The organism is Centipeda sp. (in: firmicutes), from assembly GCF_057271695.1.
The window spans coordinates 1-57,671 of record NZ_DBHIVL010000003.1; the positions used below are offsets into that span (position 1 = coordinate 1).

A 57,671-nucleotide genomic window follows, 5' to 3' on the forward strand; every position below is an offset into this window, starting at 1 on the left:
ACTCCTTATGAAGTCTTTTTCAATAAGGTGTTGCACTTGACTTGACAATTCGCCGGAAAATTTTTTCGCAAATTATAAGGGACGGTATGAGGTATGTGGTGGGGCTTTATCCCCTGCTCCCCAATCGCATGAGCGTTGACCGGGACGAGCATGGAGAACTTGTTTATACCTACACGCCCATGAGCAATCAATGCCAATCCGAAACTCAAAAGTGACCAGTCAATCAAGCTGCGGCGGGAGGATGTCCTGCACATTCCGGGCTTGGGCTTTGACGGCTTGGTGGGCTACTCCCCCATTGCGATGGCGCGGAACGCCGTAGGCATGACCTTTGCTTGCGAGGAGTATGGCTCTGCTTTCTTTGCCAACGGTGCACGTCCCGGTGGTGTCCTCAAGCATCCGGGCGTATTGAAAGCCCCGTCGAAGCTCCGTGAAAGCTGGCACGCCGTCTACGGCGGTACGATGAACACGGGCAGGATTGCCGTCCTCCAGGAGGGCGTCAAGTATCAGCAGATTGCCATCCCGCCGGAGGAAGCTCAGTTCCTTGAGATGAGGAAGTTCCAGATCGACGAGATTGTGCGGCTCTATCGTGTGCCGCCGCACATGATTGGCGACTTGGAAAAATCCAGCTTCAACAACATCGAGCAGCAGTCGTTGGAGTTCGTGAAGTACACGCTGAATCCGTGGGTGGTGCGCTGGGAGCAGTCGCTGCAGAAAGCCCTGCTTACGGATAAGGAGCAGAAGGAGTATTTCATTCGCTTCAAAGTCGATGGGCTTTTGCGCGGAGACTACAAGAGCCGCATGGAGGGATATGCCATCGGCAGACAGAACGGTTGGCTTTCCGCCAACGACATCCGAATGTGGACAAGGATCGCGCGTTGGAGGACTATTCCGAAGTCACCGCCATCGGCATGGATGAAACCGGCAAGAAGGGGCATACCTACATCACGGTCGTCGCCGACCTGTCCCGGCGCAAAGTCATCTTCGTGACTGATGGCAAGGATTCTACAACTGTCCAGCGGTTCGCTGCCGACTTTGAAGCCCACCGAGGCAATACGGAAAGCGTCGGTCTCATCACCTGCGACATGTCGCTCGGTTTCCGCAAGGGGATTCAGGAATCCTTCGAGAACAGTCAGACTATCATCGACAAGTTCCATGTAATCAAACATGCCAACGAAGCCGTGGACAAGGTTCGCAAAATGGAAGCCAAGGAGAACGTCTTATTGAAGAACTCCAAGTATCTGTGGTTGAAGAATGATGCCAATCTGACGGAAAAACAGCGAGAGAAAAAGGAAACGCTCCAAAAGAAGCATTTAAAGACAGCGCGTGCCTGTGCTATGCGCATCGAATTGCAGGAAATCTACGAGCAGTCCGTCCATCGAGACGAGGCGGAACAGCGTTTGAAAAAGCTCTGCAGCTGGATGATGCACGCAAGGCTGGAACCCATGAAGAAGTTTTGCGGCACGATCCGCAATCATTGGGACGAGATCCTGCACTACTTCGAGCACCCCTATACGAACGCCATTCCAGAAGGGATGAACAGCATCACACAAAACATCAAGCGTCGCGCCCGAGGGTTCAGGAATGATGAATATTTCAAGACCATGATCTATCTAGGATGCGGCAAGCTGAACCTCAACATCCAAACCCTACAATTTGTCCATTAGTAGAAGACTGCATGAATATAGGGAACGTTCGTTCCTTTTCGTCTGCCCATACCAAACAGCGAGGAGCTACAAAAAGAGCCTCTGCCCTAGTAAAAGGGCAGAGGCAGGTGTAAAATAGAATCGTGCGACAATAGTACCGGTCTGCCTCTTCGGCTACGGCAGTGAACGCCGCTCCTGCGGGGCAATCAGCTACAGTGTGCGAGAGCATCGCCATAACAGAGCAGCCAGTACAGTGCGTTTGAAGCGCAAATAGAAGAAATTACAGCGCATCGCGTTCATGCAGCAATTTCACGATAGCGGCATAGTTAAAGTACAGCTTGTCGGCCTGGACGCCAAAAGGAATATCAACCTTGACCGCATGTTCCGTGCTGCAAAAGCTTCCGCCCTTCATGCGCCCCAGTTTCAGATTCGAGGACATGTTTGCGACATGTCCATAAGTATCTTGAAAGGGGAGGAGCAGACAATCACCGCCGCCCGGCTGCTCGCCGATGACCTTGGCCAAGCCGCCCTGCTGCGCGAAGAACGGCAGCGCGTTGGCGCAGGAATACGAGTAGCCGCTGGTCAGGATATAAAACGCATATTGCCCGCCGAAGCCATCTCTGCCATCGAAATGTCCGTCTAAGTTCGTATCCACATGGTACCATTCCGAGCAGTAGTTTTGGTTGAGCGTATTATAATAGGTGATATTCGCCTCACCGTCAGGCGCGAGAAACCCCAGAACGGCGGTCAAGGCGCCCACCGAGCCGCCGCCATTCGCCGAGAGGTCAATGACTACCCGTTTGACCTGCGGCATCTGCTGGATTTGTGCAAACGCATCATAGAAAAGACCAAAGGTGCTGCTGTCATAAACCTCTTCGGAGGGGGGGGCGAAATAGAAGCTCGCTTCATTTCCTGACTCGTTGAAATTCTCAAAGTAGATGAACGCGGTATCGTCAATGATATCTACCCGAGCCGCACTGAAATCCTCCGGCTTGAGTGTTTCGATGTGTTTGACGGTCTGAATGAAAGAACTGAGCTCCCTACTCTGGCTCACCCCCGTGACCGGCTCTACTTCAATCTGTTCATCCGCAGTGCCTCTGACTTTCAGAAGTTCCTGCGCATCCGCCAGCCAGGAAGCCTCCGGTTCTTTGCTGCCGCCACGGAAAATATAGCGCAGCAGGATGGGATCGAGTTGCAGATCCTCGCAGGCTGCTGCATACTGTGCATAGGTACCGACCTCCCCTGAAAGGAAATCGACTCCCTTGTCATCCAGCCGATAGACGAGACGCTGCAACGCATCGAGCGTGCCCTTCGGCCCGTACATCTGGAATACTTCCTGCAGCTCTGCGATCGATCCTGTATGGAATACCCCCGTTCGCAGCAAGATATCGTCATGTCCGCTGTCAAAGAGCTTGTAGATGAGGCTCAGGAACGCCTCATCGCTTTTTTTCCTGTCGGTAGACAGCAAGTCTTCCTTCAAGCCGTTCTCCGCCAAGTAGCTATCGAAATCCTTAATGCCCTTTTCTTCTTTATGCCCATAGTACATATCAAACAGCAGGCAATTCGTGCCATAGGCATAGCGTGCATAATCTGCCGGAATGTCCTTCCGCTTGGAAAAGCTGCCCGCGTAATAGGCATCGGCATAGGCATTTTTCCGAAGCAGGGGATTACGCTCAAAGCCGTAGATGTGTTTTGTCATTGGTTCGCTGATATCGTAGAAGCTGTCGCCGTTAAAGGACAGCCTGTTTGCCCGCATCGGTGTAGCGAAGACATTCTGCAGAACGGCAAAGGGCAGGAGTACATCGTCCTCATGCCAGACAATATCCTGCTCGTAGCGTTTTAGGTCAATCGCAAAGCCGCGGGCTGCCGTTTCCGTGGAGGGGTGCTTCCTCGATACGGCCTGTGCATTGAACTCGTGCGGCCCTAAAATGCCGTTTGGCAGCGCCCTCGCCCCGTAGGAGCCGAAAAACGCATCCCAATCCGCGCAGACCAACGTATCCTCACGGCTGTCGAACGTCACCTCAATGCCATTACGGACTGCTGTCAAAACGCTGTTCGCCTCGTCCGCATGGAACGCGATCTCGCCCGCATCATAGAGATTCCCCAGATACTCCACCGCAGAAACGTACGGCACCGTGGGCTGTCGATCCGTATGGTATACCTTGAGCGTTTCATATTTGTCCAGTCGCCCGTCATAGACACGGACATCCGCAGATCCTGTCACAGCAGCAAAAGTGGCCGCCGGCACCGAAAAGCACAGACAGAGCGCGGACAAGCCAAGAAATCTCTTGGCTAACGATTTACCTTTCATCATCTCAAACTTCCCCCTTGTATCATATGTTTTGTAAGCCTTGCCTACGAAAAAATCTTCTAAAACAGAGTTTACAAAAACGTTTGACCACAACATTCTTCGTAATGATCGCATGAATCTCCTACCATGCGCGGTTCAAATTGATCATGGCAGATGTGATATGGTCATGGACGCCTTTTTCCAATCCGGCTTCGCCGCTGACGCGCCAGCCGCCACCGATGTCTTTGCTGCCGCAAAGATTCATGGTGAAGCGGGCACGGTCGACGGCACGCTGCTGATGGAAGGAATATTCAGGAGCCGCGGACAGATGAGCGGCAACGCCAGGCGCATGACCGGAGAGGATTCCCTTCCAACCGAGATCGAAGGTTACAAAGCCGTCGCCGGAAAAATCCCGTTCCCACGACCAGCCGAGGTGCAAGTCGCTATACGTCGCTTGCGCACTGTCAAGCGATTGGTTCCAAACGCCGGCGCCAGTTTCGCGAAAGCCGCTCTGGCGGTAATGAATGAGATCCGCCGCAACAAAGGGCTTGTTGTGCCAAACGCCCTCTCGTCCATCGTCGAGATCATAGCTGTAGCGTCCCGCCAGCTCGATGGTGGTGCTGTGATACCTGCTGTTGGCGGCGGTAAAAAGAGGGGCAAAGAAAACGCGCTGACCGTCATTTTCCTGCCGCCCGACGGATATTGTCAGCCAGCCGTCATGAGGGCCGCTTCGGTAGATGCCATAGAGCGCGAGGCGATGATCCCGTACGGTGAATTTATCGGCCTCGCGAGAGAGGCGTTCCCTGCCATAGCTAAAGAGGCCGCCCAGCATCCAGCGTGGGGAGATGGGACGATCATAGCCGAGGGACAGGGTGTAGCCCTGCCCCGATGTGCCGCCGATTTCGCTCCACGTGCGCCCGGTGCGAAGCCAAAGTCCCGACGAGGCTGCCATCTCGACGGGGAGGACAAGTCCCGGTGAGCCAAAGCCGCCTTGATCGCGAAGGGGACGCAAAGAAATGGGAATCCTCGTCCCATGGGAAAGGTACGATTGCCGCGCCGTCAAAGCACCGCGCACCAGGGGGCGGGCGAAGGCGGCTGCGGCCACATCGGAACTGCTGCCATCCGCAAGAGCGGTGAGAGCTTGCCGCCCGGCATCCCCCGATAGGGAATAAAGACGGCCGATCTGCTCTTGCCCTTCGGCATCGGTGTGCTGCCAAAGGGCAGCGAGGCTATGGAAGACCATCTGCTGACGGCTGTCAAGAGTGCCCAAATAATTGCCCGGCGTGAAGGTGGCACGGTAGGCATCAGTGCTGCGCCGGTAGGAGGAAATGCCGAGAAAGCCGGAGAACGGCGCACCCTCACCGATCATCGCACCCGTCACGCCCCCAGTGGCGGTCAGGAACGTATAGGATGTATCGGGGCGATAGACCTGTCCGGGCAGGGCAGTCAAGGCGGAGCCGTCAACATTTGCCGTGCCGCGCACAGCAATCGGATGCGCCGCGCTGCCGTCCGCGCCGGTAGCAAGACCGAACGTGCCGCTGCTGACGAGATCGCCCTCGATGGTCAGCGACTCTCCGACGGGCGCAAGAAGCCCCCGATTGGTGAATACGCCCACATCCGACAGCGTGTGTGGATCGCCTGCAAGCGAAACGGAAAGGGTATGATCCGGTGCCGGATACAACCGGTAATGACCGCCAAAGAGCGCACCTCCCGGCGCAACGGCGGCAGAAAGGACATTGGCTTCGCCGCCATAGGAAAGGTCGCCGGAGATGACGAGGCGCGTATTTTTGCTGCCGTCAATATTGCCGCTGTAACGTAAATTCTGCCCGGCGAAGGTCAAGGTGGTGATGGGGAGCGGAGCGCCCTCCAGACGGCGCCGCATACGCGTATCGCTGATGTCGGAATCGTCATATTGCCATTTGTTGATGATGTCGCCCTCGATGTGCGCCCCCGTGTCGACGGTGATGTTCTTTACATAAGCGTTGTCGCTCATGTAGATGGCTGCCCGCCGTCCGACGATGGTGCCCTGCACCGTAAAATCCGACACCAGGGGACCGTTCATAGCGACAGCAGCAGGTATTAACTCTGTATTTTTGGAAAATACAGCGTAGGATGCACGCGCACCTCCATTCTTTCCCATGAGATTCGTACCGAAATCGAAGGCTGCACCGATGCCGCCGTGCCCGAGTGCCGTCACCCGGCTGTCGGGGCGCAGCGTCAGGCGGTGATCGCGCCCGTAAGCGACGAGCAGTCCGTTGCCGTTCTTTCCATCGGCGCGTATCGTCGTGCCGCCCGCAACATCGACATCGTTTTTCACTCCGTCCACCCGTATGCCGACGGCTGCCGCTCCTTCGGTCAGCAGATCCGCCGCCTGGGTCACGCGGTTGCGGCTGCCGTAAATGTGCAGCCCCATCCCCCAGGGGGTGCGGCTATATGCGCCACGGATATAGTCGGTATGGTCGGCAGTCCGCGCCGCGTAGGGCGCGGTGTTGTAAACCTCCTGATCATCGCCGTAGATGGAGCGTCCGAAGAAATCCCGCCGGTCGATGGAGTAGCCGAGATCTTGGAAGATGGCCAGCTCAAGCTCCATGAACGTATTGTAATTACGCCACCGCTGATGGCTCATCAAGGAATTTCGCAGTTCGCTGTGCGGTATCTGACTTAAGTCGTCCTGGTCACCCGGCTCTCCCTCGTTGCCATTGAGCGGAACCCCCCGGAACCCTTTGCCCGATGGGGTATCCGTGAGCATCGTATGCTTCCAGCTGCTGCCCCGCCAATACCCGGGCGACTTCAGGCCCATAGAAATACGGCAGACGCTGACGTCCGTCGAGATTGCCGAAAAAGCCCGGAAGGTCGAAATATTCATCGCTGTCCGGCTGGTAATTGTCTGTTTTTATGGCAAGATTCGGCTTGGCGCGAACGCCTCGGTGATCGTAGAGAAATCTCTGGAAGGTGAAAAGGTCGGAGGGAAAGTGAGGAGGCGTCGTCTCAAAAAAACCTACCATTCCCATCACATGTCCAAATTCATGGAACGTGGCAGGATGAAAGGCGGCATCGTCTTCCTGTGGCAGCGGCGTCCAAGGATCCGTCTCTGGGGCTGTCGGGGGGAACATCCCCTTGCCGATGACCATAAATCCCCCATACTTTTGGGAAGAAGGGGTTTCCGTCATCAGCATGGTGTACGAGCGTGTAGGATATATCCCGTCCTCGCGGGGCAGATCGTTGGAAATAAACGTGCCGCCGAAAGCGTTGCGAGCATCCTCGGTGCCGACAAGGATGTGCAGCGGCAGCCTTTTCCCGTCGCGCAGGATATAGCTCCATCGCTCTGCGGCCAAGGCGATGATCTGCTTTTGAAACGCGGACAACGTATAGGTGGAGGTTTCACCTTCGCCGGTGGGATCCGGCTCACCTTCATCCAAAAAATGAAGATGAAAGACGTTGTTTGCCGTCGTGTAGTCGCTGGAAGCGGCGGCTGTGCCTGAATGGCCTGCGAAGACGCAGAGGCAAAAGAGAGCCAGCGCCTGTTTTTTACGGATATGTCGCTTCATGATAAGTCGTACCTCCAATGCATCAGTGTTTCCCTAAAGGTTTTCTCCTTCCGATCTATGGGATCGGAACGTCCGCTTTTGATCGGCGAATCTTTCTGCTCCAGCCAACCACCATCATTCAGCCGCCTATCTTCACACATCTACACTGTCCTCTCGTCGTCGACAAATCCTAGATCGGCACAGCGCATCTGGGGAAATCCGGGCAACTTCATTTTATCAGTGTTTCCTTAGAACGCCCATGTCACTTGCGCACCGCCGGAGAAGCCGCGGCGAATGCCCTGCCAGCCGGTGAGGTGGATGTCATAGGTGAGGCGTTCTCCCTTGGGCGTGAAACGATGGCCAAGATCCAACATACCGCTCGCGCCTTTGAGGCTCGGGCTGGGCGTGCTGTTCCCTTGGTAGGAGGCGGATGCTTCTCCGCCAAATTCGTATTCGTAGGCAATCCCCGCATAGAATTCATTGGCGTCGCTCACCGTATGGGTGTACCGGAAGCCCACGCGAACGCGATGGGAGTCCACGCTGCCGAAGTCGTAGACTTCGCCGCTCGTAAGCGTCGAGGTCAGGCTGTTTTGGTGAGAGTAGAAGTAGCGAAGATACGGCGAGAAAGCGGCGTGTTCCTTGCGTTTTATCTCTTTGCCTATGCCAAGGTGCGCTGCGTAGTAGAGGTTCGATCCGTCATAGGATGCCGTGTTGCCGTTGTAGTCGCTGGTGGAGCGCCCGCCCCGAATCGAGCCTTCGTACCACAGACCGGTCTTCGTTTCCGTCCGCACCAAAAGCCCCAGACCCAAGTAGATCATGGCACCGCTGCCGTGGGTGCCGTCGTCTAAGTAGGAATCGTAGGTGCCACGCCCGTATTCGACGAAGGGGCTAAAGAGGACGTCATCGGCTTTTCCGGCATCTCGGCGCGCCCAGCCAAGTCCGATGCTCCAGCCTTTCGTGTCAACGTGGGAGCCGGATTCCACTCGCATGGTGCTACCGCCCATGCCCGCCCAGACTTGATAGCGATCCATTTCCGCTCCGCCTTGGCCGCTGGACGCAGCCTTCTTCGCGGCGGCAAGGTGTTCGCCCGCCATGGCGTCGCCAGCGCGGTTCACCAGATCTGTCAGCGCGGCGCGGGTTTCGACGTAGGATTTCGTGGTGGAAGGATCCATTTCAGCGTTAGTGACGGTGGCGATGAGCGCTTTGCTGTCATCGGCGGCCTTGGTGATTTTAAATTCGTACTTGAAGGAGCTGCCGTGTTGACCTTTGCGTTGGTTGTCGATGACGGCGTCGGTAGTGAGGTCGCCCGTCGTTTGGAGGAGGCGGACGGTGTCGCCGACGTGTAGGAGTTTCGCGCCGCCGTCCAGTTTGACACCGATGCCTTTGCCGATGAGATCAGCACTGCTTTGGATCGTCAACATGGGCGAGGACGCGCTCACGGCATCATTTTCGATGTAGAAGTGGACGTTTTGGAAGCCTTGGAGGGAGCCGATGGAAGCGCCTTTGGCGTGAGAGTGGACGATGAGGGTATTGTCGGTACCGTTTTTCGCACTGCCGCCGATGACGGCTCCCTTCACAGCGGTACCTCTCAGATGGATGATGTTTTTGTTGGTGTTGCCCGTTTCGTTTTTCACGCTGCCGCCGATGACATCGCCGATGACGGTCACCGCGCCCAAATCCACGGTGTTCTCCGAGGCACTGCCGCTCTTTGATAGACCTCCGTAGACATCCTTCACCGTGCCGCCTGTCACGGTCACCGTATTCTTATCGGCATTGCCGCTCCCATGCGCGTAGCCACCATAGACAGCGTCGCCTACGCTTCCCCCCGCCACGGTCACTGTGTTTTTATTGGCGTTTCCATCAAACACAAATCCCCCGAAGAGTTGTTCCTTGACCGTGCCGTTGTTAAGGTTGACGATATTGCCGTCGGCGTTGCCGAACTCTACATGGCCGCCGAAGAGATTGCATGTGCTGCCGCCTGTCACGCTCACCTGGTTGTTTTGAGCCTCTCCGATTTTATCCACATAGCCGCCAAAGACGGTCCAGCCCACTTCACCGCCCGTCATGGTAACGATATTTTGTTTGGCTTTGCCCTTATCCGTGTAGCCGCCGAATACGTTTCTTTTCATCTTACCGCCGTTCAAGGTGACATGGTTCTCCCGGCTCTCGTTCTTGTCAGTCGCTTCCGTGCCGCTTCCTTCCGTCTTGCCGCCGAATACATCCCGGAAGGAGCCGCTATTGACAGTGAGGCTGTTGTGGACGGTGGAGTTGCCAACCGTTGACCGACCGGCATAGAGATTATTATCGCTGTCTTTTACTCCCGTCGCTTCATCGAAGGCGGCGTTCTTGTATTGGGAGCTTTCCTCCGCATGAACCACGCCGCCCAAAGAAGGAAAAATCGTCCCCAAGGCCAACGCCACCGAGATCATCAGCCGCTGCTTCTTGCTCATGTTCTTCAACCTCGTGGTCGCCTCCTATCATTGTAGACAGGGTTCTTGTTACTATAGGAAACGCTGATAAAATGAAGTTGCCCAGATTTGCACAGATGCGCTGTTCCTGCAGCGCTCAACGTCAGCCAATCATGCGGTGCGCTTTGCACTTCGATTCTTGGGACGTTTTCGCATACGTGCCGTTGCCCAATCGCCTGCGTCCTTCGGACTTGGCTCTTGGACGGCTCAGCAAGGAGAAAACCTGCAGGCGTAGCAGTGCTACGTCGAGGATTTGTCGACGACGAGAGGACAGTGTAGATGTGTGAAGATGGGGAGATGAATTTATCGGTGATTCCTATACTTTGATTATAATTTATCTAATTTTCCCGCCGTTGTCAACCGAAACGGCGAAACGAATTTGATGCGCTTGTCAAGAACCGTTGACCATATCACATCGTGGATTTCTGGTGGACGGTCGGCATATCCGTAAACACGGTGAAGTCCTTTTGCCGCAACAACGAATTGACGGGCAATTCCTCATCTGGCGTGTGCCTTGCTTGCGGCAAGCCGCTGATGCAGATGCCGAAGAGAAAACAGCGGAAGTTCTGCTCGTCAGAATGTCGGGAGAAGTGGTGGAACAAGAATCGTGACAAAGGCAATAAACCATGCGGGAGCAAGGCCTCATCACGGCGGATGAGTACGCTGAAATCGACACCATGCTCCTTGCAAAATATCAGCCGTATCTTGGCCGTCTTTTATCGGAAAATGCTTGATAAATCCGCCTCACAGAGCAATATATAGGATGGGAAGGAGGTGGATAGAGTGGCTAAGGTAAGAAAAATAGAACCTGTCGTCGCTTTGAAGCCGAGGAAACGCGTGGCGGCGTATGCCCGCATCTCGATGGAATCGGACAGACTGAACCATTCGCTTTCGGCGCAGGTTAGCTACTTCAGTGAACGTATCCAAAGCAATCCCGAATGGATCTATGCCGGCGTTTATGCCGACAGCGGCATCTCCGGCGGCGACATCCGACGCAGAGCAGAATTTCAGCGCCTCATCGACGACTGCAATGCCGGGAAAATAGACATTGTTCTCTGCAAGAGCATTTCGCGGTTTGCCCGCAGCACGGTTGATCTATTGGAAACCGTGCGCCATCTAAAATCCATCGGCGTAGAAGTGCGGTTCGAGAAAGAGAATATACATACCCTCTCGTCTGACGGTGAACTTTTACTCAGCATTTTGGCAGGCTTTGCAGAAGAGGAAAGCCGCAGTCAGTCCGAGAATGCCAAATGGGCGATTCGGAAGAAATTCGAGCGAGGGAAGCAATGGCACACGGCAGCTTATGGCTACCGATGGGACGGAAAATCCTTCGTTATCTGCGAGGAAGAGGCAAATGCCATACGGGTGATCTATGATAATTTCCTGAGGGACGTACCCCTTCGGCAGACTTCCCGCTGGCTAGAGAGCCACGGGTACGCCTGCTCCATGTTCTTTATCCGCTATGTTTTGCAGAACATGGTCTATGTCGGGGACGTTCTCCTGCAACGCTATATTACGGAAAATCCTCGGACGCACAGAATCATCGAGAACAAGGGTCAGCTGCCGCGCTATTACATCAAGGACAATCATCCTGCCATCATTGACCGTGCTACGTTTGAGAAGGTGCAGGAGAAAATCAGGGCGAGCTACGAGTTCAATCCGGCGGCACATCGCATTGTAAAGCCGAGCTGTTTCTCGGCAAAAATCATCTGCAGCAAATGTGGCGCACATTTCGTCAAGGGCGTGACCAAAACCAACAGGCATGACGGCTTGCAGGAGCATTGGTTTTGCTACGGCAAAATTCACAAGCGAATGTGCGATGCAAGGAACATCCGTGGGTATCGGCTGTGGGAGGCGTGTCGTGAGGTTCTGGGGTTATCCGAATTTGATGAGGATGTGTTTGCCAAGACCGTGGAGAAGATTCTCACCACCGATACGGACAGTCTCGTCTTCCATTTTTATGATGGCACGGTGAAAACCGCCCGCATCCATTATTTCAGTCAGGACGAGAAGAAATACACCGACCCGCACAGAAAGCCCTTCGGCTACACATGGAGCCAAAACGGTTATGTGATTGTTCCAAAAGAGGCAGAAGCCGTGCAGTTGGTGTATCAATACTATGCCGAGGGATGGAACATCTCCGACATTTCGCGTGAACTCGAATCCAAGGGCTATCAGAGCATTCGGGGCAGATTTTCCCGCCGTGTGGTAACAACCGTTCTCGACAGCGATTTCTACATCGGCAATCGAACCATCAAGGGACAGTTTACGGAAAGCGGTGTGGATGAGGTTATCGAGAATGACCACGCACCGATTGTCAGCAAAGAACTGTTCGATACCGTCCAAAAGCGGCGGACGGTTGAACTGAAAAAGCAGGAACAGCGCATTGCCACAAGGAGGCGAATAGACAATGAGAAGCGTAACGGTCATCCCCGCCAGCGTCAATAAATTCTCGGCGCAGCCCTTATCTGCCACAGAAAAGCGTAAAGTTGCGGCGTATGCGCGGGTTTCTACGGATGAGGAGGAGCAGCAGAGCAGCTATGCCGCCCAATGCGATTATTACGAGCGGTACATCAAGAGCCGTGCAGATTGGGCGTTCGTCAAGGTATACGCCGATGAAGGAATCAGCGGCTGCAATACCCGGAAGCGCGAGGCGTTCAAGGCGATGGTGCAGGATGCCCTGGACGGCAAAATCCAACTGATTCTCACGAAATCTGTGTCGCGCTTTGCGAGAAACACCGTGGACAGCCTCACAACCATACGAAAACTGAAAGAGCATGGTGTGGAGGTCTGGTTCGAGAAAGAGAACCTTAAAACATTTGATCCCAAAGTGGAAATGCTCTTGACCATTTTGGCGAGCCTCAGTCAGGAGGAATCCCGCTCCATCTCAGAGAATGTGAATTGGGGCATTCGCAAGAAAATGACGGACGGGAAATTCAGCCTCGGCTATAGCCATTTTCTCGGTTATGACAAGGGTGAGGATGGAACGCTTGTCATCAACGAGGAAGAGGCAAAGGTGATCCGCAGGATTTATGCGCTCTACATCAAGGGTATGTCTCCTTACGGCATAGCGAAAGTGCTGACCGAGGAAGGCATCAAAACGCCCAGTGGAAAAACCCGGTGGAGTGACAGTACCGTGAGCAGCATCCTTCGTAACGAGAAATACTGTGGGCGGGCACTTCTCCAAAAGACATTTACCCCAGATTTTCTGACCAAGAAAACCGTCAAGAACACCGGGCAAGTCCCGAGTTACTATGTGGAGCACAGTCACGCGCCAATCATCGACCCGGATGTTTACGACATGGTGCAGCGGATGATGGAGGGGCGCAAGCGGGGGAGGGACAGAATCAGCTCTGTCAGCATTTTCTCAAGTAAACTTAGATGCGGCGACTGTGGTTCTTGGTACGGCTCGAAAACGTGGCACTCCACGGATAAGTACAAACGGGTTATTTGGCAATGCAATCACAAGTTTCGCGGCACGAAATGCAGCACGCCGCATTTTACAGAGGACGAAATCAAGGAACTGTTCGTTCGTGCCGTCAATCTGCTGCTTGCCGAAAAAGAGGAGATTATCTCTACCTACGAAATGATGCGGGAAAAGCTGTTCTCCACCACGGCACTTGTCGAGGAGCGCAGGGCACTGGAAAATGAACTGAATGTCACGGCAAGACTGGTGGAGGACTGCATTAAGGAAAACGCCCGCATCGCTCAAGACCAGACGGAGTACGAAGAACGATATCAGAACCTCGTAGCGAGGTACGAAAAAGCAAAGAAGCGGCATGATGCAACCATCGAGCAAATCAACGATCGAACGGCGCGGGGCGAACAAGTTTCCCTATTCCTGCGAAAATTGAGCGGCCTGGATTTGATTGCCGAGTTCGATGACGACCTCTGGCTCTCCATGGTGGATTTCATCACCGTGCATGATAAGGCAAAAGTGACGGTCACATTCAAGGACGGCAGCGAGATAAAACTGGACAGATAGACGATGAGCGGGAATCGGTGAGAGAAACCGACTCCCGCTTTTTTTATTTTGACACCCTGAAAAATGTCAGAGTACAGGAAAAATGTAAGGGTTCAAAGGAAAAATGTCAGCGTATCAAAGTAACCGTGCAGGGGGATGTTTTATGCGTGAAAATGATACAAAGGTAATTGCTCCTATGCGGCGTGAATCCCTAGTTTGCGAGGGCTTTCAGAGGTTTTCTGCTCTGGAGGCGCTTTGTTTTTTGACGATGTTCACTGATTTTTCGTTTGATGAAAGCTCGACTTACTGGCAGGGGGGTCAAACCGTTTGACACCCCTGAGACACTCTCAAAAGAAAAAATGTGAGAGTTTAGGAAGCTATACGGGAACTGGTTTCGCGGGCATTTTTACGAGTTCGGATTTTGACACCCCTAATGGGAGAAAAGTATCGAATTTATATTGATGGCATAAAAAAAGAGGGGCGATGCCCCTCTATCAGACTTATTTAGAACTTTACCCCGAGGGAGAATCCGCTCGTCACATCCGATGTATGGAATCCCTCGGGTTTTCTTATGGGCATCGCCGCAAAGACATCATAGGAGACCGTATCAATCGAGCCACGGAGTCCGATTGCTGCGCCCATCATCGTATGTCCGTTATAGAGATCGGCTCCATACCCGTAGACCGCACCGACATCAAACCCGAGGTAGAGTTCCGCCTTTTGTTTCGGAAACCGTGTCGCGAACTCGTTCCGCAGATACCATCCGTTTGTCCCCATCAGCGTGACCTCACCGTCGAAGCCGCGCACCGTATAGCGATTGCCCATGCTGATCATATCTACTCCGTAGAGCCGCATCCCATCCATCGTATACTGCCCGTAAAAGGATGTTGTAAATGTTGCGGGGCGATGACTGAACTCAAATGGATGCACAAAGTCCACATCGAGCAGCCACATTCGATAGAGTGTCTTTGGCGCATCGGCAAAAGCCTTTTCTTCCTGCGCACCCATCCATCCGAGACCGAACCTGTGCGCCAGACGGAAATAGAGCGTATTGCGCTGCAGATAGAGCCTCTCAGCAAAACCGACCTCCATCGAGGTCTGGTGCATCGCTTGAATGGGCAGCTCGACATCATTCAAGAAGCTGTGTGAGTTCCGTTTCCGCAGACGAATGTCCATGCTCGTCTTCATCGCAGCCGAGCGATGCAGTACATAGTCCCATGACAGTGTAGAAATATTGGAATCTCCTGCACTGATGAAGTTATAGGGAATACTCTCTACCGTCTGATGATATTTGGAACGCTGATAGGAAAACGAGAATGTATGCCGTCCATAGGGATAGGTATAACTGATGTTATGCCCGCGCGTTCCCTTCTCATAGCCGTCCTGTGCACCGTCGAGGTTCATACCGATGCGGAGCATATCGTTCTTGTGAAAGGGCTGGTCGATGCCGATGGAGGTATACCATTGGAGCTTTCCCGTATCCTCAAGCCCCGAGTCATCCACGGAGATCGTACCGTAGAAATTCTTTCCACGTTTTACCGTGAGAACGACATCCGTCCTCTGTGGCTGATCCGAGGGGAGGAGCTTGACGGAGATATCCTGTGAGGGGAGACGTTTTGCCTGTTCGATGCCCTGCTCGATGTCGCGTACATTCAGAATATCTCCTTCGTGGAAGGGAAAGAGATTCTTCCAGTAGAGGGCATCACTGCCCTCGTCAAAACGAACGGCGTTGATGTAGCCGATCTGCAGAACGAGACGCAGTTCTCCCGATGAGAGATTCTGTTCCGGCACAACAATACGGCTCGTAGAGAACCCACGAGCCATGAGGGACTGATTCATCGCATTGATGAGCTTGTTGATGTCGCTGAGAGACAGCTCCTTATCCTTGTAGGGACGAGTGGTGCGTTCGAGAAAGCGGAATCGCTCCACTTGGTTCTCAATCGTGATCTGAGAGATGTGGAATCGAACGCTCTCATCTGCGGGAAGATCAGTAGAGGGTGGAGGGGCGACAATCGTCTCCACGCGCTCCTCACCAAGCCGCTCCTGCCGCTCTGCCTCCTGCGTACGTGACTGATCGAGCTGCTCTTGCTGTGCAGGGGCAGCGATAGCTGGGACGGCAAAGAGGGAGAGGATGGGGATGAGGAGGAAGGTTGAGGGGCGGTTGAGTTGCATCAAGTAGAATCACCATATACTTTCAAAAACTCAGTTGTCATATCTTCGAACATCTGAAATGCTGTTGTGAGAATTCCATGGAGATCCTCGTAGTTGCGGAAATTTGGCAAACGATTTCCATTTTCTAAATTCAGCAGTTCATATTCTAAATTTGGGAAAGTACCCCCTTCATAATATTTATTATCCTTCATAGCATACCACATCAATTCGGCAATACCATACTTTATACATATATGATATCTAAATTCGTATATGTTGCTCTTCTTTTTTGCTTGAAAAAAATCCTCTCTTTTCCGATATTTTACAGATGTATAACCTATCTCTTGAAGCATCTCCAAGACATACTGGTTATCATAGTTTTTGAAGCGCTCTTTTGAATCAAAAGAATACTGTGTGCGGAGAGCTTGATATCTCTCTGCAAAGCGAATACTGTTTAATACTTCTACCATCTGGTTGTCCATGAGTTATTCCTCCCTAAAGCGGATCTCAACGTCATAGCGCTTGGCTATCGCTTTGTACTCATCAATTTTTTCAAAAGTTTGATTGGATGCAGGAATTTCTAGGATTTGTTTTCCCTGCAAATGTTGTCCATCAATTTCTTGATATTTATCTGAACGTATCTTTGTGCCAGCTGGATATTTATCCCTCAACTCCTTTAGATACTGTTCAAAGGTTTTCACGTCTATCATCTCCAGATCTGTTGCTTTTCGAGATACAATCTCTCCTTTCACAGGATCGTAGGAATCTAAACGCTTTCCATTTTCCAAATGGACTTCATTATACAGATACCATTTGTTGTCTCTTGCCGTTTCATTAAAGGTATTTCCCCGTGCCATCGGAGAATCATATAACCAGTAATCATGTGCCTCCTTCCAGTCGATACGATCACGTGGAGGCTTTCCTTGCTTATCTTTTCTGGCAATATAGGTGAGATACCCATTTTCTAATTCTTGTTCCTTGAATTTTCCTGCTGATGTTAATAGAACTCTTTCTTTTGCGATTTTTTCAATCTGTGAAAGCGTAGGTTGTACTCTCTTAAATATAGCCACAGCACCTTTTTCAAGTTTCATGAAGGGGATGGCTGATGTCGCTGCCCACCCAGCAGCTTCATGGTCTCCTTCCAAATAGAATAAGGCAGCATCTGCACCAGCAGCAAAAGATCCGATAGGACCGAAGAAGCCTGCTAGATCAAATACAGTATGTAATGATGATACTGTCACAGAAGGTGTTCGATAAACAGGAATACCATCCTGAAGGGAGACATAACCTGAATATTTTTTGTTAAGAATATCAACAATTCTCGATTCAGGAATCGTTCCTACACGAGTTAATTCGGCTCTTTTTGCCGCCTCCTCTTCCTCCTGTTCTTTATCTTTTTTCTCATACTCTTCTTTAATTGCTTGTCGTTCTGCATCGGTCTTGGCATTATCCAGGAGACGGGTCATTTCATCATAATCGGTTTTACTCAGCAGATTCCACTTCGTCCCGCTAATCGCCGCAGATGCTCCTGCCATTGCATTCCCGCTGGCAACTTTTGCGGCGGCAGCGCCAAGCAGACCACTAATCGCCTGGGCGAGACCAGGATCAAGCCCTTTGAGGTTATTGATGACCGCCTCGTTGAGTCCCGCGCCGGCGGCACCCGAAACAAAGCCGTTGCCCGTGATTTGAGTTATCAGACCAGCGATAGCGGCATGTGCGGCAATCTTGCGCCCGCTGCCGTCGTCCTTCATGTTGTGCAAGAGACGGAATGCCTCCTCACCGAATACGGCGGCAAGTTCCTGCTGTTCTTCGATTTTTGCCTTGTCAAAGATTTTACCGAGTTCGTTCAGTGCGTTTGTTGTGTCACGGCTGAGGGCAGAGATGTCCTGTGCCGGATTCTCACGGATGTCGATTGTTCCTGCGGCAACGGCAGATTTCGTTGTGCTGCTTGCATCCCCCTTGACGGGCATGGAGAGGTTCGGCGCAAGTCCTTTGGTGTTGTAGACTTTGTCCTGCTCATCCTTCGACATGTTCTCAAAGTTGCCGTATTTGTGGTAGGATGCCCCGATGCTCTTTGCACTGTAATCGGCTTCATTTTTGAGATCGCTAACTCAACCTTCCTCTTTTTTCTTGACCTCCTCAAACCATTCTTCGCAAATATGTAATCCTAATTTTGTTTCAGAATCTGTCCATAGATTCTCATAGCAGTAGTCTGCTTTGAGGCTATTCTTTTTTACATCATATACCAGTTTCATTTCTGTCGGCATGTCTTTTCCATATTTCATGCAAAGTGTATAAATTTTTTCTATGTCCTCAGAAATAATATCCAATAGACCTCTTTGTCGCTCTTCAGATACATCATATTCAAAGCCTTTCTCCTTTCCTTTGATATCATTAAGTTGGTGCTTCTTTACAACTTTTTTAGTAATTTCAAAAAAACAATCACCATAAATCGTATTACTTTCATATGAGCAGTATATATATATAGCATCTGCACGCCAATCAACATACTCAAGACATATAGATACCATATCTGCTTGATATTCTGTAAACTTCTCCTCAAAATCGTTTTTCATAATCTGTCTCCTTTAATTGTCATTTATTTAAAATCGTTGTTTTTACAGAATCTTTACCTTCTATCGTGTGTACAATAACGAATTTTGCTGACCTTTTGCTAGCCCCTTCATATATCACATTTACTTCAACTTGTACGTTCTTTCCCTCCTTAATAGCTTTTGCCCACTCGTTCTCTAGTTTTTTGTACGTGCTCAGATTTACATGTGAACTCTGAGATACCAGATTCGCGAGCTCTGGTGAACCTCCGAAACGATCTGCCGCAAGATGAGCTGCTTGGTCTCCTTCTTGTTTGCCAGGAGTATTCGGGTTGTGCCTGAGCCTCTTATCACGTTCAGTAAGCTGAAGATTGTCTGTCTTGAATTGGCTGAGACGCCCTGCCTCATCGGTCTTATACAAATACTCGAATTCTCCCGCCTTATATTGAATATTGGGGCGTAGAGACTTGCCATCCGGCATGTATATGTCTTTTGAGCCAGGCTTTATCCTTCCAAGATCTTCCAGCGGTATAGAAGAAGAGGCCGGTTTTCCTGCCGGCAAACGCACTGGAACATTCTTTTCGGTCCTTATGAGGCGGGAAACTCCTGGCACATCAGCAAGCTTCTTTGCAGCTTTAATATATTTTGCTCCGGGAATGATTGTTGCGGTAGATAGTATCGCAGTGCTATAATTTCCCTCTGCAAGATATAGGACCGTTTCTGCTGCTCCCGCTGCAGAACCAAAACCGGGAACATATCCTGCCAAATCCAATCCTTCATGTGCAACAGCAGCAAACTCCTTGAAAGAGTTTGTTTGATCCTTTTGTTCCTTTAATGGGACAGATTCTCCTGTTGCTGGTATAAGTTTACCGATATATTTTCTGTCTCGAAACATATCATCTTGTTGTGCACCAGTTACATTTCCATCATAAACAGTATAAGGTACATCACCTGATTCAGGTATTTTGACTTTATAACCATGATCTCCAAGAGGGATATCCCAAGCCTCGCCCTTATTATTCACCGCAATGCAGACGCTGTATCTGTTTTCTTCAAAATCGTAAAGAAGAATATAGTCTCCATCTCTTAAAGACTGATAAATCTCCTGTTCAGGAAGATGTTCAAGTTGCTCTTTGATTCTCGGCAACTTTTCATATTTGTTCCACTTCGTTCCTGCCGCCGCCGCACTCGCACCTGCCTGTGCATTCCCACCCGCGACTTTCGCCGCAGCTGCGCCGATAACGGCACTGACGATTTGTGCTGTGCCCGGGTCTAGTCCCTTCAGGCTCTTGATGAGTGCTTCGTTGAGTCCTGCACCGATGGCACCCGAAGCAAAGCCGGCTCCTGTGATCTGGCTCATGATTCCGCCGATGATGGCATGCGCGGCAATCTTGCGTCCGCTGCCGTCATCCTTCATGTTGTGTAAGAGACGGAATGCCTCCTCACCGAATACGGCGGCAAGCTCCTGCCGTTCCTCGATTTTCGCCTTGTCGAAGATTTTACCGAGTTCGTTTAGCGAGTTTACCGTGTCACGGCTAAGGGCAGAGATATCCTGAGTTGGATTTTCGCGGATATCGATAGTTCCTGCGGCAACGGCAGACCTCGTTGTGCTGCTTGCATCCCCCTTGACGGGCATGGAGAGGTTCGGCGCAAGTCCTTTGGTGTTGTAGACTTTGTCCTGCTCATCCTTCGACATGTTCTCAAAGTTGCCGTATTTGTGGTAGGATGCCCCGATGCTCTTTGCACTGTAATCGGCTTCGTTTTTGAGATCGCTAAAGGAGAGTGTACCCGTTGAGAGATGGTTCTTGTCGGGAGTTGCGTTGCTCGCGATCAGTCCACCCTTTAGATCGGTATTCTTTTCTACGTAGATATCAAAGCCTTTGCTTCCTGCGAAGAATCCTGCCTGATCGCGTGCACTGCGATAGTGGGAGTCAACATTTCCTTTACTAAAGGAACCTCCGATGTTGGGCATAGAAAATTTGCGATAGGCATTTTTAGAACCTGGCGCAACAAGTTTATCGGTGGTTTTATCAAAGAAGTTGACGTTCCACGAGAAACCAAAGCCGGTAGAAGAGTTTTGTTCCTCGTAGGTCTCCTTCTCCTGCAAGGTTTCGATGTTCAGATTCCCGCCGACCTTTGCGGTGATCTTCTCTCCCTGTGTCTTGCTCCCGATGATGTCCATGTCTTTGCCGGATGTGAGGCTGAGATTGTTCTCTGCGGAAACGAGGGCAGGGGAGTAGGCGGTAAGAGATTCTTTACTGTTCCCGTTGGCTTTGTTCGCGTTGATGCTGATGTTCGACAGTCCCTGCGGGGTAAAGGAGGCGCCGATGCTTGCAGAGCTGAATTTGTTCTCCGTTGTGGTGATGCTTGTATTTTCACCCGCTTCAAGACGCACGTTGCTCTTTGCCGTAAGAGATACATCACGTCCTGTGATGGCACTACCCGTGACGGTCAGATCACGCTCTCCTGCGGTGACATTGGTATTCCCGCCCGACGCGATACGGCTTCCTGCGTATTCGTGGGTCGTATTCTCCATGCGGCTGTAGGATTTACTCGTACCAAAGCTGACATTGAGGGAGAATGTTGCGTTTGTCAGCGGGTTTTTCTTGAACGCGTCGTGAATCATCCGTCCCGTCTGGTAGGCATATACGGCTTTGAGTCGGTCGTCCTGCACCTCGCCGATGCGGCTGATCGGTGCATAGAGCGATTGACCAAGATCGAGGAGTCCGTGGCTGAAACTGACAGTAAGACCTGTCGTCTTGCTTTCCTGCGTGATGCTCTCGCGGTAGATGTTATACTTGCCATCGATGCTCGTTTCCTTCGCTGTGATGGTTGCATCTTTGTCCGCGAGGATATTGCTCGATGAGATATGTGCCTTCTCCCCGGCAGAGATGGCAACATTTCCACCAAGTGCCGCGATATTCGTCCCCTGCTGGGTAATGGCATCGCTGTCACGTGTGGTCTTTGTCTGCTGTGTTCCAATGGTGAAGCCGAGTCCACCGCCAGAACCGAAGATGCCGGACTTCTTGACCTCTTTGTAGTTTTCCGTATGCGAATAGTTCTCTGCCGAGAGGGCAGAGAAATTCCGTCCGGCGGCGATGTTTACATCGCTGTCCGCAGCAATATTCGCTGCCGTAAAGGTTGCGTCACGTTTTACCGCGATGTTGACATTCTGCCCCGTAATATTCGTCGTGCGTGCGGTATCTGACTCCGTGTCAATGCGGATGGTCGTGGTTTTTGTCGATAGAAGATCGCTCTCTTTGTACCGAATGCCGTAGTGATCCTCGGATGTCTCTCGTCCTGCCGTGAGGGATATATCGTTTCCGGCGGAGAGGGAGGTTGTACCATTTTTGCTCGCAACATCTGCCGCGCGTGCCGTGAGGTCGTTTCCTGCGGCAATTGAGATGTTCCCGTCCGCGCGAATCTCTGTGCCGAGTTCCGTACCGCGCTTTGTACGAAGATAGTTTGCGGCATCTGCCGTCATATCCTTCTCGCTCTGGAGTTTCTTGGTATCAAGCGAGATGTTTTCACCTGCAGAGAGAAGGATACTGCCATTTTTGCCGAGTGCCTCAAGCGTCGCTCCTGCAAGTGCCGCATTCTTCCCTGCACTCACAACAAGAACGCCCTCATCGCCCTTGACGGCGATCCCGGCGGTCGTATTCAGAACATCCTGATGGGCAAGACGCTCGGTCGTGCTGCTTACATCAATATTATTCGCTGCTTCAAGGACAACGGCTTTATCGCCAATGACAGAACCCTGCACACGGATATCCCGCTCAGACTTCAGTCCGATCTTCTGTCCGCGAATCAGTCCGGTGTTTTCAATATCTCCCGCATGGGCAAGGATATTCTCACCATAGAGAGTCCCTGCATTCTTGAGTGCGTCCTTGGTCTCGATGGCGATGTTCTTTGCCGAGATGAGACTGCCGTCCGCCGTGAGCCTCAGACCGTTCGTGTTCTTGGTGTAGAGAACAGGATAGACGGCGCGTTCCTTTTTGCCGTTTACATAGACATCGCGCTCCTCAAGCCAGACCATATCCGAGGTGAGAGATGCGACCTGTTCTTTGGAGAGCGTGACACCGGGGGCGATGTTCATTTCCTTGGCATAGGAAATACCCGCATCCATGAGTGCCTTGAATGCGGTTTCATCATCGGTATAGCCGTCAAGATGGCGTTTGCCGGTTTGTTTTAGGATTTGGTCTGCGAGAAGCTGCTGTTCGTAGAATCCGTCGCCGATGCGTTTGGGAACCTTATCCTGATCCCACTTCATCTGCCGGTACATATAGTCGGAGGAGAGGAAGCTTCTTTTGTTCGTAAAAGCAGGATCGGTCTCGATGAGGTAGTTTGCCGTGGATTCCGGGTGCACGCGATAAAGGGAACTGACAAAGAGCCGTTCGGTCTGTTCGTCATCGCCTGTCTGTGCCGTATCGGAGGGCGCAAGTCCGAAGGGGGAGAGGGCGTTTTGGATACGCTCTCTCTGTGCATTCGTGATATCCGTCTGCTCGACGGGGACGGCGCTTCCGCCCTCATAGGTCTGAATCCCAATGGGAGAGGCGTTGCTCTTTGTGATTTTAGGCGTCATAAAGACTATGCCGTGATATTTCCGTACTTTTCCTTTATGGAGCCAGTTCCTTCTTTCGGTATAACTAGCCTGCGTCGTTCCAAAGGTGACAGTAAGTTCCTGCTGTTTTGCGGCATCTGCTTTGAGCGCACCTGTTGCTTGCAGTGCACCACCCGCAACAATATTGCTGTCATCGTTTTCTACAGCACTGTTTAGGAGGATATTGCCACCTGCTAGAATGCTGCCGGGCAAGGTAGAGGTAACGCTTTCCCTTGAGATGAGCGAATGACTGCGGATGACGCTGAAGTAAATGATTTTCTGTCCTGCTGCAGTACCGATTTTTTGATTATACGCCTTTGCCTCTGCATTATATGCCGTGATCTTTTCGTTGAGCTGTGCGAGGATTCCTTTGTACTGTGTGTCCCATGCAGCGCGTGCGGGATCATCTGCTGCCGATCGTTCCGTGTTCATGGAGGTGATGCCGAACTGCTTGAAGATCGGATCGTCGTAGGCATAAGTCGGAGTCATGGTGCCGATCAGCTCCTCGGGAATGGGCTTCTCGCCGGCGGCACGTTCTTCCTCTGAAATCTGTTCCATCGGTTTATATTCTGCAGGTTCCAGAAGCTCTTTCGGAGCGACATAACTGTGATATGCACCGTATCCGCTGTTAATCTCTCGAAACTCCCATTCGGGAAATGCCTGACCTCGTTCGGTGTGACCGTATTCGTCAATCCGAAGTTTTGTTGGATTGTTTCTTGTCTCGGTGATGACGCGCTTTGCAGAAAAGGCGGCATTCTCATTCTTCGTCACAGGTGCAGTAATACGAATGCTGCCCTGTGCCTCGATGCGTGCGCCGCGATTCGTAAGTCCCTCCGTGGCAGAAAGATCCATATCCTGCCCTGCATAAAGATGGGCGCTCCCTGAATTGCGAATGGTATCTGCGGTGACAGAGAGATCTTTTCTTGCAGCAATGACACCAGAGGGGAGGTGTTCAAGTTTTGCCTTGATTCCGTCTACTACAGACAGTTGTGCATCATAGGCGAGTTCAGCGTTATGGATGTTTGCTTTATACGCATTCACCTCGCCCCATGAGGTGAATCTTGTCACATCAACGCGGTGCGCCGCCTCCAGTTGGTCTGCTTTTTGCTTTAAGACAGCCATCTCATCGGCGAGGCGGGATTCAAGGGGCGCGTTCTTCTCGTTTACGACATGCTTTGCTTGGATGGAAACCGTATCGCCGTAGATTTTGCCCGTGGCATCATTTTTTAGCTGTGCTGTTTTGATTTCGGCTGATTCATCTGCCTGAATGAGTCCTTGGTTGGAGAGGTTTGTCGACGTGAGGCTTATATTTTTCCCGGAGATGCTGCCGCCTTTGACTTGGACAAGATTTCCAGCTGCGGTGAGATGCAAGGTGTTATCTGCTGAGAGGTTCCTTCTATTGAACACAGCCCCATTGATCCTCGCCGTAAGGTTGCCGTCCGCATGGAGATTTCCAAAGGAATCCGCAGCGGAGGCATTTGTCAGATCGCTGTTCAGTGTAACGGATAAATCTTTGCCGCTGGAAATATTCCCCGTGAGCGGCATCGAATCTGCCTGTATAGAGAAGTTCCTGCCGCTCTGCAAGGTTGCCTTTTCAATATCCAGATGCTGCGCTGCCGCAGCTGAAATATCTCCGTTTCCTGCAATCGTACCGTTTTGGGTATGAATATTGTCTGCCGTAATGGAGATGTCATTTCCACTGAGAATATTTGCGTCAGAGTTGACAAGAGTTTTTGCGTCGATTGTCAAGATGCCGTTTGCATTTGCCACGCCCGAGGGGGCAATGCTGCTCCCAAGCGTTCCACGGTTGATGATCGTATCTGCTTGGAGCGTAGTATTTGCACAGCTGATGATCTTTCCATCATTTTGAAGTGCTGTTGCAGATACATCAGTATCTGCAACACTATATATCGTTCCGCTGTTTGCTGCTTCTTTTGCGTGGATGGAAGTTGTTCCGTCCGAATAGAGATTGCCGGAGGTCCTCAGGTTTCCGTTCACATCGAGGGAGGTCGCCTGTGTGCTCGTGATCTGCCCCTCAAGATTGACACCGAGACCTCTTTCCGTTCCGACAAGTTCAATGCGGTTGGCATACATACCGCCGATTGCCGAGAGATCGAGGGCATAGGCGGGGGCGTTCTCGGCATCAAGGAGGGGGGAGATGTCGCCGCTCTCGTAGCGGATCGTATTTGCGCCTGTGACAATCTTTGCGTGCTCTGCCCAAAGCCCTGCGTTGATTTCGATGGCGCGTGCATAGAGTTCGGCAGAATCTACGCCCTTTGCACTCAGGCCATTTCCTGTAATGACGACTTTGCCATCGTTGATGCGCAGTGCAGCGAGGTTTCCTGCGGCATCCATCGCGGTGCGGCCGGTTGCAAGGGTGACTCTTGCCGTATTCAAAAAGCCGGCACCATCTGCCAAAATCCCGTTCGGATTGGCAATAACGACACCGGCTCTGTCACCTGCGACCTCTAAAAAGCCGCGCAGTTCGGATGGATTTGCACTTGTGACTTCATTGACGATGATACGTGCAGTACCGGCCATGAGGTTCGGATTTCCCTGCACATACCCTGCAAGCTCCGTATTGGAGAGATTGTAGCTGTTGTTGAGGATCGCACCACGTTCGGGTACGTTAAAGAACGTATAGAGATTCATCGACACGCCGCCCGCAGACGGGGGCGTGATCTGTACGAGAGGATGCCCGCTCGCCGTCTCCATCACCAACGGCTGCTGGGAGATCGGAGCGGAGGTGTCCGGGAGGATTTCTGCGGCAAAGGTGAGTATGGGCTGCATCGAAAAGACACCGAGCGTGATCCAGCTCGTGATCTTTCGGGCAAGGTCTTTCTTTCTCATCTGCCTTGTCCTCCTTGAAACAATATCCCTACATGAAAATGATCAAAGCAAATTGATGATAACATGAATCAATAGATTCTTACAAGGACATTGTTCCAATAAGACGAAAGAAGTAATTCTCGCCAAATTTGTATGATTGTGTCTTTTCAGAAAGGAGTCCTGCGGCGGTTGATTTCATAAGGAGATTATTCCTGGAGAGTAAGGTTAATGGTTCGAGTCAAAAAATCTATATTTTTATCATATTTTGCGTAAAAAGTTCTTGACGATTGATATGTGGTTGCGTATATTATCAATTATAATAAATCTATTCGCACGAAAGGGTGTGGTTATATGGGAACCGGATATACGCGCGGAAAGGCGGTAGACAAGGATCGACTTGCACAGTATCTTGAGGCAGCAAAAGGCCCGGGCAGAACGATGAAGCAGTTCGCCGAAGAGTGTAATGTAAATCCGTCTACCCTTTCGAGGATTGCCAATAAAAAAATGCTTGGAGGAAGTTCCGAGGCCTTAATGTGGGCGATATTTCAGCATGCGGATCAGAGCAGCGGACTTTCGTTAGATGCCCTTATGGACGCGAATGGCATGGTGCCGGTGGGACGTGTTCGAATCAACGAACAGCGTTTTCAGGAACTTGCTGTGACCGACCTTATTACATCCGAAATAACACGCAGGGTAAATGCGGCGGTATATCACCATAAAAAACTTCGCCTATCAAAGTCGATGGGATATATGCCTGATGTCCTGTGCGAAAGCGAATCGTTTGGTGAAAACGGTCTGTGGGCATTGGATATTGTTCCGGCATCACATTTCATATCTCGTAGAGATGGAGAAGATGCGGATGAACAGTTTACCAAACGCCGCAACAATATGATGAATCGTCGCAGATTTTTTGATCGTCTTGCCCGCTATGCGAGTATCGGATATTTTCACCCGGAGGAAGTGCCCCAACGATTTTCATTCATTGTACTGGACAGGGATTTTTTCGAGGATATCGTAACCGAATACGGTGAACAGAAGTTTCGGAACGATGTATCGTTGTTGCTTGTTGATGTCAACAAGCTCAAAGTGACAGATGAGTTTATCTTCCCACGTCAAGAGGGGAAGATTATGGACAAGTTCTTTACTGTTTCGGTAGAGGATGGGACCTTGGATAATGAAGACGGTTTGTTTGATATTGATGACTTTGGGTTAGGAGGCGATTTATGACTGCCGAGGGAATGTTATACACAACGCATGGACTGAAGAAACCGCAAGGTGAACTGGCAATCGTGAACCAAAAAATTGCCCTTACGTATGTGAAGGGGAGCGGTGAAAATAAAACCGTGGTTGGGTACACTTATCTTGACGAAATGCTCCAAATGACTTCTATGAAGAAGTTGCCGTCATACGTTGTGAATTTTTAAGCTGGGTTCCCATCAAAGGCGTATGGGACCGGCTTGCGGAGAACATATCATTTACCTGCCGTGCAGTTCGAAGGCGTAACAGGCCGGGGTAGATCGTAGTGAGCACCTAATATTAAGGTGCGTATCTATCATTCTATCTCGGTCTTTTTTCGTAAATGAAAGGAGCGTGGCGTATGCAGTCGATCTGTCACATACACCTGCGGAATTAAAAGCAGCGATTTGATTTCCTCGACGCAGAGGGTAGGGAATGTTAAACTAGCACCATCAAACGAAAGGAAGGCGATTTTCATGGTTAAGGTATCGGACATTTATAGGGATGTCATCAAACATTATGGTTGGGAGGACTACAGCGAGGCAAAAATGCGGCTACTCCGTAACAAGTACATGAAGCTTCAGCAGGAACTCGTTCTTTGTGACAAGTCGGAGTTTAAACGCCAAGGAAACAATGTCGTCCCATCTACGGACGCTCCCATTATACGTAACATTCTCATCGCAGCTGTCAGTGGCGATGAGGATAACATCATCGCCGATTGGTTCAACGGCAATGTGGATACCGACAAGTCCCTGATGTCGATTTTGCTTTTTAATTGCCTGAAACCTTTAATTATGCAGCCCTGTATCAGCGATGAAACCGATGAGGTCACAATGGATGAGTGGCTCGCAGCCGTAGCGGCGGCTGTAAAATATCCTACCGCAGTTCAAGTCTCTGAATTAAGCCGCAATTTAGAGATGTTTCGCAACAACTCATTGGCGCTCGACATGAACATCGGCATAGGTGACGTAGTTGTCAGGCATGAAGATGGACATCGCTCGTATGGGCTTCAAGGAAAGGAGCGCGAGATCGACATTGAGGGAAAAACCATCGATGAGGTGTTGGAGGATGTTGTATCGCAGGAAGATTACTTCGATGTACTGGCTCAAATGTTGAAGAAATTTGATGATCATGCAAAAAAACGGGCGCATGATGCTATTCTCTGGTATGCCAACGCCAAGAATATATATGATGCACAAAAAGCGGATGATGCTTTCGAGCATGAATCGATTGCTTCGGAATACAACATTTGGTATCAGCGCGTACACGAGTTCTTGGAGAGCAACCCGGAGATATGCAGGAAAATCGAAGAAGAAGCCGGTGTTGAGGGACTGTCTGAGTTCTTCCGCATGGCTGATAGGTGAGAGGAGATTTCATCATGAATCGTAATGCTATGGCGCGGCTCAAGTGTCCCATTTGCGGGAAAAGGGCAGCAGATATTGATGCCAATGGTAATGTGAATTTGGCCCTCAAGTGCCCCAACTGTCGTAATATCGTGAAACTCAACTATTCGGGACACCGTACATTATCGAGGCGACGGGCAGTCTGAACATAACACCAACATACCGAGCAATGGAGCCGCTATGAGCTACCGAATGGCCGGATGAGGGTAAAGCGAGAGCTTTATCGTCATCCGGCCTTTTTGTGTTCATGGAAATATTTCTAAAAAGTTCGGCCGCCACGCCCAAATGTGTCCAGTGGGATATTAAGAGGAAGATTTCCTCTGCTGAAAATACCCGGAACAGTTTCTTCATAAGTGGTGACCAAAACCGGTCGAGCTGTCCGTTTTATGTAGGGAAAGATTTTAAAGGTGGTGGTAAGAAGAATCAAATCCAGTTTCTTTGAATGTATCAACCTATTGTCTGAGATGGCCATAAGACGGCGGGATGCGAATAGGGATACTGACAGGTAACGAGCTTGTCAGAATCCTGTACGCGCCCACCGTGCTTTTGTGCGCCCCTTTTTCGGACACCAAAGCCCGTGCGTAGTTTTGCATCCCGCCGTTCGGTAAGAACGAAAGGAATGCGAAACAATGAAAATTAGAGTAATTTATGAAAATCGTTTTCAGTATTTGGAGCTTGATACGGTGGCTGCCGACCAGTTATGGGTCAGCCTGTCGCTTGGCAGCAGTGCCGATCTTAGCGATGAGGAGAAGCGCAAACAACTGCAGTCAGCCTTTGATGAACAGTTCAACAGGCCGGATTACAACAACTGGCATCAGTTGGACCGTCATCGTGGCGAATCCAAAGCCAAGTCGGAGGACGGCTTGGACGAACGGGATGCATCTGAGCCTCTGATGGGTGAGGTAGTAGATGACCGTATCTTCCGTAAGGACGAGCTTGCCCGTGAGCGGGAGTGGGACGATGAGGAACTATGGACAAAAATTCGTGCTGCCCTCAAGCCCGATTACGCCGAGATGATTATCGCCATTCATCTTGACGGCATGAGCTGCATTGAATATGCCGCATCCATCGGGCAGAAGCCAAATACTGTGAATCACCGTCTGCAGCGGGCTGAGAAAAAACTCAGGGAAATTTTTGAAAAACGTCCCTTTTGACCCGTTCCCGTGGCTACTACTTAGGGGGCACAATCCCCATCTGTTCTGATAGTGGATGGGGGGCGATCTGCCCTGCAGGGATTAACCAGTTTTCAAAGGGAGGAAATCTTATGTTCTATGTTAAGGAAAAGATCAGCGATGCGTTGGAGGTCACGGTAGAAATCAATGATGAGAATGTATTCTGCCGTTGTCCGCGCTGTGGTGCGGAAGTGCCCGTCGATTTCAACGAGTTCTTCGGCGATGCGGAGTTTGACCTCTTTGGTACGGCGATCTGCTGCACGGAATGCAGCCGAAAGGTGCGGTGTGAGAAATGATCGAGTTTAGAAACCATGAGGGCTACGCCGACCCAACGGCGTATGCCGCTCTTACCAAGGTATTCCGACAAAATCAGTTTACCTATATCTGCTCTCCCTATCGGGACAACCCGCGCGTCAATGTCATGCGGGCAAGGCACTACTGCAAGTTCGCCGTGAGCAGGGGACGGATTCCCCTTGCGCCGCACCTGTATTTCCCACAGTTTATATCAGAGATTGACGAGCGCGGAAAGGCGATGCTCATGAACTTCGAGCTTATGAAGCTGTGCGGCGAGGTCTGGGTGTTCGGCGAGAGGATTACGCAGGGTATGGAAGCGGAGATTGCTCATGCCGAGAGACTGCGGAAGAACATCCGCTATTTCACAACAAAATGCGAGGAGGTGCTGTGAATGGGTGACCAAGCATACGAAAAATACATCCATAGCAAGGCGTGGCGGAGCAAAGCCGACAGCCGCTTGGATTTGGACAATCATATCTGCCAGGTCTGCGGCAATGCCGCCACCGATGTTCATCATCTGACCTATGACCGTTTTGGGCATGAGAAGATGGAGGACTTGGTGAGCCTGTGCCGCAAGTGCCACCAAAAAGCCGAGAACATCTACGACCCTGACGTTACCCCGTGGGCGATGGAACAAAGCAAGCCGGAAGGTAACAATTTCATGGCAGCCATGCGTACTGATGCGGCGGCGATTGCTCCCATTGTGTTCGACTGGCTCAAGGGCACGAACTTTGACGAGCTCATGCGTCTGCGCCAGCCGCAGGATGGCAGGAAATACTGGAGTGGCCTCAAAAAAGCGGTGGACGCTCTTTGCCGCAAACGCTACTCCATTAACTGCGTGGAGGACAGGACGGATATGATGCTGACCGCCATAACCAACCGTGTAGCCACCATCTGCCTGCGGCAGATCGAGCATGATGTCAGAAACAACATCCAAGCCAACCTCCATGCAATCGTCATGGTGGAATACGCCATTTGGGAAAAATGGAAGGATGTGGCGGCTCACCTTGGTATTACAAGCGGGACGCTGCAGACCCTCCGTAAAGACAACGGCGAGAGCTTCGGCCCCTCCCTCCGTGAAGCCGTGCTTTACTACTGCGGCTTGGATGCGGTGGCGGGGATTCGCCCCCTTGCCGGGTTTCAGTGCCTGACGGCAGAGGATTATGAGCGGCTTAACGCCGTGGCCGACTACATGAGGGATGGTTGCCAATGCTAAAGATTGCTTATGGGAAAAGCTGTGATGCCAAGGCATGGAATAACAGCACAATCGAATGGTCTGCCTTATGTTCTAGACTGGAAACCACCGTCAGAACCAAGGAGACGGTTGCCGAGTATCAGTCCATGACCAAGGCAGAACGTACAGCCACCAAAGATAAGGGCGGATTTGTGGGCGGATTCCTGAAAGACGGGCGGCGACGCAAGGAAAATGTGACCTGCCGCTCCATGCTCACGATGGATGCCGATCTCGCCGAGCCGGGGTTCATCGACCTCTTTGTCCGGGAATGGCATCATGCCGCCGTTCTCTACACAACGCACAGCCATACCCCCGAAATGCCGAGGGTGCGTATTATCGCTCCGTTTGCGGAGGAAATCACGCCGGATGCTTATGTGGCGGTAGCGAGACACTTCGCCGCCCATTGGGGCATTGAAATGTTTGACGAATGCTCCTACAGGGTCAATCAGTTGATGTACTGGCCGACCACATCCGCAGATGGGGAGTATATCTGCAAAGTGCTGGACGGCAAGTTCTTTGATGCCATGAAGTTTCTTGAGGGGTTTCCCAACTGGCAGGATTATTCCACACTCCCCATCTCAAGCCGTGAGCGAAAACTGCGGGTGAATGAAGGAAAGAAGCAGGAAGACCCTCTGACCAAGAAAGGAATTGTGGGAGCATTTTGCCGGATTTATCCCATCGAGAATGTCATCAGCAAATTCCTCTCCGATGTCTATGCTCCCTCCGTGGTGGAGGGGCGGTATGACTATATTCCCGGCGAAGGCTCCTGCGGCGTGGTGGTCTACGATGGCAAATTTGTCTACAGCCACCATGCCACAGACATGGCAGGAGGGAAACTCCTGAACTCCTTTGACTTGGTGAAATGGCATCGTTATGGGAATCTGGACGAGCGGAACGCTTTTCTCAAAATGCAGGAATTTGCCATGCAGGATGTGTCCGTCAGGGAACTCTTCCAACAGGAGCAAGCAGAACAAGCAAAAAAGGACTTTGAGACGGCGGACTCAAGCTGGGAAGAACCTCTCCCCTTCGGCAGACACACCGTTATGCCCTTTCCCATCGACACGCTCCCTGCCGAAATACGAAACTATGTAGCCGCCATCTCCGAGAGCATACAGACACCCGTGGATATGGCAGGGTGCGCCGCGCTCAGCGTTATCGCCACCAGCATCCAAGGGAAATACAAGATACAGGGAAAACGGGACTGGACGGAGCCGCTCAACATCTACCTTACGGAGATTGCTCCACCGTCCGAGAGAAAATCCGCTGTGCAACACGCCATGGTAAAGCCCGTCAGCGACTACGAGAACCAATACAATCATATCCATGCTGCCGAAGTGGAAACCAGTCGGATGCATAAACGCATCTTGGAACGCCGCCAAAAGACCGTGGAAGACCAGGTGTCCAAGGGAAAAGCCACTAAAGACGATGTGGAAGAAATCGCACGGGAACTCACGGAGTACGAGGTAAAAAAGCCCCTCCGCTTGTTCGCCGATGATATTACCCCGGAGAAACTGGCTTCGGTGCTGTCGGAGAACAAGGGCAGAATGGCACTTCTCTCCAGTGAGGCGGGAATCTTTGATACCCTCGCCGGGGCATATTCCAAATCCGTCAATATTGATGTCATGTTAAAAAGCTATTCCGGCGACCAAATCCGGGTAGACCGAATCGGCAGGGAAAGTGAGAACATCCTGCATCCTACACTGACGGTGCTTTTAATGGCGCAACCCAATGTCATCTCCAAGGTTCTCTCCAACGAAACCTTCCGTGGGCGAGGGCTTACAGCCAGATTTCTTTACTCCATGCCCGCCTCTGCCGTGGGAACAAGGCGGTATCGCAGTAAGCCGGTGCCGGAGGAAGTCTATAAGGCTTATGAGCAGCGTATCTTCAATCTGCTGAAGGATGAGTATCGGCAGGAAATCATCACCCTGTCAGCCGAGGCAGACAGTCTTATGGAGGAGTTCTCTCAAGAGTTAGAGCCGAAACTCGTGAAGGAGTATGCGGAAATTGCCGACTGGTGCGGCAAGCTGGCGGGGAATGTCCTGCGGATAGCGGGACTCCTGTGCAGGGCAAATGTTCATCGGAGCGAAGAATTCTTGGACGAGCCGGAGCCTTTGGTGATGGACGGCGAGACCATGGAAAATGCCATCAAGCTAGGCAAGTATTTCCTAAACCACGCACAGGCCATCTTCAATGTCCTGCCAGAGAACGCCATGTTCCATAACGCCAACCGTATCCTCAAAATGATAACGGAGAAGGGGCTGACCGAGTTCAACCGTCGGACGGCTATGCGGTTCTGTCAGACATTCAAGCGCGTCGAGGATATACAGCCCGTGCTGGACTTTCTTGAGGACTACGGCTATATCATCTCGGTTTCCACTCCGCCGAGCGGAGGCAAGGGCAGACCGCCCATGCCGAAGTATCTCGTCAACCCACGGCTGAAAGAATATTATCGTCAGTCTGTCATACCTACTGTCATTACCTCAGATTGACAAAAATAAATGCCATGAAGCCTTGCAAATCAAGGGATTAGAAGGAAAAAATATTTTCATCATTTTTGTCAAGAAACACAGAAAAAAGAAAAAAGATATTTATTATTATACTCTATTTCAGTACATAAATAGAAATTTTCCCAACCCCGCAGACAAAAATGAATTTAATGACTAGAAACTGAAATCCCTTGATACACAAGGCTTCACGGCTACAAACGGAATGTCATAGCGAAAAATTCTTGGAATGACACCAAGACAAAAATGGAGGAATTGATATGGGAACGACCATGCTTCAAAAAGCTGATTGTATTTTACAGGCACTGTACGAAAAAACATCACCAAGTTTAACCGCAGGACGCAATGCGGTGTTGCCGTCAGTTCAAGTGAGTAGGAGAGATTCAGCCCGTGCTGGATTTCCTTGAAGTCAACGGGGACATCATCTCCGTAAAGGCCGAGCCGCAATACGAGAAAGGAAGACCGCCCATGCATAAATATATCCTTAATCCTCTAATTGGAATGCGTGAGAAAACCATCGAAAAGGAACTTGTAGCACAAGTCAAAGCGATGGGCGGCATCGCACCCAAGTTTACCTCACCGGGATTCGATGGAATGCCCGACCGACTGGTTCTTCTGCCTCGCGGCAGGATGGGATTTGTGGAACTCAAAGCACCGGGCAGAAAGCCAAGACCGCTTCAATTGGCACGGCACAGACTGCTTCGGCGGCTTGGATTCAAGGTGTATGTGATTGACGAGATAAATCAAATTGACGGCGTATTGGAGGACATCAGCCATGAATGAACTTACGGTATTGGAACACAACAGCATCCGTGTCATGACCACGGAGCAGCTTGCCGAAGCGTATGGCTGTAAGGCAATTCATATCCAGCAGAATTTTAAGAACAACAGGGCGCGATTCGTTGAGGGGAAGCATTACTTCAAACTTGAAGGTGCTGATCTCAAGGCTTTCAAGGACTCACTCGAAAATATCGAGTCAGTTGTCGGGAGTCGCGCACCGTCTCTGATTCTTTGGACGAAACAAGGCGCGGCGCGCCACAGCAAGATGCTGGGAACGGAGCGGGCATGGGATGTTTTCGATGAGCTGGAAGAAAGCTACTTCAACCCTATGAGGAACATGACACCCGAGGAATTCCTGCTGTGCAGTGCACAGCGAATGGTGGAACAGGCAAAAGCAATCAAGGTCGCAAATGCCCGTATCGACAAGGTGGATGAGCGGCTTCTTGAGGTCGAGTCCAAGCAGATGACCATCGACCAGCACCACTATACCATCATCGGCTATGCCAACCTCAGGGGAATCCGGGGAGTGGGTCGGGATGCCGCCGCAAGGCTTGGACGCAGAGCCTCGGCAATGTCCAGAAAGCAGGGCTATCACATCGGCAAGGAGTACGATGCCAAATACGGTGTGGTGAATACCTACCATGTGGATGTGCTGCAGGAAGTTTTCAGGAGGTGATTGACATGCCTGTAATCAAATGTGATTTTTGTGGCAAAGAAATGATACGTTGCCCCTCGCATATACATCAACATAATTTCTGCAGCCGTCAATGCATGGCGGATTTCAGTAGCAAAGACCGAAATCCGCATCACTATAGAGATTTTAAGCCCTATGAAAACATCAGCAAACATATGACTGAGCTTAACCGGCAATTAAATCCTATGAGAATGACTCCTGAAACGAGGTCGAAGATGCGAAAATCTCGATTGGGCAAAGGAAAGTGCAAAGGGTATTCAAAAATATACGGCAGACCCGCCCATCGTGTGATAGCCGAAAAAATACTTGGCAGAAAATTGCTTCCCACCGAAGTCGTCCATCATAGAGACGGCAACCCCTACAATAACACCTCAGAAAATCTACAGGTATTTGCCAGCAATAGTGAGCATGCAAGATTCCACGGCGAATACAGATGGTTTCTGAGGGAACTTGAGAAATTGGAGGAAGAAGATGCAGAAGTTTGAGCCACACGAGTACCAGCGATATTCTATAAACTTTATCGAGCACCACAAAATCGCTGCTGTGTTTTTGGATTGCGGCTTAGGCAAAACGGTGATTGCCCTCACGGCTCTGAATGACCTGCTCTTTGACTGCTTCGAGATTTCCCGTGTTCTCGTTATCGCACCGCTTCGTGTGGCACGGAACACATGGCCGCAGGAGATCGGTAAGTGGGAGCATCTGAATCATATCCGCTATTCCGTTGCAGTCGGTACGGAGAAAGAGCGGAGGGAGGCTCTTTGCAAGCAAGCCTCCCTCTATATCATCAACCGGGAAAATGTGCCGTGGCTTGTGGAGAAAACGGACTTCGCCTACGATGCCATCGTGATCGACGAACTCTCGTCCTTCAAGAATTGGAGCAGCAAGCGCTTCAAGGCACTTATGAAGGTTCGCCCTCTGGCAAAGAGAGTCATCGGACTTACGGGAACGCCGTCCGGCAACGGCTTGATGGACTTGTTCGCAGAGTTCAAGGTGCTCGACATGGGACAGCGTTTGGGGCGGTTCATCACGAAGTATCGGCAAGATTACTTCGTGCCGGACAAGCGCAACGGGCAGGTGGTGTTCTCCTACGTTCCCTTGCCCGGAGCCGAGGAGCGAATCTATGAGAAGATTGCCGACATAACCATCTCCATGAAAGCCTCCGACCATCTGAGAATGCCGGAGCTGATCGAGAGCGAATACAGCGTTCGCATGAATGAGGCTGAGAAGAAGATATACACCGAAATGTGCGAGCAGTTGGTTTTGCAGATGAAGGGCGACGAGGTGACGGCGGCAAACGCCGGTGTCCTGTCCGGGAAACTCGCCCAGATGGCAAACGGTGCAGTTTACACCGACGATGGCACGACATTGCATATACATGACCGCAAGCTCGATGCGTTGGAAGACATCATCGAGAGCATGAACGGCAAACCGCTCCTCGTTGCGTATTGGTTCCGACATGATGCAGAGCGCATAGAAAAGCGTGTCCCGTGTGTCAGGCTAGATAGTGATGAGTCAATCGACTGTTGGAATCGCGGAGAAATCCCCGTTGCCCTGATCCATCCTGCAAGCGCAGGACATGGGCTGAACCTTCAGAGCGGCGGTTCGACCTTGGTGTGGTTCGGCATTACATGGAGCTTGGAACTCTACCAACAGACCGTGGCGCGGCTCTATCGGCAGGGGCAGACAGCGAAAACAGTGGTGGTGCAGCACATCATTGCCGAGGGCACGATTGACGAGAGAATCCTCCGTGCCTTGAAACGGAAGGACAAGACACAGGTGGCACTGATTGAAGCCGTCAAAGCGGAGGTAACATCATGAACTATGAGATTCTGGCAAATGCCATCGTCGAACAGGCGGCGAAAGACTATCGGCGGGCACGAACGGCTCTTGCCAAAGACGCAGAGAATGTTGCGGCGGCAGCGATGCGTTCTGAGACAGAGCGGTTCTTTCGTTCCACATGGTTCGGACAGTTGACGCGTATAGATGGAGAATGGCTGCTTAAAAAGTTGGAGGGGGAATTTGCATGACAGCAAAAGAATATCTGAGTCAGGCATGGAACATTGACCGACGCATCAATGATAAGGTCGCCCATGTGTCGCGGCTGCGTGACATGGCAACAAATGTGAGCGCCGTCATCAGCGACATGCCAAAGAGTCCAAGTCCGAACAATCAGCGGATGGAAACCATCATCGCTCGTCTGACCGACACGGAAGATGAGATCAATGCAGACATCGACCGTCTGATCAATCTGAAACTCGAGATCATGAATACGATCTGGCAAGTTGAGGATGAAAACTCTCAGATGGTGCTAGAGCGTCGCTACCACAGCTTCAAATCATGGGAAGATATTGCAGCGGATATGAGCGTCAGCATTCGATGGGTGCATAAGATTCATGCCAAGGCTCTGGATGATGTTGAAAAAATTTTGGAAAAAAGACAGCAAAGTGCATCTGAGTTCACATAAGTTCACAAAGGTTCACGTTGCGTTCATAGGGTTGACAGTGATATGAGATAGTCAGCGAAAATAGGATATGGAATCAGCCTTCTCGGAGAAGCAATTCTCCGCGAGGGCTTTTTTGATGCCACGAGGAGGTGCGTGATGCCGAGAAAGCCGAAGCGAGCCTGCCGCATGACAGGATGTCCGAATCTTACAGACCGAAAGAGTTGCTACTGCGAGGCACACGAGAAAGTTATGCAGCGACACTACGACCACTTCGCTCGTGGGTACGATCAGCACAAGAGATATGGGAGCGTATGGCGTAGGATTCGAGATAGACACTTGGCGGGGCATCGGCTTTGTGAGATGTGTAAAGAGCAGGGCAGATATGTCCTTGCGACGCTCGTCCATCATATCAAGCCGCTTTCTGAGGGCGGCACACATGACGAAGGCAACTTGATGTCGCTCTGTGTCTCCTGTCATGAACGGATTCACCAGCGCGGCAGTGGTGACCGCTAGACCCCTAGGGGGCGGTCAAATCTCTAAAACCGCGCCATTACTGGACCGGGGAGGGGGCGTACAGAAAAATTCGCATAACTTTTAGGCCAGTTAGAGAGATAAGTTTTACCTGCGTGATTTTCGGCGGGAAGCCATGCACAGCGCGGAACGACGGGCATTTGAACCGCTCGATAAAACAGTCCAAATGCTGAAACTTATGCTCAAAAAAGTTTTGAAAAGTTTTAAGGGGGGAAACGTATGGGGCTTAGAGGACCGCAGCCCGGCACGGGAGGGAGACCAAGAAAATCCTTGGCAGAAAAAGTGACCGAGGGCAATCCCGGCAAGCGCAAGCTGAAGGTCTTGGACTTTGAGCAGATTGCCACAGAGCCGGAGGGCGTGGATATGCCGCCTCCCAAGGAGTTTTTATCGGCTACGCAGCGTGACGGCTCCACGCTCTCCGCGAGTGAACTTTACAAAGAAGCGTGGGAATGGCTCAAGCGGCGCGGATGTGCAGAACTGGTATCTCCTGCGCTCTTGGAGCGATATGCTGTGAGTGCGGCACGTTGGATTCACTGTGAGGAGGCGGTCAGCAAATACGGCTATCTGGGCAAGCATCCGATTAGTTCTCAGCCCATACAGTCTCCTTATGTCGCCATGAGCCAGAACTACATGAAGCAGACCAATCGGCTGTGGAACGAGATATTCGCTATCGTCCGCGATAACTGCTCAACGGAATATAAGGGTGTTTCGCCGCAGGATGACTTGATGGAGCGGCTTCTTCGTTCTAGGAGGGGATAAGCGGAAAGATTAGCTGAGACGCAGCCTAAAACATACAGTTGGCGACATAGGTCGCTTTTTTATTGCAGGAGGTGTACATCTTGGGAAAAACCACATCCGAAATGCAGCTTGTCCCCATCGGAAAGCTCGTGCCTTATGTAAACAATGCCCGTACCCACTCGAAGGAGCAGATCACCAAGCTGCGCTCGTCTTTGCGTGAGTTCGGCTTTGTGAATCCCGTCATCATCGACCGGGAGTTCAACGTCATAGCGGGACATGGCAGAATCCTCGCTGCGAAGGAGGAGAACATCGAGCAAGTTCCATGCGTATTCGTCGATCATCTGACCGAGGCGCAGAAGAAGGCATACATCCTCGCAGACAACCGTTTCGCACTTGATGCGGGATGGGACGAGGATATGCTGCGCGTTGAGATGGAAGCTTTGCAGGACATGGATTTCGACATCTCGCTCACAGGCTTCGAGGAATCCGAGATTGCCGACCTGCTCTCTCTGGATGATGGGGAGGCGCAGGAAGACGACTTCGACGTGGATGCGGAACTGAAGAAGCCATGCTTTGCCAAAACAGGCGATGTCTGGCACCTCGGCAAGCACCGTGTTATCTGCGGCGATTCCACACTGCCGGAGACATACGAGCGGCTGCTCGGCGGCGAGAAGGTCAACCTCGTATGCACGGATCCCCCATACATGATCCAGCTTGAAAGCACATCCGGGAAAATAAAGAACGACGATCTGAATGACAAGGATGCCTACGAGTTCCTGAAATCTGCCTTTACCGCCTTCCACTCGGCGATGGCGACCGACGCTTCCATCTACGTTTTCTACGCAACAGCAAAAGCCCGCATCTTTCATGACGCTTATGAGGATGCGGGCTTTAAAGTTGGCGCAGGCTTGGTGTGGAAGAAAGACCGCCTTGTGCTCACACGGACGGACTGGAAGTACATCCACGAGCCGATTATCTGGGGATGGAGGAAGGACGGACGGCATAGATGGTATGGCGATCAGAAGCAGACCACCGTCTTTGCCTTTGACCGTATCAAGGACTCGAAGAAAGACGGCTGCGGTCATCCGTCCTCAAAACCTGTGCCGCTTCTGGCGTATCTCATCAAGCAGTGTACGCAGACGAACGGCATCGTACTCGACGGCTTCCTCGGCTCGGCCTCGACGCTGATTGCGTGTGACCAGTTGGGGCGTATCTGCTACGGCGTGGAGCTTGAGCCGAAGTTTGTGGATGTTACCGTTGAGCGATACATCCAGAGCAAGGACGGCAATGCAGAAGATGTGTTTTTGGAACGTGAGGGTGAGCGCATTCCGTATGTGGATGTGCCGAAGGAGGTATCACAATGAAAGTATTCCTAAATGCAGGACATGCCCCGAACGGGAATCCCGACCCCGGTGCGTGTGGCTATGGATTGCGGGAATCTGACGTTGCAAAAAATGTCGCAGACCTTGCGGCGGGGTATCTGAGTGCCGCAGGTGTTGAGGTGGTCGGTAATCTCCAATCCGACAGTCTGCATGAAGTTGTCTCAGCTTCCAATAGTGCGGATGCCGATGTGTTCATCTCTGTTCACTGCAACGCTTGTAACGGCAGTGCGAACGGGACGGAGGTCTGGCACTACTACGGAAGCGACGCAGGGGAGACACTGGCACGCTGCATCCAGAATCAGATTGTGGATGCGCTCGGAACCGTGGATCGCGGCGTGAAGGGGGCAAAGCCCGGTGTCAACGGTCTGTACGTTCTGAGCAACACGGATGCGGTCGCTGTGCTTGTGGAGCTTGCGTTTATCGACCATGCGGGCGATGCAGAGCTTCTTGGGACGCAGCAGGATGAATTTGCCCGCGCCATTGCGCGTGGGGTAACGGACTATGAAGGAGAGTGTTGAAGATGAAACTGGAACACATTCAAAACGAACTGAAGAATCATGTAGGGGATTTTGTGCGGGCGGAGGCGAAGGAAGCGACGGTTCTCTGGCTGCATGAGAAGGGGCTTCCTGCAGCGCGTGAAGTGTCGGCGGCGTATACGGCGGCACTGAAAGAGAGTGCCGAGAAGGAGTCAGGATGGTGCAGATTCCGCGACCGTATCTTTCTACCGCTTGTTATCGACGGGGCGATCTGGATGACGGGGAAGATGCTCGAACGTATGACAGCGCCCCATATTGTGAAATGATGACGCTTGGCAGTCTCTTTGACGGGAGCGGGGGCTTCACACTTGGAGGAATTCTTGCGGGGATAGAACCGAAGTGGGCATCGGAGGTCGAACTGTTCCCGATTCGCGTCACCACGAAGCGCCTTCCTTCCGTCAAACATCTTGGAGACATACATCGGATTCACGGCGATGAGATTGAGCCTGTGGATATCATCACCTTCGGTTCGCCTTGTACGAATCTCAGCATCGCGGGACGGCGGGAAGGGCTGCATGGGCAGGAGTCCATATTGTTCTTTGAGGCAATTCGTATCGTGCAGGAAATGAGGTGTGCAACACATGGGAACTATCCGAGATTCATCGTCTGGGAGAATGTCGCAGGAGCGTTCTCAAGTTCCGGGGGACGGGACTTCCAATCTGTCCTTACGGAGATTGTCCGTATCAAAGAGCCGGAAGCACCCGAGGTGCCTTTGCCTGAAAAAGGTGGATGGGCATACGCCGACATTCTCATGGGAGACGGATGGAACATTGCGTACCGCCTCATGGACGCACAGGGCTGGGGAGTTCCACAGCGTCGGCGCAGAATCTACCTTGTCGCAGATTTTGCAGGATCAAGTGCCGGAGAAATACTATTTGACACCGAAAGCGTGTGTCGGGATCTTGCGCCGTGCTTCGCTGCGTGGCAAGGCACTGCCCGAGAGTTTGCGGATGGCACTCATACGTCAGGCGGGCGGGTAAGCGCAGGTTTCTGTACCGAGCATTCCGCACAGAGCCGCAGCATCGGCTATGCGGAGGAGAAATCTCCGACACTACGAACTGAAACCGTTCCCGCCGTATTCGAGTCACACGGCTCGGATGCACGGTACAACGGTCCTCTGGAAATCTGTCCGACCGTACTTCGCCATTACGGTACGGGCGGGAACAATCAGCCGCTTGTCCTAAAGGACGTACAGGCATACGGAATCTCGTCATTCCAGTCCAATGCGATGAAATCCGACAATCCGCACGCCGGCATCTATGAGACGGAGACGGCGCGGACGATTGACCAAAGCGGCGGGAATCCTGCATGCTGTCAGGGCGGCGTTGCGGTCGTCTCCATCCAAGGCTCGATAATCGGACGGCAGGAGAAGAACGGTCCGCAGGGAAGCGGCATCGCAGAGAATGTGAGTTTTACGCTCAATACCGCTGACCGTCATGCCGTCTATGCCATGACAACGGGCTGCCACTCTCATTTTGCAAAGGAGAAATGCCCGACGCTCATGGCACGGGATTATAAAGCCCCGATGGTCGTCAATCAACCAGTCTATGCCGTCCGCAGACTGACACCGACCGAGTGCGGACGCTTGCAGGGCTTTCCAGACGGATGGTGCGCGGGGCTTGAAACCGACAATCCCACGGAGGAAGAAATGGTGTTCTGGCGCACGGTCTTTGAGACGCACCGAAAAATCACAGGCGGCAAGAAGCCCAAGACCGATACGCAGATTCGCAGATGGCTGAAGAATCCGCACTCGGATGCAGCAGAGTATAAGATGTGGGGGAACGGTGTCGCACTTCCTTGTGTGTTCTACGTCCTTACAGGAATTGCACATTTCGGGCATTCGGTGTATACAAAAGAATCCGCTTGCTAATTACTCCAACTAGAGGGATGAATGTAATGACCAAAGTACATGAAGGAGGTAATCACCATGAAGGTCAATTACAACATCCAAAAGGAAGAGCGCAAGGCGATGGTTGCGGCAGTCGGCAAGGCAGTCAGCGAAAAGCCCGTCTACTGCGGCGCACCGAGTTTTTCCTACAAGGTCGGCGCATTTGAGATCACGAAGGATGGCAACCTTTGCTTCGACGATGCCCTTGACGAAGCGACTGTTGCGCGTGTGCGCACGGCACTGCGCGAGGCGGGCTTCACGTCCGAGGACGGGGAGAACAAGGCTTCCTGCGCGAACACAGCGGCAGACGCGCCGATCCTGACGGAAGGCGAAGAGGATGAACCCGTCGCAGCAGAAACGGCGGTAGAAGAACCCGACGAGGACAGCCTTTCCATCAGCCTCCCGCGCAGCCTCTTCACGGAGACCGCACTGAAAAATCTGGACGCACTCCTTCGGAGCAAGGGGCGGCTCATCCGACACGCCTTCGACATCCGCGAGGCGACCTACACACTGACCGATGATCGCATCACCTTCGCGTGGCTGCACGGGACGATCACCGACGAGACGGCAAAAGCGTATGCTGAGTTCATCAGCATGCTCTGCCTGATGGCACGGACGCAGAAGCGCGTCACGGCAAAAGAGAAGATCGTGGACAACGAGAAATACGCTTTCCGCTGCTTCCTCCTGCGCCTCGGCATGATCGGAAACGCCTACAAAGAGTCGCGCAAGATTCTCCTGCAGAACCTCATCGGCAGCAGCGCGTTCAAGAGCGGACATCGGAAGGAGGCTGAAGATCATGCGGTTTCCGAGTAGAGAGCAGATTGCCGCACTTCGAGAGCGGTACCCGCACGGGACGAGAGTGGAACTCCTCTCGATGGACGATCCGCAAGCCCCGCCGACGGGGACGAGGGGCGAGGTCATGGGCGTCGATGACGCGGGACAGCTTCTCGTTCGGTGGGAGACAGGATCGTCACTGAGCCTGATCCCCGGTGTGGACTCTTTCCACATCGTGCAGAAAGGCGGTCAGTCATGAACGAGAAGGTTTTCTCGCAGATCATGGACATCCGTGATTCGGGGCGAGTGAATATGTTCGACGTTCCCGGTGTTCAGCGCATGGCATTTGAGATGGGATTCTACGAACTGGTCTGCTTCATCGAGGAAGACCGTGCGGCGTATGTACGATTTATCCTCACGGGTGAAAAATAGCTTACGATTCTAGGGATTTAGCACAGCCTTTCGGGGCTGTGTTTCTCTCGAAAAATAAGTATAGTTTATTCAAAATACGACTTGCTATATTCTGCGTTTAGAGGCATATATGTACATGACCAAAGGGAACAACCTACACACAGAAAGCGAGGAACACAAAATGAGAAACGTAGAAGCAAGATGGCCGAAGACCACCACGATGGAGCACCTCGATGAGATGCGGTTCGGAACGAGCGGCGCGATCCTTCGCTACGGCGAGCAGATCCTTGTCGTCGGGATGGAATGCTGGGGCTTCCACGCAGCCGTCTACGAGATGGTCGAAACGCCGGAGGAGACAGGCTTTGCGGACATTGAATGCCGCCTGAACCTCGTCGAAGCCGCCACGGAGCTTTTTGAGGACGGCGGGCACGCGATGGCTTGGTGCATGAAGCGCATCTAAGCCACGCCGAACAACAAAACAGCCCTTCGGGGCTGCTTCTCGTTACGGATGTTTTGAGTCGCTGACGGCGGCTCTTTTTTGATGGGGGTGATTGCTTGCGAAAACTGACGGACTATAAGCCGACGGAGTTCATGGCAGAGGAATCGCACTATGACAAAGCGGCTGCGGACTATGCCGTGGGATTCATCGAGTGCCTGTGCCATACGAAGGGGACGTGGGCAGGAAAGCCCTTTGAACTCATTGACTGGCAGGAGCGCATTATCCGAGACACTTTCGGAATTCTGAAGCCGAACGGGTATCGGCAGTTCAACACGGCATATGTGGAGATTCCCAAGAAACAGGGAAAACAGCTTGCTCTCGATACGAAAATCCCCACACCGAGCGGATTTACCACAATGGGTGATATTCGCGTGGGAGATACCGTTTTTGATGAAAACGGACATCCCTGCCGTGTTGTCGCCAAGAGCGATGTGGATGATACGGAGCAAGCCTATCGACTGACCTTCCGTGACGGTTCTTCCATTGTTGCGGGAGAGCGGCATCTCTGGAATGTGGATTACATCATCGGGGAGCCGCGATCCGTGCTTTGGACAACTGGTGAAATCTACCGTCAGACGATGGAATATCGCGAGTGGTATAGGGGGAATGCAAAAGATGTGTATCGCTCCATCATCCGTATCCCTGCGGCAAAGACGCTGCAGATCGAGGAAAGAAACCTGCCCGTTGCTCGTTCCTGTTTTCATTATTTGGCAGACATTGTGCCGCTCTCAGAGAGAGTCCCCATGCAGTGCATTCAGGTGGACAGTGCCAGTCATTGCTATCTTGTAGGGGAGTCCTTCATTCCAACCCACAACAGTGAACTTGCCGCTGCCGTCGCACTTCTTCTTTGCTGCGGCGATGGGGAGGAACGCGCCGAGGTTTACGGCTGTGCCGCTGACCGTCAACAGGCGAGCATCGTGTTCGAGGTCGCTGCCGACATGGTGCGGATGTGTCCCGCACTCGGCAAACGGGTGAAGATCCTCGCCTCCCAGAAGCGCATGGTGTATTTGCCGACGAACAGTTTCTATCAGGTGCTCTCGGCAGAGGCATACTCAAAGCATGGTTTCAATATCCACGGCGTGGTATTTGATGAGCTTCACACGCAGCCGAACCGCAAGCTCTTTGACGTTATGACGAAAGGCTCCGGCGATGCGCGAATGCAGCCACTCTACTTCCTTATCACCACAGCAGGAACGGATACACAGTCCATCTGCTACGAGACGCACCAGAAAGCAAAGGACATTCTCGAAGGACGAAAGATTGATCCGACCTTCTATCCCGTGATCTACGGAGCAAAGGAGGATGAGGACTGGACAGACCCGGAGGTCTGGAAACGGTCGAATCCGTCGCTCGGCATTACGGTCGGCATCGACAAGGTACAGGCGGCTTGCGATTCGGCACGGCAGAATCCCGCCGAGGAGAACAGCTTCCGACAGCTTCGTCTGAATCAATGGGTGAAGCAGTCCGTACGGTGGATGCCGATGGACAAGTGGGATGCGTGTGCCGCTCCTGTTGACGCTGAGTCCTTAGAGGGTCGTGTCTGCTACGGCGGTCTTGACCTTTCCTCGACGATGGACATTACGGCATTTGTCCTCGTGTTCCCTCCGACGGAGGAAGATGAGCCGTTTGCCGTGCTTCCGTACTTCTGGATTCCCGAGGAGAATATCGACCTGCGTGTGCGGCGCGATCACGTTCCGTATGACGTGTGGGAGAAGCAGGGCTTTCTTATGACCACAGAGGGGAATGTTGTGCATTACGGATTCATCGAGACGTTCATCGAGAAACTGGGCGAAAAGTACAACATCCGTGAGATTGCCTTTGACCGATGGGGCGCAGTGCAGATGGTGCAGAACCTTGAGGGAATGGGATTCACCGTTGTCCCGTTCGGACAGGGGTTCAAAGACATGAGTCCGCCGACCAAGGAGCTGATGAAGCTCACTCTGGAAAAGAAAATAGCGCACGGCGGACATCCCGTCCTGCGCTGGATGGCAGACAACATCTTCATTCGCACCGATCCTGCGGGCAACATCAAGGCGGACAAGGAAAAATCCACCGAGAAGATTGACGGCGTGATTGCGCTGATTATGGCACTGGATCGTGCAATCCGCTGTGAGAATGATACGTCGGAATCGGTGTACGAAAATCGCGGCGTGTGGGTGTTTTAGATGATTGTATACGCACATATGGCCTTGCTATTTCTGTGATAGTACGGGAATATACACATACCGAAAGGGAAAACCGAAGAGCCAAGAAACGGAGGAAAAGAAAATGAACAAGCAGGAAATCGCCAAGATCATCGAGAGCAAGGCTGCCGAGTACGGACTCAAGCTGCAGGAAAACACGATGGGCTGGGCAAACGAGAGCAACCACGACAGCTACATCCGCATCGAGGTTCGCAAAGAGAGGGATTATGACAAGACGGATTGGGAAGCCCGCAAGGTTTTCTGGGACATCAAAGCAAACGCCGGCATTTGCCAGATGGGCGGAGATCCAACGCCGGAGGAACTTTTGAAAGCCGCCGACGAGATTGCGCGGGGGGCAAGATTCACAGCCGCAATCAACAGCATGGAGCTTTCCTGCATCGAAAACTTCTAAACCGAAATGAGGGAGCGCCGCTCGGAAGGGCGGCGCTTCTGCTATCATCTTTTGAAATGGAGGTTTCCATGAACCTATTCAGTAAACTCTTCCGTTCGCGGGACAAGCCCAAGAATCATCTTGGCGGCTTGTCCTTTTTGTTTGGTCAGACGGCAGCGGGCAAGGCAGTCAACGAGCGGACGGCCATGCAGACGACGGCGGTCTATGCCTGTGTGCGCATCCTCGCCGAATCCATCGCGGGACTGCCGCTTCACGTTTACGGATACAAAGGGCAGGGCAAGGAGCGTGTACCAGAGCATCCGCTGTACTTCCTCCTTCACGATGCACCGAATCCCGAGATGACGAGTTTCGTATTCCGCGAGACACTTATGGCGCATCTCCTCCTGTGGGGAAATGCTTACGCCCAGATACTTCGGGATGGCAGAGGACGTGTTCTCGGACTCTATCCGCTCCTCCCGGACAAGATGGAAGTGAGCCGCGACAGCCGCACAGGCGAACTCTACTACACCTATACGCGAAGCACGGAGGAGAATCCGAACTTCAAAGATAAGGGGCAGATTCGGCTACGACGTGAGGATGTGCTGCATATTCCGGGACTCGGCTTCGATGGTTTGGTCGGCTACAGTCCCATCGCTATGGCAAAGAACGCCATTGGGATTGCGCTCGCGACGGAGGAATATGGCGCGGCATTCTTCAAGAACGGTGCGCGTCCGGGCGGTGTTCTGGAACATCCGGGTGTCCTCAAAGACCCGTCGAAGCTCCGTGAGAGCTGGCACGCCGTCTACGGCGGCACGATGAACACGGGCAGGATCGCCGTCCTTGAGGAGGGGGTGAAGTATCAGCAGATTGCCATACCGCCCGAGGAGGCGCAGTTCCTTGAAACACGGAAGTTCCAGATCGACGAGATTGCACGGCTCTACCGTGTGCCGCCGCATATGGTCGGAGACTTGGAGAAATCCTCGTTCTCGAATATCGAGCAGCAATCGCTTGAGTTCGTAAAGTATACGCTGAATCCATGGGTAATGCGATGGGAGCAGTCGCTGCAGAAAGCACTGCTGACGGACAAGGAGCGGAAGGCTTACTTCATCCGCTTCAACGTGGACGGGCTGCTGCGCGGGGACTATAAGAGCCGTATGGAGGGGTATGCCATCGGGCGGCAGAACGGATGGCTATCGGCAAATGACATCCGCAGCCTTGAGGACATGAACCCCATCGAAGCAGACGAAGGCGGCGATCTCTATCTCATCAACGGGAATATGACAAAACTGAGGGACGCAGGGCTGTTTGCCGCTAGGCAGAAGGGAGAACTCAATGAAACGTAAATTTTGGAACTGGGTACGGAACGAGGGAGAGAAGCGAATCTTGCTTCTGGACGGTGAAATCTCGGACGAAACGTGGTGGGGCGATGAGGTCACACCTCAGATGTTCCGCTCTGAACTGAACGCTGCCGAGGGAGATATCGACCTCTGGATCAACTCTCCGGGCGGGGACTGCTATGCAGCGGCACAGATCTACAATATGCTCATGGAGTATAAGGGGAATGTCGCCGTCAAGATTGATGGGATTGCCGCCTCGGCCGCATCCGTTGTTGCGATGGCAGGATCGACGGTTGAGATGTCGCCCGTGGCCACCATTATGATCCATAATCCCATGACCATATCCATCGGAGATACACATGAGATGGAGCGGACGATTACGTTCCTTGCCGAGATCAAGGAGAGTATCATCAACGCATACGAACTCAAGACGGGGCTGTCCCGTGCGAAGATTTCACGACTGATGGATGCCGAGACGTGGATGAACGCAAAGAAGGCGGTGGAGCTTGGATTTGCGGATTCCGTTCTCTATGCGGACGTTCAGCGTCCTGTGACCGATACGGCAGACGGACTAATTTTCTCCCGTGCCGCCGTCACGAACTCTCTGCTCTCGAAATTCGGGCAGGGGACACACAATGTCGATGCAGAGCCGCTCAAACGACGGCTCTTTTCTATTTCACATTAAGGAATTAACGGAGGGACAAACACATGGATAAGATCATGGCAATGCGCGAGAAGCGTGCAGAAATGTGGGAACAAGCAAAGCAGTTTCTGGATTCTCACGAAAAGGACGGCCGCCTTACGGCAGAGGATGCCAAAGCGTACGAGCAGATGGAGAATGAGGTGCTTGCGCTCGGGAAGGACATCGAGCGTATGGAGCGTCAGGCGATTCTCGACGCGCAGCTTGCAAAGCCTGTAACGGCGGCGATTACCAATATGCCGGGGGCTGCGCTCAATGCAGAAAAGACGGGACGTGCAAGTGAGGCATACCGTGCGGCAATGCTGAGGGCACTTCGCACGAACTTTAGGCAGGTGGAGAACGTCCTGCAGGAAGGCGTGGATGCCAGCGGAGGCTATCTCGTGCCGGAGGAGTACGACAAGCGTCTCATCGACGTTCTGAATGAGGAGAACGTCCTGCGCCCGCTTGCGACGGTCATCACGACGAGCGGGGAACATAAGATCAACATCGCCGCCACGAAACCTGCGGCATCGTGGATTGAGGAAGGCGCACCTCTCACCTTCGGGGACGCGACCTTCGACCAGATCGTTCTCGATGCGCACAAACTCCACGTTGCGGTCAAGGTGACGGAGGAGCTTCTCTACGACAACGCTTTCAAGCTTGAAAACTACCTCATTGAGCAGTTCGGCAAGGCACTCGGCAACGCAGAGGAGGATGCGTTCCTGAATGGCGACGGGACGCACAAGCCGAAGGGACTCCTTGCCTCCGCAAAGACATCCGTCACCACGGCGGCGGCAGACCTCAAGGCGGATGAGCTCGTCACTCTCGTTTACAGTCTCAAGCGTCCCTACCGCAAGAATGCAGCATTCATCGTCAACGACCAGACGCTTGCCAGCATCCGCAAGCTCAAGGATGCGAATGGAGCGTATTTCTGGCAGCCGTCGTATCAGATGGGTGAACCAGACCGTCTGCTCGGCTATCCCGTCTATTCCTCGGCGTATATGCCTGCTATTGCAGCGGGCAAGACCGTCATCGCGTTCGGCGACTACTCCTACTACAACATCGGAGATCGCGGCACTCGTGCATTCCAGGAACTCAAGGAGCTGTTTGCGGGCAACGGCATGGTCGGCTACGTTATGAAGGAGCGCGTGGACGGCAAACTCGTCCTCGAGGAAGCTGTGCAGACGCTTAAGATGAAGGGCTGATAAATCGTCCACTTATCCATTTTATCAGCGATTTCATTGGTTTTGCGGCAAAGAGGGGAGGTGGTTCTATGCTTGTGCCGCTTGCAGCAGTCAAGCAGTATCTGCGGATTGACGGCGATGAGGAAGATGATCTCCTCACGCACTTTACGGAAACGGCAGAACAAATCTGTACAGCGTTACTGCGCGTGAAGAAGCTGTCCAAGGTTGAAGATCAGGCCATTGTGCGCGTTGCAATCCTCTATGCTGTCTCCTATCTCTACGAACATCGGGAGGAAGCGGATCACAGCGGTCTTGCGCTGACACTGCGCTCGCTTCTCTTCGGTGTGCGGAAGGAGGTCTTTTAGATGCAGATGTCTATGAGCGAACTGCGTCACCGAATTTCCATCCTGCGCCCTGTGACAGATACGGATGATGAGGGAAATATCCTCGCGCAAACAACACAGGAGATTGCAAAGGCATGGGCGCTTGTTCTGCCGTTTGCGGCGAAAATATCCGACGGGTACGCCGAAAAGGTGCAGGAGGTGGACTACCGCATTGTGATCCGTTACCGCATGGATGTGCGCGTGACGGATCGTATCCGTTGGGGAGATAAAACACTCACACCGATTTCGCCACCCTATCCGCTTGGCGGGAAGAAACAATGGCTTGTCATGGAATGCAGGGAGTTGGTGGAAGATGGCTAGATATAGAGGATTCGTCTCTGCCGAGAAAATCCTCTCGGAACTCGGCGCGGAGGCGACGGCTGCGGCAAAGGAAGCCCTCGCACACGGAGCGGAGGATGTTGTCGCAGAGGCAAAGAACCGCTGTCCCGTCTATGCGGGAACAGATAAGCGCGTGGTAAAGGGCGCACTGCGCGACTCCATCCACAAGCGGCTGCGTCGAAAGGACGGCTCTGTTTGGAGGATCGCAGCAGATGCAGAGTCGCAGGATGGCGTATTCTACGGCGTGCTCGTTGAGTTCAGCCCACGCATCAACCGTCCGTTTCTCTATCCCGCGCTCGATGCCAAGAAGGACGGTATTCGCTCTGCCATTGTGGATGCCGTAAGGTCTGCCATTCGGAGGAGAGGGAAATGAGTACGGCACGGATGGTGTATCAGGAACTTGTGCGTTCGAGGGAACTGACGCAGCTTCTTGCATATGGGAAGAAGGGCATCTATCACGGACGCAGCCCCGATGCTGGGACATATCCGATCATCGTCTATTCGGTGATCTCCGATGTCCCAGCACTCTCGGCCGATGGCATGGAGTTGGAACGGCGCGTGACGGTACGCGTCCATATTCTGACGAAGGATGGGAGATTCGGAGAGATTCATCGCGCTGTGCAGAACGCGCTTCTGCCACTCGGCTTTGTAAGGGTGCAGACGCAGGAGTTCGTTGAGAAAGATATATTCGTTGAAATTACAGATTACAGAACAGCAGTGGAGGGAGAATAAAATGCCAAGTCCAACACCAACAGCAAAGCCCGCAGGGAATCTTACGAGCGGGCAGTTCATCAACATCCAGAAGTTACATATCGCCAAGATGCTCACCGACGTGGCAGGAGGGGCGGCGACCTACGAAGCTCCGATTCCGCTCGGAAAACTTCTGCGTAAGGTGGACATCAAGCCGCAGACGAATCAGGCGGAGCTTTTCGCTGACGGGCAGTCCGTGGATACGGCATCCAATACCGCATCTTATGACCTCACGTTTGACACGGCGGCACTTCCTCTGGAATATGCAGCCTACCTTCTGGGACACGCCATCGAGAATGGTGTGATGAAGGCGGGCAAGGATGATGTCGCTCCGTACTTCGCCGTTCTCTTCCAGTCGGACAAGAGGAACGGCAAGAAGAGATACACCAAATTCTACAAAGTCCAATTCACGGAACCCTCCGAGAGCGGCAACTCGAAGCAGGAGAGTATTCAGTTCGACACGCCGACACTTACGGCAAAGGCAATCTACCGCCTTTCCGACGGTCTCTCCTACGCCAAAGCGGATGAGGAGGCGGCGGGTTTTGCCGCCGAGACGGGGACGAAGTGGTACGAGCAGGTCTGAGGGAGGACACGATGGAAACGCCGACTCTGTATATTGCGGGCAGGGAGATCACGCCGAGTTCACCGAAGATGAAGGTGTGGCGCGAGTTCCTTGCCTTTTTTGATGCCGACAAGGAAGGTCTGAGCCTTGAAGATTTTCTGGACGAGCACGTCCGACTGATTGTCCTTGGATTCGGACGTGATGATGTCACGAAAGAAGTCATCGACGAAAACGTAGAGGTCGCGGACATCGTACCGTTGACGCGCTCCCTTTTCCGTTGGATTCAGTCGCTGACCTTCTCCAAACTGGTGAACCTCCCAAACGGGGAGACGGGGAAAGAGGCGTAGTTCTTTCCCCGTATCAGAATTTACTGCGTTACTACGAGCGGCTGCAGTCGGCTTATGGGTGGACGATGCACGAGGTTGATTCCCATGAGGTCGCTTTTTTGCTCGATCAGCTTGTGGTAACGGCCCTGTGCGAACAGCAGCAATGTGAACGCTATATTGACGACGTGATGTAGGGAGGGAGATGGAGTGGCAAAGCGCGGACAAAAGATTGATGAACTCTATCTCGACATCGGTCTCAACATCGCACAACTGCAGCTGGACTTTGACACGGCGGGCAAGACCGTCTCTGACTCCATTGCACGGCTGAACAGCAAGGCGAATAATATCCATCTAAAGTTGGATGCCGACCTCGCGAAACTCGATGGCGTGGGGACGGAACTGGATAAGATCAAGGTGCGCCATCAGGCGATCAACCGAGAACTCGACATTCAGCGGCAGAAGGAACAGATCCTTGTCGCTGTCCTCCAATCCGCAAAGAAAAACGATGGTGTGGACAGCGCGTCTTACCGTAGAGCAGAGAGCAATCTCCTGCGTCAGCAGAGAACCGTCGCGCAGACCGAAGCCGAGGTGCGAAAGCTGAATAACCGCCTCAAGGAAAGTGCGGTACTCTCCGGCACACTCGGCGGGCGTATCTCAGCGGGCATGACGGCGGCACAGGCGGGTGTCAAGAATCTAACGAGCGGGTTCAATGTCCTCTCCACAAAGATGGCCGCAGTTATGGCTGTCGCGGCGACGGGTGCGGGACTGTTCAATGTCACCAAGGACGCGATGCTTGCGGGCGAGAACGTCTATAAGCTGACGCAACGACTTCACGTCTCTGCGGGGGAAGCCGCTGAACTGGGGCGTATGTTTCAGCTTGCGGATACGGACATCAAGGGCATTATCCCTCTCATCGCTCGTCTTGATAAGCAGGTATCCGCTGCGGGCAATTCCGGCAACGATACCGTCCGCGCCCTCTCTCGTTTCGGGATCGCTCTCAAAGACCAACAGGGAAATCTCCTGCCGCTCAACGAGCAGTTGGCACAGCTTGCTAAGGGATACAAGACCGCAAGCGAAGCGGGCATGGAGGAAGCATATACCGCAGAAGTGCTCGGAGCACGCGGGGTGGCACTCATTCCCATTCTCGAACAATACGAAGACCTTATGACGATTTCATCTCGCGTCAAGACCACAGGTCTGCTCGACCCGGAACAGGCACATGAAACATACCTCAAATGGCGTGCGATGGAGATGGAAGCGGGGCAGCTGAAACTTGCGCTTGGTGCGGCACTGCTTCCTGTCGCCGAGGAACTCATGCCCGAGATCAATGACGGCTTTGAATCTCTCGTTGAAACGATTCGCGACAACAAGGACGAAATCAAGGATGCCGTCCTCGGATGGGGTGAAGCACTCAAGACCGTTGCAGAACTTGCGGGCTTTGTTGGGGAACAGATTCATAAGGTCAATGAGCACGCCGAGGCGAACAGCTGGCTTGTGAAAAATCATCCCGTGGCATCTCCGCTGATTGCTGTTCCGTTCCTTGGCGGCACCGTTCTCGACGCTCTCTATGGCGATGAGTACAAGCAATACCAAGAACAGCAGAAGATTGCCAAAGAGAAAGCGGCGGCAGAGGAGAAGGCGCGTGCCGAGGCGGAGAAGAATGCCAAGGCGCAAGAGCAGAATGCCAAAGCTGCAAAAATTCGTGCGGCGGCAGAGAAAGATGCCGCAAAGATGGTCAGCGAGTCTGCAAAGGCGACCGCAGAACTGACGGACAATTTATATACACTGACACACACGGATGTCCAGAACAGCCTTCATGCTCTGGATCGTGAGGCCTTCGAATTCTTCCAGAAGGGCGCAGACCCGCATCTGATCGACGAATACCGCTTGGCAAAGGAAGCGAAAATCTACGCTGACTTTCAGCGCGACGTTGTGGATAAGGCGAATGCGCTCTATAAGACCGACCTGCAGAACAAGCTGGACTCCATCTCCCGTGAAGCGGATGCCTTTCGTCAGAAGGGGTTGGACGAACTCCAAACACAGGCGTGGCTCAGTGAGAGCAAGGCGCGTGTCATGGAGCAGTGGGAGCGGGATGTCGCTTCCAATATTGACTCGATCTGGAAAACGGAGCTTGAAAACCGCCTTGCGGAGATTGAGCGCGAGAAGGATGCGTGGGTGCAGAAAGGTCTGGATGAGGTTGAGGCGACACGCTGGGCGGAGAAGCAAAAACTCGATGCCAAGCGCAATGCCGCTCTGGAAGTCCTCCGTTCCCAGAAAGAGGAACTGAAGGTGTTCAAGGAGTCCGGGCAGGTCGGACTGATGGAGTACCTTCGCAAAAAGAACAAGTTCACGACAGAGGATTTAGGACTGACACCAGAGTTACTTCAGCAGTTCCAATCGGGACGGAAATGGGCGATGGAGAATCTCCTGCCGAATTTTGCTCCCGAGAAGCGTGAGGACAGTTCCCGCATCCGTGTCAATGGGCAGGAGTTTTCGTATTCACAGATGATGGCAGGGCTTGGACAACAGGCGCAGAGCATCCAAACTGCGGGGCAGGGCGCAAGTGCTTCACAGCAAGGGGATCAGACATCTCCCTCTATGACGGACAATCGCCAGATTCACATACAGGTGCAAATCGAGAATGCTGTTACGGAGGATAACGAGGGAATGCGTATGCTTGCCGATCATGTCGCCGACCGCATCCGTCCTGCTGTTGAAAATGCCCTAGGGGGTGATTCCAATTCATATTCACATTGGTGAGGTTAGAACGCTGAGTGTCGAGAACTGGCAGATCGTTCCTGATGACCGTCAGCAGCTCTTGGAGATCGTCGGCGGTGTGGTCGTGCAGGATTTCGGGCATATTGCAGAGGGAGACCGTATCTCTTGCACCGTTGTTGTAACTGCCGCTGACTGGGAGAAAATCAAGGCATATTGGGATAGCCGCGCAAGGGTGTCCGTAACGGACGAGAGCGGGAGCGTCCTGCCCTCGATGCGTGTTGTGGTGAAGTCCTACGAGTATATGGCTCATTTCCCGAAGGTATATAAGATTTCACTTGAATTTTGGAGGGTGTGACAATGGCAGAACTGCTGCATATTTATATGAACAATCCGACTGAGGGCGGCAAAGATGGGACGGAGGTCAGCTCCGGTACGGAACTTGCGCCGATCTCAGTCCTCCTCGATGCGGGCAAGGCAGAGGAGAAAGCCATCAAATGCGCCGTGCGCTGCGAGAGCGGCTTCCATATTGACGAAGCCTTGACGATCAAATTCGTCGGCGATCATGCGGACAAGTGGAAGGTGGCGATGGATCACAATTATACGACTGATACCGTTTTGACTGCTGCGGACTGGAAGGATGAGATTGCACTTTCCGGTGTCAGCACTGTGAATGTCATCTTCTGGGTGAAAGCAACGAGTTCTTCCGATGAGCAGCCACAAAGCGATGTGAGTGTCGATCTTCAAGCAGAAGGGCTGCTTGTGTCGGATTAGGAGGTGCGTCGTGTCGTTCAAGTACATCAATCCTGGTTATGCGGAGTTGCTTTCGACCAGCGGCGGTACAACAGTGACGGGTGAGCAGTACAGCAAGACGGGTGTATCTTTTTGGCAGCCTTCCAAAGAGCGGGGAGTCGAACTTTCCGAAGTTCCGACGGAATTTTACGGAAAGTTCGATTTGTATATTCTCGGGGTAAAAGGGCGTGATGATGTCGATTTTTCACTTGGTATCGGGTATCAAAACGGAATCTATCTGAGAGGTTATCGCAGTTTGACCATTTCCGGACTCGCAGGAACCAACTCGCTTTTTTACCAGTCCGACATCGCTGAGATCATTCCCATGTACGCAATGAGTACCGTATGGCTTCACATCAAGCAGGGGAATGAGAACAATGGCATCCTGCACGTCGTCGTCAACGATCATGAATTTTGCAATAAGAGGGATATAAACCTCTCGTATGATTCTCGTACCATCAAGATATTCAGCGACAACAACCGCGCCCTTATCTCGAATCTCATCCTGTCGGATGCCCCGATTGATCCCCGCGAGCAGATCGCTTTGCTGCAGGTTGCGGCAACACAAACAAACATGACCGACTGCGGCGATGGCAGCTATGAAGCGACGGCGGCAGGGCAGGAGCTTCTGCAGACGGTCGATGTTTCGGCACTCATCTCGCAATATGGAGGGAACTCCCGTGTGGTCAGTATTGCGCCCTTTGCAAAGCCCGCCTATCGGACAGCAGAAGGACTGTGCGCTCTGACAGCGATTGAAAAGAGTGGAGATGTCATTACAGAACACGGCAGACATATCGTAGGGCAAGATACGGCGGGGTACGTTATGGGAGCATACGACACGCCTTTGAGAATTGCAGAGCTTGCAGAGCGACAGTTTGGATGGAGAGCGGGGACATGAGTATCAAGCTGATGCCCGGTGTTCTCATCTCGTGGTTTCCTTTTGGACGCATCCATCTCCACCCTGCCGTTTACATCACGTTTATCCCGATGATTCGAGAACCGGTAAAACTGACGTGTGATCTAAGGCGGGAACTTCATGCATCCTGCGTGGTTCACGTCGACACACGACGATTGCTTCAAACAGGAGTGAAAGTATCAATTAGAGGAAAGCTGCTCCGCCGGATTGGACGGACGGAATCGGTAAATACAGATACGTTGCGGCGTACCGGACAATTCTGCTCCGTTGGAACAGATACAGCACGTCAGCTTATCAAGTTTCTGCATATATTGGCAGATACGAGGATTGAGATTCCTCATACGCTTACCTACGCAGAGTTTAGAGAGCGCGGCATTCGCTCGTTCTCCGTGACGCTTGGGGAACTCAGTCTCTCCGACAACATCCAACTTGAAAGCGTTCAACCGCTGTCTGTTGGTGCAAGCATCCAAGGGCGTGTGATGGACTATGCCTTCCGTTTTCTCGTGGAGGAGACAAGTCAGCGCGGCATCATGCAGTCCGTTAAGGGAACATACAGTAAGGACACCCTCCT

The 57,671-nt window shown here is 52.4% G+C and carries 55 protein-coding genes and 1 pseudogene (1 of these 56 running past the window's edge); 47 read left to right on the forward strand and 9 right to left on the reverse strand.

What is annotated here, in order from left to right; genetic code table 11:
- Positions 1-62 precede the first annotated feature (62 nt).
- Positions 63-855: pseudogene (locus ACO6BQ_RS01025) on the forward strand (phage portal protein); the annotation flags it as partial.
- Positions 856-875: 20 nt separating this feature from the next.
- Positions 876-1,664: an ISL3 family transposase gene (locus ACO6BQ_RS01030; protein ID WP_489118807.1), complete on the forward strand. Its 789-nt coding sequence runs from the start codon at positions 876-878 to the stop codon at positions 1,662-1,664.
- 259 nt (positions 1,665-1,923) lie between these two features.
- Here ACO6BQ_RS01030 and ACO6BQ_RS01035 read toward each other — a convergent pair whose 3' ends face one another.
- The 4 genes from ACO6BQ_RS01035 to ACO6BQ_RS01050 form a co-directional block, all read right to left on the reverse strand.
- The gene (locus tag ACO6BQ_RS01035; RefSeq protein ID WP_489118809.1) at positions 1,924-3,957 is read right to left on the reverse strand and encodes a S41 family peptidase; all 2,034 of its coding nucleotides are present in this window, start codon (positions 3,955-3,957) and stop codon (positions 1,924-1,926) included.
- Between the two features lie 118 nt (positions 3,958-4,075).
- Positions 4,076-6,682, reverse strand: a complete 2,607-nt coding sequence (locus ACO6BQ_RS01040) for an autotransporter outer membrane beta-barrel domain-containing protein (RefSeq protein WP_489118811.1) — start codon at positions 6,680-6,682, stop codon at positions 4,076-4,078.
- Complete coding sequence (locus tag ACO6BQ_RS01045; RefSeq protein WP_489118813.1) at positions 6,609-7,481, reverse strand: hypothetical protein; 873 nt, start codon at positions 7,479-7,481, stop codon at positions 6,609-6,611. Before ACO6BQ_RS01045 ends, ACO6BQ_RS01040 begins: the two co-directional genes overlap by 74 nt.
- A gap of 227 nt (positions 7,482-7,708) precedes the next feature.
- Positions 7,709-9,910 (reverse strand): hypothetical protein, encoded by a 2,202-nt coding sequence (locus ACO6BQ_RS01050; RefSeq protein ID WP_489118815.1) that lies wholly within the window; start codon positions 9,908-9,910, stop codon positions 7,709-7,711.
- Positions 9,911-10,554: 644 nt separating this feature from the next.
- Between ACO6BQ_RS01050 and ACO6BQ_RS01055 the strand changes: the two genes are divergently transcribed.
- From ACO6BQ_RS01055 to ACO6BQ_RS01070, 4 genes are all read left to right on the forward strand, one after another.
- Positions 10,555-10,662, forward strand: coding sequence for an SHOCT domain-containing protein (locus ACO6BQ_RS01055; RefSeq protein ID WP_489118817.1), 108 nt, complete (start codon positions 10,555-10,557; stop codon positions 10,660-10,662).
- 49 nt (positions 10,663-10,711) lie between these two features.
- On the forward strand, positions 10,712-12,376 hold the full coding sequence (locus ACO6BQ_RS01060) for a recombinase family protein (RefSeq protein WP_489118819.1): 1,665 nt from the start codon (positions 10,712-10,714) through the stop codon (positions 12,374-12,376).
- On the forward strand, positions 12,339-13,913 hold the full coding sequence (locus ACO6BQ_RS01065) for a recombinase family protein (protein WP_489118820.1): 1,575 nt from the start codon (positions 12,339-12,341) through the stop codon (positions 13,911-13,913). The genes ACO6BQ_RS01060 and ACO6BQ_RS01065 overlap by 38 nt, the downstream gene beginning before the upstream one ends.
- A 142-nt stretch (positions 13,914-14,055) precedes the next feature.
- Positions 14,056-14,223 (forward strand): hypothetical protein, encoded by a 168-nt coding sequence (locus ACO6BQ_RS01070; protein ID WP_489118822.1) that lies wholly within the window; start codon positions 14,056-14,058, stop codon positions 14,221-14,223.
- 173 nt (positions 14,224-14,396) lie between these two features.
- On the opposite strand, the gene ACO6BQ_RS01075 is transcribed toward ACO6BQ_RS01070, so the two are convergent.
- The 5 genes from ACO6BQ_RS01075 to ACO6BQ_RS01095 all read right to left on the reverse strand — a co-directional run bounded on the left by ACO6BQ_RS01075 (position 14,397) and on the right by ACO6BQ_RS01095 (position 26,045).
- Positions 14,397-16,064: a ShlB/FhaC/HecB family hemolysin secretion/activation protein gene (locus ACO6BQ_RS01075; RefSeq protein WP_489118942.1), complete on the reverse strand. Its 1,668-nt coding sequence runs from the start codon at positions 16,062-16,064 to the stop codon at positions 14,397-14,399.
- Entirely contained in the window at positions 16,064-16,525 is a 462-nt protein-coding gene (locus ACO6BQ_RS01080) for a hypothetical protein (RefSeq protein WP_489118824.1), read from the reverse strand. The genes ACO6BQ_RS01075 and ACO6BQ_RS01080 overlap by 1 nt, the downstream gene beginning before the upstream one ends.
- 3 nt (positions 16,526-16,528) lie before the next feature.
- Entirely contained in the window at positions 16,529-18,073 is a 1,545-nt protein-coding gene (locus tag ACO6BQ_RS01085; protein ID WP_489118826.1) for a hypothetical protein, read from the reverse strand.
- Positions 18,074-18,154: 81 nt separating this feature from the next.
- Positions 18,155-18,619, reverse strand: a complete 465-nt coding sequence (locus ACO6BQ_RS01090) for a hypothetical protein (protein WP_009438337.1) — start codon at positions 18,617-18,619, stop codon at positions 18,155-18,157.
- 19 nt (positions 18,620-18,638) lie between these two features.
- Positions 18,639-26,045, reverse strand: a complete 7,407-nt coding sequence (locus ACO6BQ_RS01095) for a two-partner secretion domain-containing protein (RefSeq protein ID WP_489118829.1) — start codon at positions 26,043-26,045, stop codon at positions 18,639-18,641.
- 330 nt (positions 26,046-26,375) lie between these two features.
- Here ACO6BQ_RS01095 and ACO6BQ_RS01100 point away from each other — a divergent pair, with 330 nt between their 5' ends.
- The 41 genes from ACO6BQ_RS01100 to ACO6BQ_RS01300 all read left to right on the forward strand — a co-directional run.
- A complete protein-coding gene (locus tag ACO6BQ_RS01100) occupies positions 26,376-27,251 on the forward strand; it encodes an XRE family transcriptional regulator (RefSeq protein ID WP_489118831.1) in 876 nt (291 codons plus the stop codon).
- Positions 27,248-27,448, forward strand: a complete 201-nt coding sequence (locus tag ACO6BQ_RS01105; RefSeq protein ID WP_281522569.1) for a hypothetical protein — start codon at positions 27,248-27,250, stop codon at positions 27,446-27,448. Before ACO6BQ_RS01100 ends, ACO6BQ_RS01105 begins: the two co-directional genes overlap by 4 nt.
- A gap of 288 nt (positions 27,449-27,736) precedes the next feature.
- A complete protein-coding gene (locus ACO6BQ_RS01110; protein WP_489118833.1) occupies positions 27,737-28,624 on the forward strand; it encodes a hypothetical protein in 888 nt (295 codons plus the stop codon).
- A 668-nt stretch (positions 28,625-29,292) separates the two neighbouring features.
- Positions 29,293-29,817 carry an RNA polymerase sigma factor gene (locus ACO6BQ_RS01115; protein ID WP_489118835.1) on the forward strand — a complete coding sequence of 175 codons (525 nt, stop codon included), beginning with the start codon at positions 29,293-29,295 and terminating at the stop codon, positions 29,815-29,817.
- A gap of 110 nt (positions 29,818-29,927) precedes the next feature.
- Positions 29,928-30,131: a hypothetical protein gene (locus tag ACO6BQ_RS01120; RefSeq protein WP_489118837.1), complete on the forward strand. Its 204-nt coding sequence runs from the start codon at positions 29,928-29,930 to the stop codon at positions 30,129-30,131.
- Positions 30,128-30,520 carry a DUF7768 domain-containing protein gene (locus ACO6BQ_RS01125; RefSeq protein WP_489118839.1) on the forward strand — a complete coding sequence of 131 codons (393 nt, stop codon included), beginning with the start codon at positions 30,128-30,130 and terminating at the stop codon, positions 30,518-30,520. The genes ACO6BQ_RS01120 and ACO6BQ_RS01125 overlap by 4 nt, the downstream gene beginning before the upstream one ends.
- Entirely contained in the window at positions 30,521-31,345 is an 825-nt protein-coding gene (locus ACO6BQ_RS01130) for an HNH endonuclease (RefSeq protein WP_489118841.1), read from the forward strand.
- Positions 31,339-33,852 carry a YfjI family protein gene (locus ACO6BQ_RS01135; protein WP_489118843.1) on the forward strand — a complete coding sequence of 838 codons (2,514 nt, stop codon included), beginning with the start codon at positions 31,339-31,341 and terminating at the stop codon, positions 33,850-33,852. The genes ACO6BQ_RS01130 and ACO6BQ_RS01135 overlap by 7 nt, the downstream gene beginning before the upstream one ends.
- A 275-nt stretch (positions 33,853-34,127) precedes the next feature.
- A complete protein-coding gene (locus ACO6BQ_RS01140; RefSeq protein WP_489118845.1) occupies positions 34,128-34,274 on the forward strand; it encodes a hypothetical protein in 147 nt (48 codons plus the stop codon).
- A 94-nt stretch (positions 34,275-34,368) separates the two neighbouring features.
- Positions 34,369-34,650 (forward strand): PDDEXK family nuclease, encoded by a 282-nt coding sequence (locus tag ACO6BQ_RS01145; protein WP_489118946.1) that lies wholly within the window; start codon positions 34,369-34,371, stop codon positions 34,648-34,650.
- A complete protein-coding gene (locus tag ACO6BQ_RS01150) occupies positions 34,643-35,323 on the forward strand; it encodes an ORF6N domain-containing protein (RefSeq protein ID WP_489118847.1) in 681 nt (226 codons plus the stop codon). The genes ACO6BQ_RS01145 and ACO6BQ_RS01150 overlap by 8 nt, the downstream gene beginning before the upstream one ends.
- 5 nt (positions 35,324-35,328) lie before the next feature.
- A complete protein-coding gene (locus ACO6BQ_RS01155) occupies positions 35,329-35,826 on the forward strand; it encodes an HNH endonuclease (protein WP_489118849.1) in 498 nt (165 codons plus the stop codon).
- Positions 35,813-37,159, forward strand: coding sequence for an SNF2-related protein (locus ACO6BQ_RS01160; protein ID WP_489118851.1), 1,347 nt, complete (start codon positions 35,813-35,815; stop codon positions 37,157-37,159). The genes ACO6BQ_RS01155 and ACO6BQ_RS01160 overlap by 14 nt, the downstream gene beginning before the upstream one ends.
- Positions 37,156-37,368, forward strand: a complete 213-nt coding sequence (locus tag ACO6BQ_RS01165; RefSeq protein WP_489118853.1) for a hypothetical protein — start codon at positions 37,156-37,158, stop codon at positions 37,366-37,368. Before ACO6BQ_RS01160 ends, ACO6BQ_RS01165 begins: the two co-directional genes overlap by 4 nt.
- Positions 37,365-37,805, forward strand: coding sequence for a DUF1492 domain-containing protein (locus ACO6BQ_RS01170; RefSeq protein WP_009658151.1), 441 nt, complete (start codon positions 37,365-37,367; stop codon positions 37,803-37,805). Before ACO6BQ_RS01165 ends, ACO6BQ_RS01170 begins: the two co-directional genes overlap by 4 nt.
- Positions 37,806-37,940: 135 nt before the next feature.
- Positions 37,941-38,297, forward strand: coding sequence for an HNH endonuclease signature motif containing protein (locus ACO6BQ_RS01175; protein ID WP_489118855.1), 357 nt, complete (start codon positions 37,941-37,943; stop codon positions 38,295-38,297).
- Between the two features lie 288 nt (positions 38,298-38,585).
- The gene (locus tag ACO6BQ_RS01180; protein ID WP_489118857.1) at positions 38,586-39,074 is read left to right on the forward strand and encodes a P27 family phage terminase small subunit; all 489 of its coding nucleotides are present in this window, start codon (positions 38,586-38,588) and stop codon (positions 39,072-39,074) included.
- 80 nt (positions 39,075-39,154) lie between these two features.
- Entirely contained in the window at positions 39,155-40,417 is a 1,263-nt protein-coding gene (locus ACO6BQ_RS01185) for a site-specific DNA-methyltransferase (protein WP_489118859.1), read from the forward strand.
- A complete protein-coding gene (locus tag ACO6BQ_RS01190) occupies positions 40,414-40,953 on the forward strand; it encodes an N-acetylmuramoyl-L-alanine amidase family protein (RefSeq protein ID WP_489118861.1) in 540 nt (179 codons plus the stop codon). The genes ACO6BQ_RS01185 and ACO6BQ_RS01190 overlap by 4 nt, the downstream gene beginning before the upstream one ends.
- A gap of 2 nt (positions 40,954-40,955) precedes the next feature.
- On the forward strand, positions 40,956-41,237 hold the full coding sequence (locus tag ACO6BQ_RS01195) for a prevent-host-death protein (protein ID WP_489118863.1): 282 nt from the start codon (positions 40,956-40,958) through the stop codon (positions 41,235-41,237).
- A complete protein-coding gene (locus tag ACO6BQ_RS01200; RefSeq protein ID WP_489118865.1) occupies positions 41,234-42,841 on the forward strand; it encodes a DNA cytosine methyltransferase in 1,608 nt (535 codons plus the stop codon). The genes ACO6BQ_RS01195 and ACO6BQ_RS01200 overlap by 4 nt, the downstream gene beginning before the upstream one ends.
- Before the next feature lie 57 nt (positions 42,842-42,898).
- The gene (locus ACO6BQ_RS01205; RefSeq protein ID WP_489118868.1) at positions 42,899-43,672 is read left to right on the forward strand and encodes a virulence protein; all 774 of its coding nucleotides are present in this window, start codon (positions 42,899-42,901) and stop codon (positions 43,670-43,672) included.
- On the forward strand, positions 43,656-43,892 hold the full coding sequence (locus tag ACO6BQ_RS01210) for a DUF4314 domain-containing protein (protein WP_489118870.1): 237 nt from the start codon (positions 43,656-43,658) through the stop codon (positions 43,890-43,892). Before ACO6BQ_RS01205 ends, ACO6BQ_RS01210 begins: the two co-directional genes overlap by 17 nt.
- Complete coding sequence (locus tag ACO6BQ_RS01215; RefSeq protein ID WP_489118872.1) at positions 43,889-44,065, forward strand: DUF5049 domain-containing protein; 177 nt, start codon at positions 43,889-43,891, stop codon at positions 44,063-44,065. The genes ACO6BQ_RS01210 and ACO6BQ_RS01215 overlap by 4 nt, the downstream gene beginning before the upstream one ends.
- A gap of 160 nt (positions 44,066-44,225) precedes the next feature.
- A complete protein-coding gene (locus ACO6BQ_RS01220) occupies positions 44,226-44,504 on the forward strand; it encodes an Nmad4 family putative nucleotide modification protein (RefSeq protein ID WP_489118874.1) in 279 nt (92 codons plus the stop codon).
- Between the two features lie 95 nt (positions 44,505-44,599).
- Positions 44,600-46,708, forward strand: coding sequence for a terminase TerL endonuclease subunit (locus tag ACO6BQ_RS01225; protein WP_489118876.1), 2,109 nt, complete (start codon positions 44,600-44,602; stop codon positions 46,706-46,708).
- A gap of 103 nt (positions 46,709-46,811) precedes the next feature.
- Positions 46,812-47,138: a hypothetical protein gene (locus tag ACO6BQ_RS01230; protein ID WP_302950090.1), complete on the forward strand. Its 327-nt coding sequence runs from the start codon at positions 46,812-46,814 to the stop codon at positions 47,136-47,138.
- A gap of 68 nt (positions 47,139-47,206) precedes the next feature.
- Positions 47,207-48,460, forward strand: coding sequence for a phage portal protein (locus tag ACO6BQ_RS01235; protein WP_489118879.1), 1,254 nt, complete (start codon positions 47,207-47,209; stop codon positions 48,458-48,460).
- On the forward strand, positions 48,450-49,139 hold the full coding sequence (locus ACO6BQ_RS01240) for a head maturation protease, ClpP-related (RefSeq protein ID WP_489118881.1): 690 nt from the start codon (positions 48,450-48,452) through the stop codon (positions 49,137-49,139). Before ACO6BQ_RS01235 ends, ACO6BQ_RS01240 begins: the two co-directional genes overlap by 11 nt.
- Before the next feature lie 23 nt (positions 49,140-49,162).
- Entirely contained in the window at positions 49,163-50,338 is a 1,176-nt protein-coding gene (locus ACO6BQ_RS01245) for a phage major capsid protein (RefSeq protein ID WP_489118883.1), read from the forward strand.
- Positions 50,339-50,406: 68 nt separating this feature from the next.
- Positions 50,407-50,682 carry a head-tail connector protein gene (locus tag ACO6BQ_RS01250; protein ID WP_489118884.1) on the forward strand — a complete coding sequence of 92 codons (276 nt, stop codon included), beginning with the start codon at positions 50,407-50,409 and terminating at the stop codon, positions 50,680-50,682.
- On the forward strand, positions 50,683-51,021 hold the full coding sequence (locus ACO6BQ_RS01255; RefSeq protein ID WP_489118886.1) for a phage head closure protein: 339 nt from the start codon (positions 50,683-50,685) through the stop codon (positions 51,019-51,021). It abuts the gene before it with no gap.
- Entirely contained in the window at positions 51,014-51,412 is a 399-nt protein-coding gene (locus ACO6BQ_RS01260; RefSeq protein ID WP_489118888.1) for an HK97 gp10 family phage protein, read from the forward strand. Before ACO6BQ_RS01255 ends, ACO6BQ_RS01260 begins: the two co-directional genes overlap by 8 nt.
- On the forward strand, positions 51,409-51,771 hold the full coding sequence (gp17, locus tag ACO6BQ_RS01265) for a tail completion protein gp17 (protein ID WP_489118890.1): 363 nt from the start codon (positions 51,409-51,411) through the stop codon (positions 51,769-51,771). Before ACO6BQ_RS01260 ends, gp17 begins: the two co-directional genes overlap by 4 nt.
- 1 nt (position 51,772) lies before the next feature.
- Entirely contained in the window at positions 51,773-52,372 is a 600-nt protein-coding gene (locus ACO6BQ_RS01270; RefSeq protein WP_489118892.1) for a major tail protein, read from the forward strand.
- Between the two features lie 11 nt (positions 52,373-52,383).
- The gene (locus ACO6BQ_RS01275; protein WP_489118894.1) at positions 52,384-52,698 is read left to right on the forward strand and encodes a hypothetical protein; all 315 of its coding nucleotides are present in this window, start codon (positions 52,384-52,386) and stop codon (positions 52,696-52,698) included.
- Between the two features lie 186 nt (positions 52,699-52,884).
- Entirely contained in the window at positions 52,885-55,437 is a 2,553-nt protein-coding gene (locus ACO6BQ_RS01280) for a hypothetical protein (protein ID WP_489118896.1), read from the forward strand.
- On the forward strand, positions 55,409-55,750 hold the full coding sequence (locus ACO6BQ_RS01285; protein WP_489118898.1) for a phosphoribosylformylglycinamidine cyclo-ligase: 342 nt from the start codon (positions 55,409-55,411) through the stop codon (positions 55,748-55,750). The genes ACO6BQ_RS01280 and ACO6BQ_RS01285 overlap by 29 nt, the downstream gene beginning before the upstream one ends.
- A 2-nt stretch (positions 55,751-55,752) precedes the next feature.
- Positions 55,753-56,166, forward strand: coding sequence for a hypothetical protein (locus ACO6BQ_RS01290; protein WP_489118900.1), 414 nt, complete (start codon positions 55,753-55,755; stop codon positions 56,164-56,166).
- A gap of 10 nt (positions 56,167-56,176) precedes the next feature.
- Positions 56,177-57,082, forward strand: coding sequence for a hypothetical protein (locus ACO6BQ_RS01295; RefSeq protein ID WP_489118904.1), 906 nt, complete (start codon positions 56,177-56,179; stop codon positions 57,080-57,082).
- Positions 57,079-57,671, forward strand: the beginning of a protein-coding gene (locus ACO6BQ_RS01300) for a hypothetical protein (protein WP_489118906.1). 1,141 nt of this gene lie beyond the right edge of the window; 593 of the gene's 1,734 nt are visible here — the first part of the coding sequence; its start codon is at positions 57,079-57,081; its stop codon lies beyond the right edge, outside the window. Before ACO6BQ_RS01295 ends, ACO6BQ_RS01300 begins: the two co-directional genes overlap by 4 nt.

Bases quoted from the DNA above. Each gene is read 5' to 3' on its own strand.
- ACO6BQ_RS01035 (WP_489118809.1), bottom strand. From the start codon at position 3,957: ATGATGAAAGGTAAATCGTTAGCCAAGAGATTTCTTGGCTTGTCCGCG.
- ACO6BQ_RS01040 (WP_489118811.1), bottom strand. From the start codon at position 6,682: ATGCTCACGGATACCCCATCGGGCAAAGGGTTCCGGGGGGTTCCGCTC.
- ACO6BQ_RS01045 (WP_489118813.1), bottom strand. From the start codon at position 7,481: ATGAAGCGACATATCCGTAAAAAACAGGCGCTGGCTCTCTTTTGCCTC.
- ACO6BQ_RS01050 (WP_489118815.1), bottom strand. From the start codon at position 9,910: ATGAGCAAGAAGCAGCGGCTGATGATCTCGGTGGCGTTGGCCTTGGGG.
- ACO6BQ_RS01055 (WP_489118817.1), top strand. From the start codon at position 10,555: ATGCGGGAGCAAGGCCTCATCACGGCGGATGAGTACGCTGAAATCGAC.
- ACO6BQ_RS01065 (WP_489118820.1), top strand. From the start codon at position 12,339: ATGAGAAGCGTAACGGTCATCCCCGCCAGCGTCAATAAATTCTCGGCG.
- ACO6BQ_RS01070 (WP_489118822.1), top strand. From the start codon at position 14,056: ATGCGTGAAAATGATACAAAGGTAATTGCTCCTATGCGGCGTGAATCC.
- ACO6BQ_RS01075 (WP_489118942.1), bottom strand. From the start codon at position 16,064: ATGCAACTCAACCGCCCCTCAACCTTCCTCCTCATCCCCATCCTCTCC.
- ACO6BQ_RS01080 (WP_489118824.1), bottom strand. From the start codon at position 16,525: ATGGACAACCAGATGGTAGAAGTATTAAACAGTATTCGCTTTGCAGAG.
- ACO6BQ_RS01085 (WP_489118826.1), bottom strand. From the start codon at position 18,073: ATGTCGAAGGATGAGCAGGACAAAGTCTACAACACCAAAGGACTTGCG.
- ACO6BQ_RS01090 (WP_009438337.1), bottom strand. From the start codon at position 18,619: ATGAAAAACGATTTTGAGGAGAAGTTTACAGAATATCAAGCAGATATG.
- ACO6BQ_RS01095 (WP_489118829.1), bottom strand. From the start codon at position 26,045: ATGAGAAAGAAAGACCTTGCCCGAAAGATCACGAGCTGGATCACGCTC.
- ACO6BQ_RS01100 (WP_489118831.1), top strand. From the start codon at position 26,376: ATGGGAACCGGATATACGCGCGGAAAGGCGGTAGACAAGGATCGACTT.
- ACO6BQ_RS01105 (WP_281522569.1), top strand. From the start codon at position 27,248: ATGACTGCCGAGGGAATGTTATACACAACGCATGGACTGAAGAAACCG.
- ACO6BQ_RS01110 (WP_489118833.1), top strand. From the start codon at position 27,737: ATGGTTAAGGTATCGGACATTTATAGGGATGTCATCAAACATTATGGT.
- ACO6BQ_RS01115 (WP_489118835.1), top strand. From the start codon at position 29,293: ATGAAAATTAGAGTAATTTATGAAAATCGTTTTCAGTATTTGGAGCTT.
- ACO6BQ_RS01120 (WP_489118837.1), top strand. From the start codon at position 29,928: ATGTTCTATGTTAAGGAAAAGATCAGCGATGCGTTGGAGGTCACGGTA.
- ACO6BQ_RS01125 (WP_489118839.1), top strand. From the start codon at position 30,128: ATGATCGAGTTTAGAAACCATGAGGGCTACGCCGACCCAACGGCGTAT.
- ACO6BQ_RS01130 (WP_489118841.1), top strand. From the start codon at position 30,521: ATGGGTGACCAAGCATACGAAAAATACATCCATAGCAAGGCGTGGCGG.
- ACO6BQ_RS01135 (WP_489118843.1), top strand. From the start codon at position 31,339: ATGCTAAAGATTGCTTATGGGAAAAGCTGTGATGCCAAGGCATGGAAT.
- ACO6BQ_RS01140 (WP_489118845.1), top strand. From the start codon at position 34,128: ATGGGAACGACCATGCTTCAAAAAGCTGATTGTATTTTACAGGCACTG.
- ACO6BQ_RS01145 (WP_489118946.1), top strand. From the start codon at position 34,369: ATGCGTGAGAAAACCATCGAAAAGGAACTTGTAGCACAAGTCAAAGCG.
- ACO6BQ_RS01150 (WP_489118847.1), top strand. From the start codon at position 34,643: ATGAATGAACTTACGGTATTGGAACACAACAGCATCCGTGTCATGACC.
- ACO6BQ_RS01155 (WP_489118849.1), top strand. From the start codon at position 35,329: ATGCCTGTAATCAAATGTGATTTTTGTGGCAAAGAAATGATACGTTGC.
- ACO6BQ_RS01160 (WP_489118851.1), top strand. From the start codon at position 35,813: ATGCAGAAGTTTGAGCCACACGAGTACCAGCGATATTCTATAAACTTT.
- ACO6BQ_RS01165 (WP_489118853.1), top strand. From the start codon at position 37,156: ATGAACTATGAGATTCTGGCAAATGCCATCGTCGAACAGGCGGCGAAA.
- ACO6BQ_RS01170 (WP_009658151.1), top strand. From the start codon at position 37,365: ATGACAGCAAAAGAATATCTGAGTCAGGCATGGAACATTGACCGACGC.
- ACO6BQ_RS01175 (WP_489118855.1), top strand. From the start codon at position 37,941: ATGCCGAGAAAGCCGAAGCGAGCCTGCCGCATGACAGGATGTCCGAAT.
- ACO6BQ_RS01190 (WP_489118861.1), top strand. From the start codon at position 40,414: ATGAAAGTATTCCTAAATGCAGGACATGCCCCGAACGGGAATCCCGAC.
- ACO6BQ_RS01195 (WP_489118863.1), top strand. From the start codon at position 40,956: ATGAAACTGGAACACATTCAAAACGAACTGAAGAATCATGTAGGGGAT.
- ACO6BQ_RS01200 (WP_489118865.1), top strand. From the start codon at position 41,234: ATGATGACGCTTGGCAGTCTCTTTGACGGGAGCGGGGGCTTCACACTT.
- ACO6BQ_RS01205 (WP_489118868.1), top strand. From the start codon at position 42,899: ATGAAGGTCAATTACAACATCCAAAAGGAAGAGCGCAAGGCGATGGTT.
- ACO6BQ_RS01210 (WP_489118870.1), top strand. From the start codon at position 43,656: ATGCGGTTTCCGAGTAGAGAGCAGATTGCCGCACTTCGAGAGCGGTAC.
- ACO6BQ_RS01215 (WP_489118872.1), top strand. From the start codon at position 43,889: ATGAACGAGAAGGTTTTCTCGCAGATCATGGACATCCGTGATTCGGGG.
- ACO6BQ_RS01220 (WP_489118874.1), top strand. From the start codon at position 44,226: ATGAGAAACGTAGAAGCAAGATGGCCGAAGACCACCACGATGGAGCAC.
- ACO6BQ_RS01230 (WP_302950090.1), top strand. From the start codon at position 46,812: ATGAACAAGCAGGAAATCGCCAAGATCATCGAGAGCAAGGCTGCCGAG.
- ACO6BQ_RS01235 (WP_489118879.1), top strand. From the start codon at position 47,207: ATGAACCTATTCAGTAAACTCTTCCGTTCGCGGGACAAGCCCAAGAAT.
- ACO6BQ_RS01240 (WP_489118881.1), top strand. From the start codon at position 48,450: ATGAAACGTAAATTTTGGAACTGGGTACGGAACGAGGGAGAGAAGCGA.
- ACO6BQ_RS01245 (WP_489118883.1), top strand. From the start codon at position 49,163: ATGGATAAGATCATGGCAATGCGCGAGAAGCGTGCAGAAATGTGGGAA.
- ACO6BQ_RS01250 (WP_489118884.1), top strand. From the start codon at position 50,407: ATGCTTGTGCCGCTTGCAGCAGTCAAGCAGTATCTGCGGATTGACGGC.
- ACO6BQ_RS01255 (WP_489118886.1), top strand. From the start codon at position 50,683: ATGCAGATGTCTATGAGCGAACTGCGTCACCGAATTTCCATCCTGCGC.
- ACO6BQ_RS01260 (WP_489118888.1), top strand. From the start codon at position 51,014: ATGGCTAGATATAGAGGATTCGTCTCTGCCGAGAAAATCCTCTCGGAA.
- gp17 (WP_489118890.1), top strand. From the start codon at position 51,409: ATGAGTACGGCACGGATGGTGTATCAGGAACTTGTGCGTTCGAGGGAA.
- ACO6BQ_RS01270 (WP_489118892.1), top strand. From the start codon at position 51,773: ATGCCAAGTCCAACACCAACAGCAAAGCCCGCAGGGAATCTTACGAGC.
- ACO6BQ_RS01275 (WP_489118894.1), top strand. From the start codon at position 52,384: ATGGAAACGCCGACTCTGTATATTGCGGGCAGGGAGATCACGCCGAGT.
- ACO6BQ_RS01290 (WP_489118900.1), top strand. From the start codon at position 55,753: ATGGCAGAACTGCTGCATATTTATATGAACAATCCGACTGAGGGCGGC.